Origin of the sequence: Actinokineospora sp. PR83 (genome assembly GCF_021056305.1) — a bacterium.
Classification (GTDB): Bacteria; Actinomycetota; Actinomycetes; order Mycobacteriales; family Pseudonocardiaceae; genus Actinokineospora; species Actinokineospora spheciospongiae.
Genome location: NZ_JAJCXD010000019.1, coordinates 1 through 54,353 on the forward strand (window position 1 = coordinate 1; position 54,353 = coordinate 54,353).

The window sequence follows — 54,353 nt, forward strand, 5'->3', positions numbered from 1 at the left end:
GGTGGCGCTGCGCCGCCGCCCGTCGCGGTTGCGGCGGGAGCGGGCGGCGGCCGAGCGGGTCGCCAGGGGCAGGCTCGCCGCCGAGGTCACCGCCCTGGCGGGCGAGATCGCCCGGCTCGACGGCCTGGCCCGCGACGGCCGGGCCGCCGAGCTGGTCACCGGCGCCACCGAGCGGTACGCCGTGGCCAGGGACCTGCTCGTCGCGGACGGCGACCTGCCGACCGCGCGGGGTGCGGCGGAGACCGCGCGGGACCGGCTCACCGAGGCCGCGGGGCTGCTGGGGGTGGCGCGGTGAGCGCGCGGGCGGGGTGGAGGGTGCCGCGCCGCTGGCTGGTCGCGCTGGGCGTGGCCGCGGTGGTGGCCCTGAGCTGGGTGGACCTGCTGCTGCTGTTCTCGCCTGCGCGGTCGGCGGTGGCGGCGCTGGACCGGGACGTGGTGTGGGTCGAGCCGGGGGTGGTGGGCGTCGACGCGGACGGGGTCCGGCGGGCGATCGGGGAGCGCCCGCTGACCATGGTGGTCGTCGCCGCCGGGTCCCCGCTCGCCGCGGACGAGTCCGAGGGCTGCACGGCCGTCACCGACACCATCGACGGCATCGTGAACGTCCTGGTCGTCGACGGCCGGTTCGAGCACGGTTGCGAGAGCGACGACCTGCCGCTCACCACCGACCGCTTCGGCTGGGACTTCGCCACCTGGACCGCCTACGACAACACCACCCAGTTCCTCCGCCACGACCACCGGGCCATGGCCGAGCAGCTCGCCGCCATGTACGACAACGACCTCGCCCGCGGCGAGCTGCTGCGCGAGGTCCGCGCGTTCCACTTCCCGGCGTACCGCTACCTCCTCGCCGTCGGCTTGGTCGGCGCCGTCGTGGTGGGCGTGCACGGCGGGTCCGGGCTGCTGGAACGCGGCCTCGCCCACCTCGACGACCGGCGGCGCGAACGCGCGGCGTGGCGGGAGCGGCGGGCGGACCTGGGAGCCGAACTGGCGCTGGTCGCCATGCGGATGGTCCACCTCCCCCCGGCCCCGGAACTCGGCGCCCTGTCCCGCGACTACCTCCGCGCCCTGTCCGACTGGGAAGCCGCCCGCCCCGGCACCTCCCTGTCCGAGGTGGAGGCCCGGGTGCGCGGGCTCCGCGAGCGGGTGCACTGACCGGTGGAGGCGTGGCCGTGGGTGCTGGGGTCGGTCGTCGTGGTGGTGACGGTGACCGCCCCGTACGCGCGCCGCCCGCGCCCGGCGCGGGACCTGCTGTCGCGGCTGGAATTCGAACTGGACGACCGGGCGGAGGCCGAGCGCTGCCGCACCCCGGCCGGTTCGGCGCCTGCCCCCGGCGCGGGGGCGCGGGCCGAGCGGTGGGCGCGGGCGGGCCTGGCGGCTATCGGGCGAGGGTGAGGGCGGCGGTGGTGACGGCCGCCCAGAGCAGCATCGCCAACCCGGTCTGCTTCAACACGGGGATCAGGTTGAGCCCGGTCTCCTTGCCCAGCACCAACTTCAACCCCGGAACCACCAGCACAACCGCCACGACGCCCGCCAACGCCCACGGCGTCCACAGCACCAGCGCGACGCTCACCAGGAACGGCAGCACCACCAGGGCGGCGTAGAGGACGCGGGTCCGCTCCTCCCCGAGCCGCACCGCCAGCGTGTTCTTCCCCGCGACCCGGTCGGTGGGAACGTCCCGCAGGTTGTTCGCCACGAGCACGGCCGCGGAGAACCCCCCCATCGCCACCGCCCCACCAACCCCGACCCAACTGACCCGCCCGGTCTGCACGTACTCGGTCCCCAACACCGCGAACACCCCGAAGAACAGGAAGACCGCGACCTCACCCCACCCGGAGTACCCGTACGGCCTGTCGCCACCGGTGTAGAACCACGCCCCCGCGATGCTGACGGCCCCCAGCAGCAACAGCCACCAGTACCCCGACAGCGCCACGAGCACCAACCCCGCCACCGCCCCGATCCCGAAGCAGGCGAACGCCGCCCCCTTCACCGACCCCGGCGCGGCCACCCCCGACCCCACCAACCGCAACGGCCCCACCCGCTCGGCATCGGTCCCCCGAACCCCGTCGGAGTAGTCGTTGGCGTAGTTCACCCCCACCTGCAACGACAACGACACCACCAACGCCAACACCGCCCGCACCCAAGAGAACCCACCCCCGGCGACAGCGGCCCCCGCCCCCACCAGCACCGGCGCCACGGAGTTCGGCAACGTCCGCACCCGCGCGCCTTCGATCCACTCCGCCACAGTCGCCATGCCCACCATCTTCACCGATGGCAACGGCGCCCCCGCCCACGGGTGGCGACCATTACGCTCATCCGATGCTCCACGGGATCCCCCCGCCCGCACCGCCCGCCACCGCCTTCATGGACGAGTCCTTCCTGGAGGCCGCCGGTTCAGGGTTCTATGTCCTCGCCGCTGCGGTGTTCGAACCAGGCGCCGAACAGCACGCCCGGGCCGAGATGCTGCGCCTGCGCGGCACGCGGGCGATCAGCAAACTGCACTGGAACGAGATGGACACCGGGCAGCGCCACGCCGCCGCGCGGACCGTGGCGGCCCTCGATTCGATGAGCGTGGTGGCGGTCGGCACGCCGGTCCCGGCGAAGCGGCAGGAGCGGGCCAGGGCGAAGTGCCTGGAGCGGATGGTCACCGAGCTGCACGGCTGGGGCGTGGAGCTGCTGCTGATCGAGGCCCGCACCGCTCAGCTCGACGACCGCGACCTGCGGACGGTGATCGGCGCCCGCTATAACCTGCCCAAGGGCGCCTGCTTCCAGGCCGAGCACCGAGCGGGCGCGGCGGAGCCGCTGTTCTGGGCCGCCGACATCGTCGCCGGGGCGGTCAGGGCGGAGAGGATGGGCAAACCTGGTTTCAAGGCCGCGCTGGCGGACCGCCTCTATGAGCTGGCGGTCGACACCGGTTGCGGACATGCGTAAGGCCAGGGTCCCGGTCTGCCCCAGGTGCACCTGGCCTTGCGACTCGCTCGCCGCCCACGACGGCTAGCTGCCATCACACTACACGTGAGCACGCCGATAGGACACACTCGAACACGCCGACAAGGGCTTGAGGGTCGATACCGGGCGCTCGGTGACCACGCCGTAGTGCGGCGGGGCGGTCGGCGAGGGTGGCCACTGCGAGGTCCATGCGTTCCTAGTACGCCTTGAGGTCGATGGCGTCCACCGCTTTGCGCATGGCCTCCGGGGGCGGCGGGGCGCCCTGGTGCTCGGTGGCGAGGGCCTGGTTGAGCCGCACGTACTCGCACATCGCCGACTCGTACCCGGCGAGGCCACCGCCGTGGGTCAGTTCGCCCGCCAGCACGTACGCGCCGACCAGGGCCAGGCTGGTGCCCTGCCCGGACAGCGGGGACGGGCAGTGCGCGGCGTCGCCGAGCAGGCCGACCCGGCCGCGCGACCAGGTGTCGAGGTGGACCTGGCTCATGGTGTCGCAGTAGAAGTCCGGCGCGGTCAGCATGGCCTCGACCAGGGCGGGGGTTTCCCAGCCGCCGCCCGCGAATGCCTCGGCGACCAGGGTGCGCTGGGCCTCGGGGTCGCGGGGCAGGTCGGTGCAGTGCCAGCCCATGACCACCCGGGCCTCGGCGTTGGCGCGGGCGCTGTAGACGCCGACCATGCCCGCGTCGCTGCTGTGGAAGACCTGCCAGCGGTCGAGGCCGAAGGTGTTGGGGGTGCTGAACACGGCCAGCGCCACGCCGAGGTGGTGCAGGGCGACCTCGCCGAAGGCCAGGGAGCGGACCCGGGAGTGCAGGCCGTCGGCGCCGATGACCAGGTCGAAGCGGCGTGGGGCGGAGCGCTCGAAGTGGACCAGCACGCCGTGGTCGTCCTGGTCGAGGGCCGTGATCGTGTCGCCGTAGAGGTACTCGGCGGGGGCGGCGCGGACGAGGGTGTCCGACAGGTCGTCGCGGAGGACCTCGATGTCGGGGCCGTCGACCGGGCCGCCGGTGAAGGTCTCGCCCTCGGTGCGGGACAGTTCGGCGCCCTCGGCGTCCACGTAGGACGTGCCGAGGGTGCCGGTGCGGGCGGCGCGGACCTCGGCGAGCACGCCCATGCGGTCGAGCACCTCGACGGCGGGGCCGCGGACGTCGATGGCCTGCCCGCCCGGTCGCGGAGCCGGGGCGCGCTCGACGACGGTCGGGGCGAAGCCGTGGTGGCGCAGCCAGTAGGCGAGGGCGGGACCGGCCACCCCTGCGCCGGACACCAGAACTGTGTGTACGTCGTATGCTGTCATAGAGAGCAAAGTACACAGCGTTTCAGCAGGTCACCAGTAGTACAGTTGTTCCTGCTGTACTAGGACAGGGAGGGTGGGACATGGACGCGCCGTACCTGGTCATCGCCGCGGAGATCCGGCGGCGGGTGGCCGACGGGGAGCTGCGGCCGGGTGACCGCGTGCCCTCCACCAGGGAGATCACCCGGGAGTGGGGCGTGGCCCTGGCGACCGCGACCAAGGCCCTGGCCGTGCTGCGCCGCGAGGGCGTGGTCGAGGCGCTGCCGCGGATCGGCACGGTGGTCGCGGCCGGGGTTCCGGTGCGCAGGCGCGAGCCGGAGCTGTCGCGGGGCCGGATCGTCGAGGTGGCCGTGGAACTCGCCGACGCCGAGGGGCTGGCGGCGCTGTCCATGCGCGGGATCGCCGCCCGGCTCGGCGTGGCGACGATGGCGCCGTACCGGCACGTCGCGGGCAAGGACGAGCTGGTGCTGCTGATGATCGACCACGCCCTGGGCACCGTGCCGCTGCCGGACACCGCTCCCCCGGACTGGCGCACGGGGCTGGAGGTCGCCGCCCGGGCGCAGTGGGCGGTCTACCGGCGCCACCCCTGGCTGGCGCACGCGCTCTCGCTGACCCGGCCGCAACTGCTGCCGAACGCGGTGGCCCACTCGGAGTGGATGCTGCGCTCGCTCGACGGCCTGGGCCTGGCGCCCGCGGTGGCGTTCCAGGTGTACGTCACGGTGTTCAACCACGTGCGCGGCACCGCGGTGAACCTGGAGTGGGAGCGCGAGGCGGAGAGCGCGTCCGGGCTGACCGACGAGCAGTGGATGGACACCCAGTCGACCGCGCTGCGGGCGGTGCTGGCCACCGGCCGCTTCCCGGTGTTCGCCCGCACGGTGGCGGGCGGGGTCGACCTGGAGCTGGACGAGCTGTTCGACTTCGGCCTACAGCGCCTCCTCGACGGCATCGGCGGCCACCTCGCCGAGCAGCGCGGCGACGGCGGTGCGGTCGACCTTCCCGGGCCCGCGTAGCGGCAGCCCGGCCACCACCCGCACCCGCTTCGGCGCGGCCACCGGCCCCAGCTCCGCGCGCACCGCGGCCACGAGCCCCCGCACGTCGACGGACCCGGAGACGACCACCGCGGCGGCCACCGACTGCCCCCACTCGGGGTCGGGCAGGCCGACGACGCAGGCCTCCAGCACCCCGGGGCACCCGGTCAACACCCGCTCCACGGCGGCGGGCGGCACCTTCTCCCCACCGGTGTTGATCACGTCGTCGGCCCGGCCGAGGACGGTCAGCACCCGGCCGTCGAACGCGCCGAGGTCGTTGGTGCGGAACCAGCCGCCCGCGAAGGCGGGGTTGCCGGGGTCGAGGCGGTAGCCCGAGGCCAGGGTCGGCCCGGCCAGGTGGACCAGGCCGTCTGCGGTGCGCACGCGCACGCCGTCGAGGGGGACGCCGTCGTAGACGCAGCCGCCCGAGGTCTCGCTCATGCCGTAGGTGGTGCGGACGCGGACGCCCTCGGCGCGGGCGCGGTCGAGCAGGGCGGGCGGGGTGGCGGCACCGCCGACCAGCACCCCGTCGAAGGCGCGCAGCGCGGCCAGGGCGGCACCGCCCTCGGCGAGCAGCCGGGTGAGCTGGGTCGGCACCAGCGCGGTGTAGCGGGGGCCGTCCGCGGTGAGCACGTCCGCCGCCGACTCCACGAACACCCGCCCCCGGAAGCTCCCGGGCGGCAGCACGGACAGCGGGGTCCCGGCCAGCAGCGAGCGCACCACGACCTGCACCCCGGCGATGTGGTGCGCGGGCATGGCCAGCAGCCAGGTCCCCGGCCCGCCCAGCCGGGCGTGCGTGGCCTCGGCGGAGGCGCGCAGCGCCGCGGCGGGCAGCAGCACCCCCTTGGGCGCACCGGTCGACCCGGACGTCCGGACGACCAGCGCGGTGCCCGGCTCCACCGGCAGGTCCGGCCGCATCGCCGCGGCGGACTCCCCCGCCGCCAGCGGCAGCACCGCCGGTCCGGTGCCGTCCAACGCCGCCCGCAGCGGCCCGACCAGGGGGCCGGGACCGCCTGCCAGTTCGACCACTCGCATGCGCCCATCCTTCCAGCAGACCGATCTCTGCCCCTACGCTGCGACGGACCCGCTCACCCGGACGAGAGGACCCCAGGCGATGCCGCAGAAGGTCTCCACCTTTCCGGCGACCCGCCGCGCGGAACCGCCTGCCGGGGCACCGCTTTCGCCGACCGGGCGGCGCGCGGGCGCACCCCGGCCGCTCGACCCCGCCTGAGCCGTGCCGCAGCGCACCTGGCGCCGCCCCCTCGACGAGGGCCTGCGCGACGCGTACCTGACCCGGCTCGGCTTCCCGAGCCCGCCGCCACCCACCCTCGACACCCTGCGCGCGCTGCACCGCGCGCAGATCGAGGGCGTGCCGTACGAGGTCGTGTGGATCGCCCTGCGCGAGCCGCGGACCGTCGAACCCCTCGACTCGATGGGCTACCTGGTCTCCGGTCGCGGCGGCTACTGCTACCACCTCAACGGAGCCCTGGCGGTGCTGCTGGACTGGCTCGGCTTCGACGTCCACCTGCGCGTCGGCGGCGCGCAGGGCCGCAACGACCCGGTGGCCCCCGGCGCCACCGGCACGCACATGGCCATCGAGGTGCACGGCCTGCCCGCCCCCGGGTGCGCGGGCGGGCGGTGGTTCGTCGACACCGGTCTCGGCGACGGCCTGCGCGACCCGCTGCCGCTGGTGCCCGGCGACCACCGGGCCGACCCGTTCCGGTTCCGGCTGCGCCCCTCGGACGTCGTTCCCGGCGGTTGGCGCTTCGACCACGACCCTCGTGGTGCGTTCGCCGGGATGGACTTCGCTCCCTCCGAGGCCAGTATCGCCGACTTCACCGACAAGCACCGGGAGTTGTCCACAGCCCCCGATTCGGGGTTCGTCCGCACCGTCACCGTGGCCCGCCGCGAGGGGCGGGTGATCCACGAACTGCGCGGCCTGGCACTGCAAACGGTCGCCCCGGGCGGCGAGGACTCCTCGGTCCTCACCGCCCGCGCCGACTACTTCGCCGCCCTGGCCGACCTGTTCCGGCTACCTCTGTCCGATGTGGACGAGAGCAGGCGCGGGGTGCTGTGGAACCGGCTGCGCGAGGACCACGAGCGCTACCTGCTCGCCCAGACCGGTTCTCAGTAGCAGCCGGTTCTCAGTAGTAGTAGGGGAAGCGGGACCAGTCCGGGTCGCGCTTCTCCAGGAACGCGTCGCGGCCCTCCACGGCCTCGTCGGTCATGTAGGCGAGCCGCGTGGTCTCCCCCGCGAACACCTGCTGCCCGACCAGGCCGTCGTCGATGGCGTTGAAGGCGTACTTGAGCATCCGCTGCGCCGTGGGCGACTTGCCGTTGACCTCGCGCGCCCACTCCAGCGCGGTCGCCTCCAGCTCCGCGTGCGGCACCGCCTGGTTCACCGCGCCCATCGCCACCATGTCCTCGGCGGTGTAGGTGCGGCCGAGGAAGAAGATCTCCCTGGCGAACTTCTGCCCCACCTGCCGGGCCAGGTACGCCGAGCCGAACCCGCCGTCGAAGCTGCCCACGTCGGCGTCGGTCTGCTTGAACCGGGCGTGCTCGGCGCTGGCGAGGGTGAGGTCGCAGGTCACGTGCAGGCTGTGCCCGCCGCCCGCGGCCCAGCCGGGGACCACGGCGATGACGACCTTGGGCATGAACCGGATCAGCCGCTGCACCTCCAGGATGTGCAGCCGCCCGGCGCGGGCCGGGTCGACCGTCTCCGAGGTGTCGCCGCTGGCGTACTGGTAGCCGGTGCGACCACGGATGCGCTGGTCGCCGCCGGAGCAGAACGCCCAGCCGCCGTCCTTGGCCGAGGGGCCGTTGCCGGTGAGCAGCACGCAGCCGATGTCGGAGCTCATCCGCGCGTGGTCCAGCGCCCGGTACAGCTCGTCGACGGTGTGCGGGCGGAAGGCGTTGCGCACCTCCGGCCGGTCGAACGCGATGCGCACGGCCCCGGTGCCCACCGCCCGGTGGTAGGTGATGTCGGTGAAGTCGAACCCGGCGACCTCGGTCCACTGCGCCGGGTCGAACAACTCGGAAACCTCGCGTTCAGCCACGCGCCCGAGGATGCCCGACGCCCTGTGGACAGCCGTTCGCGGGGTTGCGGGTCGGCGTGTAAAGCTGGACCCGTGCACGACCTGGACTCCGCGCTGGACGTGATCCGCGCGCGGGACGACACCGCGGCGAAGCACGCACACGCGCTCTGGCACGTGATGCGGGCCACCGCCGCACACCCGACGAAGGTCACCCGCTACGACGTGCAGCAGATGGTGTGGCGCACGCTGCCCGGCGCCCACCACAGCCCCGGCGGCGAGGGCGCCTTCGACGACCTGCACCAGACCTGCGAGTCCTTCGCCGAGCTGCTGTTCCTGCTCGGGCACGAGGAGTACGCCGGGCTGTGCCGCTCGGCGGTCACGCACGAGATCCTCGACGCCGCCGCCGACCGGCCGCGCTACCGGGAGCTGGTGGCCGCGGCGTGGGCGGCCTCGGGCGTGTGGCCGCCGGACACCCCCGTGCTGAGCTGGGCCGAGGACGGCGGGCCGGTCGAGACAGCCCTGCACGCCGCCTGCGGCAGGCTGCTGGAGGAGGCCGTCGAGCAGGGCACGCTGCCCGCCGACGGCAGCGGCGAACCGATGCGGGTCGGCCTGGTGATGCGCCTGCTGACCAGCCCGGAGTCCGAGGGCGAGGAGTCCTGGTTCGCCCGGCTGCTCGACGAGCGCCTCGACGCCTGGTTCACCCGCCGCGGCAGCCAGACCCGCCGCGAGATGCTGGTGCGGCTGCGCCCGGAGGTCCGCCGGGCCCCGGAGACCACCGAGGAGCGCCTGCCCGCCCTGACCGTCCTGCTGGAGTCCTGCCGGGGTGCCGGGGCGAAGCTGACCGGCAGCGGCTACCTGCCCACGGCCCTGGTGGCGACGCTGGTGGAGGTCATGCCCGCCTGCCGCGGCGGTGCGGGCACGGGCCGCAGCGAGTCGCAGTGGCCCCCGGTGGCCCTGCTGCGCGAACTGGCCGAGCGGATGGACCTGCTCACGCGCGAGGGCGGCCGACTCCGCCTCACCGACCAGGGCGCCGCCCTCATCGGCGACGCCGACTCCCTGCTGATGACCGTCGGCGAACGCCTGGTGACGCGGGAGCGGACGGTGCTGGGCGCGGTCCAGGAGGTCGTGTTCGCGTCCCTGCTGCTCGAAGAGCGCATGGCCCCGGCCAGGGTGTTCGAGAAGATCGCGTTCGTGCTGGCCGAGGAGGGCTGGTCGGGCGAACCGGGCCCCGCCAACGCCACCGAACTGGGCGAGCACTTCCTGCGCAGGCTGTGGGTCCTCGAAGCGGTGGACGCCGACCCGACCGGCCGCCGAGTGGCCCTGACGGACGCGGGCCGGGCCCTGGCCCGCTGGTCCCTGCGGGCCAGGGTGCTGTTCCCGGCCCGGGCGGAATGAGGCGGCCGTGCCGAACGCGCCCACCCGCGTGACCGCCCCACGAGCCCCCGCGACCACCCGCTGGGCGCCCCCCACGCCCCCGGCCACGCGCCGACCCGGCCTCCGGGCGAACGCCCCGACCACCACAGCAGCCGAACCGCGGGCCACCCCCGCAAACCCGGCCACCACACCGGCAGCCCCCCGGGCCACCCACAGCACCCCGGCCACCACCGCGGCGGCGAGCCCACGGGCCGCCGAGGCGAACCCGGCCGCAGGCGCGGCCGCGGCGATGATCGGCTTGCGGGCCGTCGAAGCCCACCGAGCCACCACCGCGATGGCCGGACCACGGCCCGCAAGCACGCGCCCGGCCACCGCTCCGGCGGATCGCGGCTGTCCGCTGCCGGGCGACACAGTGATCGACCCGGTGCCGTGGTGGGCGGTGGGTGGGCGGGTACCGCGTGCCCGGTTGCCGCGCCGGGTGCCGAGGGGCGATGAGGGAATGGAGTTGTGGTGAACCCGTCCACCGCGATGGCCACCGTGGTGGTCGACGAACTGGTGCGCAACGACGTGCGGCAGGTGGTGCTGTGCCCGGGGTCGCGCAACGCGCCGTTGAGCCTGGCGCTGCACGAGGCGGCGGTCGCGGGGCGGGTGACGCTGCACGTGCGGGTGGACGAGCGGTCGGCCGGGTTCGTGGCGCTGGGGTTGGGGCGGGCGACCGGGCGGCCCGCGGCGGTGGTGTGCACGTCGGGGACGGCGGTGGCGAACCTGCACCCGTCGGTGCTGGAGGCGCACCACTCCGGGGTCGGGTTGCTGCTGATCACCGCGGACCGGCCGCCGGAGCTGCACGGCAGCGGCGCGAACCAGACCATCGACCAGCGCGGCATCTTCGGCAGCGCGGCGGTGGCGGTGGACTTCCCGGTGGCCGAGCGGCGGACCGGGCAGAACCCGGTGTGGCGCGGGCTGGTGTGCCGGGGGGTGGCGCGGGCGGAGACCGGCATCCCGGTGCAGCTCAACATCCCGTTCCGCGAGCCCCTGGTGCCCACCTTCGGCGATTCGTGGCCGGACGCGCTGACCGGGCGGCCGGGTGGGGCGCGGTGGACGACGTCGTCGGTGCCGCGGTCGGTGCCGGACAACCGGGTCGACTTCCCGCTGCCCGCCCGGTCGGTGGTGGTCGTCGGCAGCGGCGACCCGGTGCGGGCCACGGCGGCGGCCGGGGTGGCGGCGCGGGCGGGCTGGCCGGTGGTGGCCGAACCGGTGGGCGCCGCGGCGGCGCTGGCCGGTGGGGCGGCGGTGCTGCGCGGCGGGCCGCTGCTGCTGGGCACCGGTGCGCTCCCGCCGTCGCTGCGGCCGGAGGCGGTGATCGTCGTCGGCAGGCCCACGCTGTCGCGCGGGGTGCGCGGGCTGATGGACCGGGTCGCGGTGTACGGCATCGGCGACCACCCGCAGTGGACCGACCCGCAGTACGTGGCCACCCACGTGCGCGGCTGGCTGGACGAGGACGACCTGCGCTGGGTCACCGACCACGACCCCGCCTGGCTGTCGGCGTGGCGCGAGGCCGAGCAGGCGGCGACCCTGGCGGTGGAGAAGCTGCTCGGTGAGGAGACCTGGCCCACCGGCCTGCACGTGGCCCGCGAGGTGCTGGAGGCACTCCCCACCGGCGCGTCCTTGGTCCTCGGCTCCTCGAACCCGGTCCGCGACCTGGACCTGGTCTCCACCCCCCGCCCCGACGTCACCATCCACGCCAACCGCGGCGTGGCGGGCATCGACGGCAACCTCTCCACCGCGGTCGGCGTGGGCCTGGGCAGCACCGCGCCCGGCTACGCCCTGATGGGCGACCTGACCTTCCTGCACGACGCCAACGCCCTCCTCATCGGCCCCACCGAGCCCCGCCCCGACCTCTGCGCCGTAGTCCTCAACGACGACGGCGGCGGCATCTTCTCCCTCCTGGAACAGGGCGCCGCCGAGCACCAGAACGGCTTCGAACGCGTCTTCGGCACCCCCACCGGCGCCGACCTCGGCGCGCTGTGCACGGGCTACGGCGTGCCCCACACCCTGGTCACCACCCCGACCGAACTCCGCTCAGCCCTCACCCCCACCCCGGGCCTGCGGGTAGTCGAAGTCCGCGCCGACCGCGACCGCCTCCGCGACCTGCACGCCCGCCTCCGCGCCGCAGTCGGCGAAGCCGTGACCGCGGTGGTCTGACCCACCCCACCCAGCCACCTGCCCGGCTCGCCTGCCGCGCACCTCGCCCGCATGGCCGACCCCACCCGGTCACACTGGGCCCATGATCGCCGTAGGGCCCCCGGCCAAGCACATCCACCCAGCCGGGCACCCCACCAAAACCCCGGCGCTTTGAGCCGGGCAGCCAAGCAAACCGCACGCAGAACCGAGAGCGGGCCACCAGGAGGTAGCCCGCTCTCGGTAGCCCGGAAAACAGCCCGCTCTCGGCGGGAACGGCTAGCGTTTGCGCATGATCGGTCCGCTGAAGTCGTCCGGGTCGTCCTCCGGGGGGACGCCCGCGGCGATGATCTCGTTCAGCGTGTGGCCCTCCTCGATGAGGGCGTACGCCTGCCGCATCTGCGGGAGACCCGCCTCCAACGCTTCCTGGACCCCTTCCGCACCCGCGGCCCGGCCGCTCGTGATGTCGCGCCAGGTGAACTCGCCCGCGTCGATTCGGGCCTGGAGGGCTCGTTGGGCGGGGGTGGCGTCCGGGCCCCGGTTGTGGGCCGAGATCAGTTCGACGTCCTCGTCCGTCAGCGTGGTTTCGGGGGTGTCGGCGAAGCGGGCGGCGGTTTCGGCGACCGTGGCGTCCAGGGCGGCCAGGGCGAGGTCCAGGTCGGCTTCGGCCTCGCGGAGTTGGACGTTCTTCCAGTTCTCGTCGGGCATGGTCAGCTCGCCGCCGGTTCGGGTTCGGGCGCGGGGGCCGGGGCGGGGTTGCGTTCCTGCTGGTACTCGCCGTAGTGCTTGTTGGCCTTGTAGCCGTTCTTGCCCGCCGAGACGGCGCCCTTGGCCGTGGTCTTGAGGCCGCCCGCGGCCTGGTCCTTGCCCGCGTTGATGTCGTCGCGGGCGTCGGAGATGTCGTTGGCGGAGTTGATGGCGTCGTTGACGTTGCGGATGTCCTTGATCTTGCCGATGGCGCTGCCCAGGTCCTGGACGCCCTGCACGACGGACTTGCAGCCCTCGATGATGGCCTTGATGCCGTTGATGATGGTCATGACCGCGTTGTAGATCTCGATGGCGTCGATCACCGTCTTGACCGCCTTGGCCCAGCCCACCACCGGGATGGGCAGCAGGGCGATGGCTTCGAGCAGTTTGTTGACCAGCTTCTTGATGAGCTTGAGCGCCTGGTCGCACGCCTTCTTCGAGGCGTCGGCGACCTTCTCGAAGGCGGTGCCGACCAGTTTGGCGGCTTGGGCGTCCGCTTCGATCGCGACTGTCCACATGGTGCGGATGCGCAGGGCGAAGGCGTCCGCCGCCGCGCCGTCCCAGTGCGGGTCGAGTTCGTCGAGGCCGGTGTTGAGGTTGTCGCGGACGGCCTGGAGGGCGTCGCAGACGTTGTCCCACTGCTTGCCGGTGGTGGCGATCTTCTCGAAGTCGCCGGTGATGGGGGCGATGAGGGAGGTGACCAGGTCGTCGCCGACGACCTTCTCCCAGATCCAGTTCACGACCTGGACCTGCACGCCCGCTTCGCTGATGGCGTCGGAGATGCTGGGGCCGCCCTGGAGGTTCGCCTCGTTGTTCAGGGCGGCGATCGGGTCGGCGGTGTCCGCGTAGCCCATCAGTTGCCACCCACCGTCGGGATGTTCGACACGGTGTCCACAGTGGTCATCCGGGTGACGTTGGTGGCGTCCGCGCGGTCGTAGGCGTCCGCGGCTCCGGTGAGGGACCGGTGCAGCTCGGACATCTTGTCGTGCCCGAACTTCAGCGTCTCCGCGTACAGGCCGACCGCCCCGTCGACCACCGGGACCAGCAGGGACAGCAGGCCGGTGAAACCGCTGGTGTCGCCGCCCTTGTCCCTGGCGTGACCCCCGATCGCCGAGAAGTGCCCCGCGTTGCGCTCCAACAATCCCGCGTACCCGCGCAACTGTGCTGTCTCGACCATGAACTCGCTCATCGCGGCTCCCCACCACTCCCGTGCCTGACCCCGGGGTTGACGGTCCGCAGGGGACACCGGTTCCGAACTCCGGTGGTGCTTTTCCAATGCGAATCGGAGCCGGTCACCACTCGCCGGTGCGCAGGAACTCCTCCAGCGACGCCAGGTGCGGGGTGATGTCGATGTCGTTGGCGGCGAGCCACTCGTCGTCGTAGTAGGTGTGCGAGTAGCGCTCGCCGCCGTCGCAGAGCAGGGTGACGACGCTGCCCGCGCGCCCGGCCGCGCGCAGTTCCGCGATGACCTGGAACGCGCCGCACAGGTTCGTCCCGGTGGAACCGCCGACGCGCCGACCGAGGACCCGCTCGGCCAGCCGGGCGGCGGCGATGGAGGCCGCGTCGGGCACCTTCACCATCCGGTCGACGACCTGCCCGAGGAACGACGGCTCCACCCTGGGCCGCCCGATGCCCTCGATCCGCGAGCCGCACGCCCCGGTCAGGTCCGGGTCGGTGTCGCGCCAGGCGTCGAAGAACACCGAGTTCTCCGGGTCGACCACGGCCAGCCGGGTGCCGAGCCTGCGGTAGCGGATGTAGCGGCCGATGGTGGCGCTGGTGCCGCCGGTGCCCGCGCCGACGACCACCCAGTCCGGTTCCGGGTGCGGTTCCAGCGCCATCTGCTGGAAGATCGACTCGGCGATGTTGTTGTTGCCGCGCCAGTCGGTGGCCCGCTCGGCGTGGGTGAACTGGTCGAGGAAGTGCCCGTCCAGCTCGTCGGCCAGCCTGCGCGCCTCGGTGTACATCTCGCCCGGGGAGTCGACGAAGTGGCAGCGGCCGCCCTCGCGCTCGATCAGGCGGATCTTCTCGGGGCTGGTGGTGCGCGGCATGACGGCGATGAACGGCAGCCCGAGCATCCTGGCGAAGTACGCCTCGGAGACCGCGGTGGAGCCCGAGGACGCCTCGATCACCGGGGTGCCGCCGACGATCCAGCCGTTGCAGATGCCGTAGAGGAACAGCGAGCGGGCGAGCCGGTGCTTGAGCGAGCCGGTGGGGTGGGTGGACTCGTCCTTCAGGTAGAGCCGGACTCCCCACTCGGTCGGGAGCGGGAAGGGCAGCAGGTGCGTGTCTGCGCTGCGGTTGGCGTCCGCCTCGATGATCCGGACGGCCTCGTTCACCCAGGCCCGCGTGCGCTCACTGCATCGGTCGACAGCCGTCATGAGCCGACACTATCGACGTTTTGTCACCTTCCGAGCATGGCGAATACCACGGACCTAGTCCCGGTCGCCGCGCAGTTCCGCGCGCAGGCGGTCGCGCTCGGCGTCGCGGTCCGCGCCGCGCTCGGCGAGGCCCGCGGTGACCCTGGCGTTCAGGCCGCGGAACAGCAGCAGGCCCAGCGGGAAGCCGACGACCAGGGCGATGGCCAGGCTGACCAACAGCGGCAGGTCGAACCACAGCAGCACCCCGGCGACCACGGCCACCAGCGCGACCCTGGCCGCGGTGTAAAGCACGATGTCGCGCCCCAGGTTCCGCTGCTCGTCCACGGCCCCAGGTTACCCGTCGGTCCGCGGGGCGGGTCCTTCGACGTCGGACACGTTGGGCCTGCCCTCGAAGCGGGTGGACAGGACCACCGTGGAGCGGGTGCGGGCGACGCCGTTGATCCGCCGCAGCCTGCCCAGGCTGCGCTCCAGCTCGTCGACGGTGGCGACCCGGACCTTGACCACGAACGCCTCGTCCCCGGCGACCCGGTAGCAGCTCTCCACCTCCGGCAGCTCGGCCAGGGCGGCGGCCACGTCCTCGTCGTCGGCGGTGTCGGTGGGGTGGATGCCGACCAGCGCGGTCACCCCCAGGCCGACGGCCATGGGGTCGACCACGGCGTGGTAGCCGGTGATGACCCCGGCGGCCTCCAGCTTGCCGACCCGTTCGTGCACCGCCGAGGCGGAGAGGCCGACCTGCCTGCCCAGGTCGGCGTAGGTGAGGCGGCCGTTGGTGCGCAGTGCGGCGATGATGCGGCGGTCCACGGTGTCCACGGTGAGGCAGCGTACGACGTCCGTCTCAGGGGCTGAACGGTGTCCGGATACGGCCGTTTTGTCCCTTACTACCTCTTTACCATCACCCAACCGTTCGAGTACCCGATGGTCGAAGTGCCACGATGGTCCTGGTTTGGTCCGACGGTTCCCGCCGACCAGGCCCCAGCCGAGTTCCAGCTCATCGAGGAGGGCGGCCCCAGTGACCGTTGCGCACGTCGGAGAACGCCTGCTGACCCCGGGCGAGGTCGCGGCCCTGTTCCGCGTCGACCCGAAGACCGTCACCCGCTGGGCCACCGCGGGCCGCATCGGTTCCATCCGGACCCCGGGCGGGCACCGCCGGTTCCGCGAGTCCGAGGTGCGGACGCTGCTGGCGGAGCTGACCACCGAGGCCAACGGCCCCGGCGGCCTCTGATCGGCGAATCGAGCGCCGCGGGGGACCCGCGAAAGCGACAAAGCGGCTAGCCTCGAACCCCCAGGGTTCGGAGGTGTCTCTCGATGATCTATCTGCTCGCCGTGGTCGGCGCCATCACCGTCGCCGTCCTGCTGTGGCGCGCGCTCGGACCGCAGCCCGCGGCCGTGTCGCCCCACCGCACGTCGGTGGCCCCGGATGACGACCCCGAGTTCCTGCGCGGACTCGACAAGCACCGGAAGAAGGACGGCACGGACGACGGCACCCCGCCCACGCCCTGACCGGGCACAAGAGAGGGGCCGTCCGCCGATGGACTCGGCGAACGGCCTCCCCGTGGCTCGACCTGCGCGCTCCACACCCGACCGCAGGAGCAGAACCCCGCCCCCACCCAGGCCGCACCGGCCCCCGCCAAGCCGGGGACGGTGCCGGGTGGGGACGAGGGGGTGGGTGGCGGGAGAAGTCGACTCAGTGCCGTCGGTGGGCCTCGTTGGGGAAGTCGTCGGCGACGGTGGCCGCCATCTCCAGGAGTGCGACCCGGGTGTCGGGCTGGAGGCGTTCGAGTTCGATCTCGGCGCCCTCCTCCAGGTGCGGGTCGAACGGGATGCGGCAGACCGCGCGGCAGCGCGCGCTGAAGTGCTGGGTGAGCTTGTCCAGGTCGACCGACCCGGACTTGGGCCGCACCGAGTTGATCACCGCGACGGACCGGGAGACCAGGTCCCGGTAGCCGTGCGCGTCCAGCCAGTCCAGCGTGGCCGAGGCGCTGCGGGCGCCGTCGACCGAGCCGGAGGAGACGATCACCAGCGAGTCGGCGATGTCGAGCACGCCCTTCATCGCCGAGTGCATGAGCCCGGTGCCGCAGTCGGTGAGCACGATGTTGTAGAAGTGCTCCAGCAGCGCCACCGTGCGCCGGTAGTCGTCCTCGCTGAACGCCTCGGACACGGCCGGGTCCTGCTCGGAGGCGAGGACCTCGAGGCGGCTGGGGCCCTGCGAGGTGTAGGCGCGGATGTCGCTGTAGCGGCGGATCCGGTTGGCGTCGCGCAGCAGGTGCCGCACGGTGGCCGTGGTCTCCAGCGGGATCTTCTGGCTCAGCGTGCCGCGGTCGGGGTTGGCGTCGACGGCGATCACCCGGTCACCGCGCAGCGACGAGTACGTCGAGCCCAGTGTGGTGGTGGTCGTGGTCTTGCCGACGCCGCCCTTGAGGCTCAGCATGGCGATCTTGTAGCAGCCGCGCAGCGGCTGGTTGACCCGGGCGATCAGCTCGCGGCGGTGCCGGTCGGCCGGGCTCTCGCCCACGTTGATCAGGTGACCGCTGGCCACGTAGACGGCCTTGCGCCACCCCGACTGCGGGGCGCGCTTGGCCTGCTTGAGCAGCCGCGCCGACGACAGCTCGTCGCTCTGCGGCGGTCCCATCGGCGGCTGCTGCGGCGGCGGTCCGTAACCGGCCGGGCCGCCCTGCGGGGGCATCCCGGGCTGCGGGTAGCCCTGCCCGTAGGCCAGCGGCTGCGGACCGGAGGGGGTCGGCTCGCTGTAGTAGCCCGGCTGCGGGCCGGGCTGGTGCGGTCCCGGCACGGCGTGCGGGCCGGACTGACCGGGCACGGCGTGCGGGCCGGACTGGCCGGGACCGGGCACGGGGTGCGGTCCGGTCTGGCCGGGCACGGCGTGCGGGCCCGACTGGTGCGGGCCGGGCGCGGGGTGCGGGCCGGACTGGTTCGGGCCGGGGACCCGGTGCGGTCCGGATGCCTCGGGGAACGGGGTGTGGTCGGTGGCCGCGTCGTCGGTCAACGGGTCGTCCGCCTTCGGGGTGTCGGCCTTGTCGGCAAGTTCGGGTGCTGGGCCGAAGTCGTGGGTCTCGGTGTCCGCTTCGCGCGGCGGACCGCTCCGGCCCGCCGCGGACCCGCCACCCGGCCCCCAGGCCAGCTCGGACTCATCTTGGCGTCCAGTCACCCCTGCGACCCCTCCTGCCCGGCGTGCGAGCGGTCCCGCCCGACTCACGATGGCGACGGTAGTCGCTCGCGGCCCGCGCCACCGAAACGGGGGCTGTCCGCAACGCGCGCAAAACGGTTACGACGCGTACGAGTGCAGCCCGGAGATCACCAGGTTGATGAAGAACAGGTTGAACACGACCATGGCGAAGGCGGTGGTGTTGACGATCGCGGCCCGGGTGCCGCGCCAGCCCGCGGTGGCCCTGGAGTGCAGGTACCCGGCGTAGACCACCCAGGCCACGAAGGCCACGGTCTCCTTGGGGTCCCAGCCCCAGAACCGGCCCCAGGCGGCCTCGGCCCAGATGGCGCCGCAGATGATGCCGAAGGTGTAGATCGGGAACGCGAAGATCGTGGTGCGGTAGGCCAGCCGGTCGAGGGTGTCCGCGTCGGCGAGCTTGGGGGCGAGGCGGGTGAACTTGGCGGGGTCGCGGTCGTGCGCGGCCTTGATCAGGTACAGCACGCTGAACACGCCGGGGACCAGGAACAGGCCGCTGGAGATGATCGCCGCGGAGACGTGGACGACCAGCCAGTAGGACCGCAGCGCGGGCTGCACGGGGCCCGCGTCGGTGTAGAGGACGGTGCCGCCGAGGAACATCAGGATGACGACCGGGGTCAGCACGAACACGCCCATCCGGCGGACGTCGAACTTGCGCATCAGCACGAGCCAGGTGATGACCGCGATGAGCATCGTGGCCATGCTGTACTCGTACATGTTGCCCCACGGGGCGCGCTGGGTGGCGACCCCGCGCAACACCAGCGAGGCCAGGTGCAGCGCCACGCCGAGGACCGTGAGGGCCACCGCCGCGCGACCGGCGCGCTCCGCCCGGTCGCGCCGGGGGGCCGCCTCTACCCGGCCGTAGGCGGGGGTGTCGGTGCCCGCGGGCACCGGTCCGCCCGCGCCGACCAGCTCGCGGGCTGCCTCGGACTTCTTCGCGGTGCGGGTGAACGCCTGCTCGACGGCGTACCCGACCATCGCGAAGACGTAGACCAGCACCGCGGCGCGGAAGCACCAGTCGCTGTAGGTCGCCAGGGTCTCGTTGACCGCCATCAGGGTTCCCTCCTGGGAGTGCGCAGCGCGGCTGCGATCCTGCTGAACTCCTCGCCGTACCCCGCCTGGTCGGTTCGGGCGAGTCCGCCGACCGAGACCACGGTACGACCCGCGTCGTCCGGTGTCGCGCGCACCCACAGCCTGCGGCGCTTGATCGTCAGCGAGGTGCCCAGGCCCAGGATCATCGCCACGGCGAAGACGAGCACCCACACCTGCGTCGGGTCGTGCGAGACCTGCAGGTACGCCCAGCGCTCGACGCCGTCGAACCGGACGGTGGTGCCGTCGTCGAGCCGGAGCTGACCGCCGAGCTCCAGGTTCTGCCTGGCCACCCGGACCAGCCTGCCCTGGTCCACCAGCGACCGGTCCACCTCGAAGATGGACTGCCCGCGCCCGGAGTCGATGCCCAGGTCCCCGCGCAGCACGTCGACGGCCACCGCCGGGTCCTGCAACCCGGGGTAGCCGGAGGTGAGCAGGGTGCCGTCGTACTGGGCGGTGGGGGCGAACAGGCCGGTGATCGCGATCTGGCTCTTGCGCCGCTGCTCGGCGTCGGTGGTGCCCGGCGGGTCGAACTTGGTCGCGCCCTGCGACAGCAGGGTCTGCGGGTCGACCGTGCGCCACTGGATGGTCTGGGTGCGGCTCTCCCCGTTGGGGAAGGTGACGGTGAAGGTCGGCGCGTAGCCCTGGCCGAGCAGGTAGACCCGGTCCCCGACGACCCGCAGCGGTTCGTTGACCCGCAGGTCGTAGGGCCGCCAGGTGCCCGCGTCGAGGTCGGCGCCCGCCTGGTAGTCCATCCGCACGGTGAACTGCTCGGCCTGCCCGTCGGGGAAGTAGCTGACGTCGAGGTCGTTGACCCGCACGCAGAACGGGGTGAGGTCGGTGCCGTCGACGCGCAGGCCGGGCCGGAACGTGTCGTACCCGGCGGTGCCGGAGTTGCAGAACTCGGAGCCGTCGGCCAGCACGATGACCTGGCCCTCGTAGTTGAACATCTTGCCCAGGGCCAGGGCGACGATCAGCCCGAGCATGGCGAAGTGGAAGACGAGGTTGCCCAGCTCGCGCAGGTAGCCCTTCTCCGCGCTGAGGGTCTTGCCGCCGCCGTCCTCGTCGCGTTCGACGGTTCGCCAGCCGGACAGCCGCGCCTTGGCGTCGGCGATCACCGCGGCGGGTTCCTCGGCCAGGGTGGCCTGGGCGTGGTGCGGCATCCGGGCGAGGTTGCGCGGGGTGAGCACCGGCTGGGCGCGCATGGACCTGGCGTAGTCGACCGTCCGCGGCAGCAGGCAGCCGACGAGGGAGATGAACAGCATCAGGTAGATCGCGGAGAACCAGACGCTGGAGTAGACGTCGAAGAACTCCAGCCGGTCCAGCAGCGTGCCCCACCAGCCGTGGGCGGCGATGTAGTCCGCGGTGCGGGGCGGGTTGAGCGAGCGCTGCGGCAGCAGGGCGCCGGGCATCGCGGCCAGCGCCAGCAGGAACAGCAGGATCAGCGCGGTGCGCATCGAGGTGAGGCCGCGCCAGGTGTTGCGCAGGAAGGCGGTCACAGCGGCAGCTCGAAGTCGCTGACGACGGTGTTGCGCAGCCAGGCGACCAGGTCGCCCCACACCCCGGTGACCAGCAGCACCCCGACGACGAACAGCAGCCCGCCGCCGAAGAGCTGCATCGCCCGGCCGTGGGTGCGCATCCAGGTGGTGGTGCGCACGGCCCACCGGGCGCCGAGGGCGATCAGCAGGAACGGCACCCCGAGGCCGAGGCAGTAGACCAGGACGAGCACGAACCCGCGGGCCGCGGTGCCGCCGGTGGCGGTGGCCAGGGACAGCACGCCCATCAGCGTCGGCCCGATGCACGGCGTCCAGCCCAGGCCGAACACGGCTCCGAGGACGGGGGCACCGGCCAGGCCGAGCTTGGGCGTCGTGTGGATGCGGATGTCCTTCTGCATCCCGGGGACCAGGCCGACGAACACCAGTGCCATGGCGATGGTGACCACGCCACCGACCCGTTGCAGGACGTCCTCGTTGACCAGGAGCGTGTCCGCCAGCCAGACGACGCTGCCGATCGTCGCGGCGAAGACGACGGTGAACCCGAGGATGAACAGCGCCACCGCGCCCAGCACCCGGCCGCGGCCGGACTTGCGCCCCTCGTCGGCGGACACGGCCGGGGCCTCGGCGCCGACCAGGGCGGCGAGGTAGGCCAGGTAGCCGGGGACGAGCGGGACCACGCACGGCGAGGCGAAGGAGACCACGCCCGCCAGCAGCGCCACGCCACCCGCCGCCAGGAGCGGGCCGGTGGTCACGAGCTCGGTGGGATCCACGGAGTCAGCGTAGGGATCGGCTGTCAGGGCCCGGTGAGCGCCCGGCCCTGGGGCGTCCTACCTCACACCCGGGGCGGTCAGGACTCGGCGGTGAGCTTGTCCAACTCGGCCCTGAGGTCGTCGGCCAGCAGGTCGCGCATGTAGGCGGCGGCGACCCGGCCCTGCTTGTCGATGAGGAAGGTGGCCGGGACGACCGCGCGCGGGTAGCCCTTGAGGGCCAGCAGGGTGCGGCCGGGCGGGTCGAAGATCGACGGGTAGGTCAGGCCGCGGTCGCGGACGAAGTCCTGCGGGACGTCGCGCTGGTTGTCGCGGAAGTTGATGCCGAGGACCTGCACGCCCTTGGGGCCGTAGTCGTCCTGGACCTTCTGGAGTTCGGGGGCCTCCGCGCGGCACGGGCCGCACCACTGGCCCCAGACGTTCACCACGACCACCTTGCCGCGGTAGTCCGACAGCTTGAGCTGCCGGGACTCGTCCATCAGGCTCGACCCGCTCAGCTCCGGCAGCGGTTTGCGGTCGGCGACGGGGTAGGTGATGTCGGTCTGCCCGCCCGGGGAGACGAAGACGAACTCGGTGTCGGTGGAGACCGCGTCCTTCTCCGCCGTGCAGCCCGCCAGGGCCAGCAGCAGCGCCACGACCGCGACCGCGCGCACGGCTCAGGCCCCCGTGTTCTTGGGGTCGCTGGCGCCCGCGGGTTCGGCGTAGCGCAGGCCGACCAGCCTCTCGTCCTCGAACACCAGGGAGGTCAGCGAGGCCAGGGAGCACTCGCGCCGGGAGGGGTTGTGCCAGAGGCGCTTGCCCTCCAGGTAGCGGCGGACCGTCCACACCGGGAGCTGGTGGGACACGCACACCGCCTCGTGCCCGGCCGCCGCCGCCCGCGCCCGGTGGACCGCGCCGAGCATCCGGTGGGCGATCCGCAGGTACGGCTCGCCCCAGGACGGGGTGAACGGGTCGCGCAGGTGCGGCCAGTTCCTCGGGTGCCGCAGGGCGCCGTCGCCGACGGAGACCTTCTGGCCCTCGAAGACGTTCTCCGACTCGATCAGCCGGTCGTCGGTGGCCAGTTCCAGCCGGTGCGAACCGGCGATCGGCGTCGCCGTCTCCTGCGCGCGCAGCAGCGGGGAGGCCACGACGTGGGTGATGTCGTGGTCACGCAGGTACTCCGCGACGGTGAGCGCCTGGCGCTTGCCGGTCTCCGACAGGCGGAAGTGCGGCAGGCGGCCGTAGAGGATGCCCGACGGGTTGTGGACCTCGCCGTGGCGCAGCAGGTGGACGACGGTCTGGGTCACGCGGGCTCCTCGGCTGCTGCGGCCGCCGCGGCGGCGACGGGGAGGGCGGTGGCGATGCGCTCGAACGCCTCGTCGTCCAGGGCCGCGTTGACGAACCAGGCCTCGAACGCGCTGGGCGGGGCGTAGACGCCGTGGTCGAGCAGGGCGTGGAAGAAGGCGGGGAAGCGCCAGGTCTGCGCCGCCTTCGCGCCCGCGTAATCAATGACGGGGTTCTCGGGGGTCTCGGTGAAGAACACGCTCACCAGGTTGCCCGCGAACTGCACGCGGTGCGGGACGGACGCGGCGGTCAGCGCCCCGGTGAACAGCTCGCCGAGGCGGGCGGCGTTGGCGTCGAGCGCGCGGTAGACCGACTCGTCGGCGGCGCGCAGCGTGGCCAGGCCCGCCGCGACCGCGACCGGGTTCCCGGACAGGGTGCCCGCCTGGTAGACCGGGCCGTTCGGGGCCAGCCTGCCCATGACGTCGGCCCGGCCGCCGAAGGCCGCGGCGGGCAGGCCGCCGGACATGACCTTGCCGAAGGTGTAGAGGTCGCCCGCGACGCCCTCCAGGCCGAACCAGCCCGCCTCCGACACCCGGAAACCGGTCATCACCTCGTCCATGACCAGCAGCGCGCCGTGCTCGGTGGCCAGCTCGCGCAGGAGCGCGTTGAAGCCGGGCAGCGGTGCGACGGCGCCCATGTTGCCCGCCGCCGCCTCGGTGATGACCGCGGCGATGGTCGGGCCGTGCTCGGCGAAGGCCGCGCGCACGGCGTCGAAGTCGTTGTACGGCAGCACGAGGGTGTCCTCGGCCTGCGCGCCGGTGACGCCCGGCGTGGTCGGCAGGCCCAGGGTGGCGACGCCGGAGCCCGCCTCGGCGAGCAGCGCGTCGACGTGGCCGTGGTAGCACCCGGCGAACTTGACGATCCGGGCCCGACCGGTGAACCCGCGGGCCAGGCGGATGGCGCTCATCGTGGCCTCGGTGCCGGAGTTGACCAGGCGCACCTGCTCCACCGGCGCCACCCGGCGGATGATCTCCTCGGCGAGGTCGATCTCCCCCGCGGTCGGCGTGCCGAACGACAGCCCGTCTCCCGCGGCCCTGCGCACCGCCTCGACGACCTCCGGGTGCGCGTGGCCGAGGATCATCGGCCCCCACGACGACACCAGGTCGACGTAGCGGTTGTCGTCGACGTCCCACAGGTAGGCGCCGGACCCGCCGGTCATGAAGCGCGGGGTGCCGCCCACCGCCGAGAACGCCCGGACCGGGGAGTTGACCCCACCGGGGGTGACGGCCTTGGCGCGGTCGAAGAGGGCGGCGGAGCTGCGGACGTGGGCCTGGACTTCAGCGGTCACCACGCCAGTGTCCCAAACGCGGCGGGGTGGCCGCGCTCACGCCACCTCGGCGCCCGCCCGCGCCGCCTTCGGCGTGGTCCGCACCGCCAGCACGACCTGCCGCACGGCGTCCACGAGGACCAGGCCCGCGAGGGTGGCCGCGGCGACCGCACCGGCCACGAACGGCCCGTCGAACTCCTCGAACCGCAGGTCGGGCCGGTCGGGGATGGGGGTGCCCGCGACCGTGCCGCGCGACCACAGCCAGAACGCCAACCCCACCAGGGCGGCCACGGCCACGACCTCCACCGCGGCCACGATCGCGCGGCGGGGGCGGTGCGGCGCGGGAGCGGGTTCCGGCCAACCGGGTTCGGGGGTGGTCACGGCCCCAGGGTCTCATGCGCCCACCGGGGGCGGCGGCTCAGGAGCGGCGGGCGAAGAAGGTGCCCGCGTCGACGCGCAGCAGCAGCGTCACCACGAACACCCAGACGACCACGGCCGCCCCGCCCAGGAAGGGGGCGGTGGGGCCGGGGACGGGGTTCGCGGCGGCGGGGGCGCACAGGGCGCCGAGCAGGGCGGCGGCGACCAGGCCCGAGCGGGCCCAGCCGCGGCCCTCGCGCAACGGGTGCGCGCAGGCCGCGGCGGCCAGCGCCGACAGGGCGGCCCCGAGGCCGAGCAGCCCCGGGGACCGGGTGGAGAGGACGAGCATGACGCCGGTGATACCGGCGCCGAGCAGGGCACCGCAGAACGCGCCGGTCACCGCCGCCGGTCTGGCGCGGGACACCTCGGGTTCGGGGAGTACGGACAACTGGGTCACGCCCGGTATGTAGCAACCGGACCGATCCGCGTTACCGAACCCGGCGGTATCCCGCGCACATCACCCGGCGCGCTTGACGGCCTCGAAGTAGTGCGTGGACTCCTTCTGCCACATCATGAAGATCGCCGTGCCGATCAGCGCGATCTGGATGATGGTCAGCACGATGCTCAACCCGTCCAGCGTGCCGCCGAGCAGGCCGAACAGGCTGCTGATCAGGCCGAGCGCGCCGAGCACGGTGAGCGTGATGCGGGCCCAGTTGCGGCCCGCGCGCATCTTGAACGCGAACAGCAGGTACAGGGCGAAGAACAGCACCGCGATGACCCCGGAGAACGCCAGGCCCGCGCTGACCGCGGTGTCGATCTCGGAGTCGGAGAGGTTGCCGCCGCCTGCGCGGGCGGACTCGCGGGCCGCCTCGCGCAGGGCGTCACCACCGATCGTCAGGGAGACGACGAAGGCGATGAGGCTCAGCGCGGCGTTGGCGATCCACAGGGTGAACGCGGTGTCGACGGGCTTGGGGCGGGACAGGGGCTGACCCATCTCGCGGTCGCTCAGGGGCGGGGCCGCGGGCATGGGGTCGTACCTGGGGGACTGGTCGGGATCGGGGCCACTCGTGGTCATGGGGGTGACCGTATTGCCTGGAAGCGGTCGCCGCACGACTTTTGCCACCGCGCCGCGGCGCTTTTCAGCCCCGGCGGCCCGGCTGGAAAAATTTGGTCGCCTCGGGTTGGAACAGGTAGACCACGGCGGCGACGCGGAAGGCGGCGTCGGCGAGGTTCCACATCAGGTCCGGCGCGGGCCCGACGGTCGACACCCCGGCGAGGAACCCGGCGGCCCCGAGCGCGGCCAGCGCGGCGAGGGCGATCCGCGCCCAGTTCCGCCCGCGCCTGGCCATCAGGGCGAGCAGGACGTAGAGGCCGATGGTCAGCAGCACGCCGCACACCCCGGCGATCACCACCACCTTGGCGTCGACGGCGGCGAAGGTCGGGTTGGTGTCCTTGGTCAGCTCGCGGACGGTGCGGTCGACCCACGCCCGGTCGAAGATCAACTGGTAGAGCGTGCCGACCACGTTCACGGCCATCCCCGCCAGGGTCAGCCACACGGCGTGGTCGACGATCCGCGGCCGCGGGTTCGGCGGCGGCGCGGACACCGGCGGCATCGGCGTGTACTGCGGCGGGACCTGGTACGGCGGCGGGGTGGGACGGGTCACTGCTCGCCTTCCTTGCTCTCGACCGGGATCTGCGGCCGTTCGGTGTTGTTCTCGGCTGTTCCGTTCGCGGTGTCCTCGTTCGCCGCGCTGCTCCGGCGGGCGCTGGGAGGGAGGTCGAGGTCCAGGTCGGCGGACTCGGCGGTGTTGCCATCGACCATGGGCGCCAGCACCTCGACGAGGTCGTCGGAGAAGCGGGCCCACCCGAGCACGACCGACCCGTCGACCATCTCCATCGGCACCGGGTGCGTCTTGGCCGGGATGGTGAACCCACCACCGACCGCCCGCGCCCCCACCGGCTCCGGCACCCCTCCGACGCGCGCGATCCGCGCGACGGAAACCACCCCGGTCCCCATCCGAAGGGTCGTGTCGGTGAGCGTCACGGCCCGGTCGGTCCGCCGCGCCGACACCCAGAGCGCGGTCAACCCGAGCAGCACCACCCCGACGACGATCCAGGCAAGACCGTGCGAGGCGCCGGTGACGGTCTCCAGGGTGAACCCGACCCCGCAGAAACCGGGCCCCCACAGCAACGGCCACCAGGTGGAGCCGGACTCGTGGTAGCGGACGGCCTCCTCGACCCCTTCGACCCCGGGGGTCTCTGTGATTTCTCCGGTGACTCCCCCGGCCTCCTCGGTCACCGGTCGTCCTCGGCGAAGAAGCGCCGGGCCGGGGGCGCGTAGAGCAGCCCGGCGGCCACGATGATCAGCAGCGCGCTGATGAGCCCGTAGATGGTCACCCGCCCCAACGAGTACTCGAACAGCGCGGCGAAGACCCCCAGCACCAGCAGCAGCGTGCGCGCCTTCCGCGCCCCCCGCCGGGCGTTGTGGCCGACCAGCACGAAGAACGCCAGGAACATGACCGACCCGGCCAACAACCACCAGGACAGCCCGGCGGCCAACCCCCGCATGTCGGAGACGCTCTGCCCGGGGTTGCTCCGGGCCTGGATGTCCGCCCACTCGTCGCGCAGCACGAGGAACAACACGGCCCCGACCAGCCCGATGGCCCCCGCCGCGATCCACAGCCAGAAGCTGACCAGGACGACCCGGGGCGCGTCGGTCCGCGCCTGCCCGGCGGCGGCGGCCTCCTCGGCGGTGGGCATGACCGGCGCCTCGCGCGGGGTGGCGTCGTCGGTGTCGTCCGGGGTGCTCACGGACCCGAGGTTACCCGCCGGTCGGAAAGGCCTGTCCGGCGAAGACCTCGCGCACCCGTTGCGCGGTCCCGGGCACCGGGGCTGTTCTGCCAGCGGTGAACCCGGGCCCGACCGCGCCCGTCGATCACTACCGTCCGGTCCCATGGCGACGACCACCACGCGCACGGTCGAGTACCCGGCCGACGGCCTGACGATGCTCGGGCACCTCGCGCTCCCGGCCGGTACCGACCGCAGGCCCGCGGTGCTGCTCGGACCGGAGGGCACGGGCCTCAGCGACGTCGAGCGCCGCCGGGCCGACACCCTCGCCGAACTGGGGTACGTGGCGCTCGCCTTCGACATCCACGGCGGGCGCTACCTGGGCGACCCCGAGGAGATGCTGGCCCGCTGCCTGCCGCTGCTCGACGACCCCGACCGGATGCGGGGCATCGGCCACGCGGCGCTCGACGTGCTGCGCGCCGAACCGCGGGTCGACCCCGACCGGATCGCCGCCATCGGCTACGGCACCGGCGGCGCGATCGCACTGGAACTCGGCCGCGACGGCGTCGACCTGCGCGCGATCGGCACCGTCAACGGCCTGACCACCGGCCGCCCGGGCGAGGCGGCGCGCATCCGCTGCCCGGTGTGGGCCGGGGTCGGCTCGGAAGACCCGATCATGCCGCCCGCGCAACGGGACGCGTTCACCGCCGAGATGCAGGCCGCGGGCGTCGACTGGCGCCTCGTGGTCTACGGCGGCGCCCTGCACGCCTTCCACCACCCGCCGGTCGACCACACCGTGCTCCCCGGCGTCGGACACCACCCGCAGCACGCACAACGAGCCTGGGACGACGTCGTCGACCTGCTCGCCGAGTGCCTGCCCGTGACGGAGTGACCCGGCCGGTCCGAACCCGGGCGCCCACTGACCGGGTCGGCACGGCGGGTTTCCGGCGTATGCGGTCCCACCGCTTCGTCGTCGCCTGCTCAGCCCCGGAGGACGCCATGGGCCGCGCCCTGGAGACCGAGCGCGGAGGCGGGCTCAGGGCAGTTCTTCGAGGCGGTCGAGGACGGTGGTGAGCACATCCTCCTCGTGAAGGGCGACGAGCACCCGCACGATGTTGCCGATACCCGGATCGCGGACGATGAGTCCGTCGTGGCACCAGAAGTAGCTGCCGCCCGAGTACTCACCGGTGCCCGCCCAACGCGCCATGAGCCGTTCCACCTCGGCGACGGTGAAGATCGTCGCACTCCAGCGGGAGCCGTCGGGCAGGCGCACCTCGACGTCGGTGTTGTCCACTCCATCGAGGTCGACGTCGGGGTCGATCAGGAAAGCCACGTCGAATGATGAGGTCCGAACGCGGTAGTACGGCCCGTCCCATCCCTGAGAGATCACGGTGACCGTCGAGGGCTCCACGACGCCCAGGTTATCGGCGCCCGCCCATGCGGCTGGTCCTCCCGAGCGGGAAGGGTGACGCCTGCCTGGTGGGCAGGCGTCACTCGGGGCGGTCAGCGGGTGAGGGTGGTGAGGAAGGCGTGCCAGGTGGGGGCGGGGAAGGAGAGGATGGGGCCGGTGGGGTGCTTGCTGTCGCGGGTGGCCACGGAGAGGCCGGGGAACGCCACCTCGACGCAGTTGGACTGACCGTTGTTGAAGTTGTTCTTGCGCCAGGCCACGTGAGACTGGAGGAGCTGACCCGCCTCAGCCGGTCGGATCACGTACAGGGTGCGCTCTCCCCCCAGCGGGGGTGTTCGGTCTGCCGTTGCACGCGGTCAGGATCGGAGCAGGGTCGAGGCGTGCCGTTCGAGCGGTTCGGCGAGGTCGGGGAACTCGCCGCGGGCCACCCTGCGCAGCAGTCGAGCGGTGGCGTAGAGCTGCGCGAACCGGCCCGTGTCGGTGTCGAGCACGTCGGCGAAGACCTCGCGCACCCGTTGCGCGGTCTCGGGCACCAAGAGGCTGTAGCAAAGCAGGGTCGCCGCGTCGGTGCCGACGGGGCCATTGCCCCACCATTCCCAGTCCAGCAGTCCGAATCGAGGGCCGAACAGGTTCGCCCAGTGCGCGTCACCGTGCACGGTTTCCCACCTGGGCACTGTTGGGTCCACCGCGTCGCCGAAGCGCTGCGCGAGCCAGTCGGTCACCTTGGCCTGGGTGGTGTTGGCGCGCTCAGTCGGTGTGACCGCGACGGTGTCGACGGTTCGGCGCAGCTCGGCCCACCACTCGTCGGGTAGTCGACCGTGGCGCGCAGTACGTCGGTCGGCGAGCACGCGCGGCCCGGCAACCTGGTCATGATCTCGGCGCGCTGCTGCCGCCATCCCTCCCACTCGACCACGTCCAACACGCGGGGCTTGGCGATGCCCTCGAACACGTTCGCGTCGAGGTTGCCCGTCCAGAAGTCGTCGCCGACCCACCGCTTGTCCTCGGACACCACGCGCAGCCAGCAGTCGTCATCACCACGGCGGGCGGGAGCGCTGACCGACCGGTCACGCCAGCCGAGCAGCGGCTCGCCGACGATGACCGCCCCGAAGTGGTCCGCGGCGCGGTCGAGGTTCTCGCGCATCCACTGCCTGAACTGCGCGTCAGCCTCGCTGGTGTCGACCGGCACCGGTGTTCCTCACTCGTCGGTGACGTACCGCAGGTACGCGGCGGGGTTGTTCATGTACCGCCGCCAGTGGTCGACCACGTCGAGGTCTTCCCACTCGGCCCGGTGGAACCCATCGTGAAGCTACGCCGAGGGCCCCGTCCGGATCAGTTCAGACAAAGACAGAAGGGATGACCTGCCGGGTCCAGGAAGACCCGGAAGGACGTACCGGGCTGGTCCGGGTGTTTGGTCGCACCGAGATCGATCACTGCCGCCTCGGCGGCATCGAGGTCGTCAACGATCACATCGAGGTGCATCTGCTGGGGCCGCTCCTGGGTTGGCCACATCGGCGGCGTGTAACCATCCACCCGATGGAAGGAGATGCACTGGCCGTCCTCAGCGCAAACCGAAGCCCGGTCGGCGGAGACAGCGACCTCCCAATCCAGCATCGCGCCGTAGAACCCGGCGAGTGCACCAGGATCAGGACAGTCGACAACGATGAGGGGCAAGCGAGCGATGGCCATGCCGGCCATCCTATCGACGATTGCGGTCGGCAGACGTCCAGATTCCGCAGTGACGTGCCAGCGCTATTGACCGTCCACCTCTCCCTGATCGAGGCGGATCAGGACTACCGATCAAGGGCCTGCGCGTTGTCGACGTGTCACCCCGTAGTCCGGTCAACGGGTAATTGACATTCACCTGTGATTCCCAACCACATGAGCACGAATTCCCGGCGGAGGCGGAGCTTTCCGCGAGTGAAGTCCGGGCAGCAGTGCGTGCCTGCCTGGCACCGTCGCCTGCCCGGCCCGAAGGACGCTGGCAGCAAACACGCCAGGCGGTTTTTCCGATCCCGGCACGAGACAGGCCCCCTCCGACCACGAGGGGGCCTGTCCCCAAAACGAATGAGGTCAGCGGGTGAGGGTGGTGAGGAAGGCGTGCCAGGTGGGAGTGGGGAAGGAGAGGGTGGGGCCGGTGGGGTGCTTGCTGTCGCGGGTGGCCACGGAGAGGCCGGGGAACGCCACCTCGACGCAGTTGGCCTCTCCCGAACTGTGGCTGCTCTTGCGCCAGGACAGGTTGGGCTTGCTCATGGCATGAACTCCCTTGCTGCTTGGTGGATGAGGCTCTTGCTGGCCTTCTCATCCGGGATCTGGGCGAGCAGTCCGGAAAAAGCCTGGTCGAACTTTCCGACTTCGCTCGGTTTGTCCAGGTAGAGGGAGCCGGTGAAGCCATCGACGAAAACCGTAGGTGGCTCCGGGTCACGGTCGCCGTACCGGGGGAAGCGCATGATCACGAACGGGCCGGTGAGTGCGCCGTGGTGCAACCCGATGGAGAACGGCGCCACCCGGATGCTCACATTGGGCAGTTCCCCGAACTCGATGAGGCGGTCCAGTTGCAGGCCCATGACAACGGGTCCTCCGATGGGACGGCGGAGGATCGCTTCGTTGATCACCACCGAGACGTCCGGGGCGGCGGTGACCCGGTCCAGGATTGCCTGCCGCTCGACACGCAGCCGGACAAGACGCTCGATCACTTCCTCTGACGCGTCAGAGCGCCCACCGCGGAAGATGACCCGAGCATATTCGGGGGTCTGGAAGAGGCCAGGAATCAACTCGCACTGATACCAGTGCAAGGACGAGGCAGCTTCCTCCAAGCCGACGTAGAGGTTGAAGTCGTTGGTCAGGACATCGCCGAAGGCGTGCCACCACCCCTTGCTCTTGGTTTCCTTGGCGAGTTCCTTGAGCGATCCTGTGGCCTCCGGTGGAGCGCCGTAGACCTTGCACATGGCCTCGGCGTCCAAGCTGCGCAGGCTGGTTTGGCCTGTTTCTATCCGCCAGATCTTGGCCTCTGACCACTCCAGCGCCTCCGCCGCCGCGCGGACCGTGAGCCTGGCCTTGCCGCGCAGGTCGCGCAGGTACCTGCCGAGTTGGCGCCTCGGCACCGTTGAGCCCGTTGTCCCCTCGGACACCGCCCCACCTTTCATCCCGGGGGGAGCTTACATCCGATTTGCAAGACTTTCCCCGCTCGTTTCGCGGTATCGGACTCGGTTTGCCAACGACATTCCGGGTCTTCTCCGCGTGCGCTTGCAGGATAGGGGCCGAACCCGTTGTCTCAACGGCAGTACAACCCCCACCTTCGAGCGTTTCGGGAGATTCCCATGAGCGATGTGCCCACCGTCGGGGCCTGGGTCAGCGTGCCCGACGACTGCCGGATGAGCTTCACCCTCGGCGAGGACGAGGACACCCGCCTGCTCTTGGGCGAGTGGGCGACCGGGTTCGAGGTCGTGCTCACCGATCGCAGCCTCGACCGGTTGATCGAGACCGCGACCACCGCGCGGGAGCGGCGGGTCGCCGCAGCGGCCTGCCAGTCCGACCAGAACAGCGGGGTCAGCGGCGGTTGAGCCAGGTCGCGGCCTCGGTGGCCCAGTAGGTGAGGATGACGTCGGCGCCCGCGCGGCGGATGGACGTCAGCGTTTCCAGGATGGTGCGGTCGCGGTCCAGCCAGCCGTTGGCGGCGGCGGCCTCGACCATCGCGTACTCGCCGGAGACCTGGTAGGCCGCCACCGGCACGTCGGAGACCTCGTGCACCGCACGAATGACGTCCAGGTAGGCCCCGGCGGGCTTGACCATGACCAGGTCCGCGCCCTCGTTCAGGTCGAGCTGGACCTCGCGCAGGGATTCGCGGATATTGCCCGGGTCCTGCTGGTAGGTCTTGCGGTCGCCGGTGAGCTGGGAGTCGACCGCCTCGCGGAAGGGGCCGAAGAGGGCCGAGGCGAACTTGACCGAGTAGGCCAGGATGCCGGTGTCCACGTGGCCCGCGGTGTCCAGGGCCTCGCGGATCACCCCCACCTGGCCGTCCATCATGCCGCTGGGGCCGAGCAGGTGGGCCCCAGCGTCCGCCTGGGCCCTGGCCATGTCGGCGTAGACCGCCAGGGTGGCGTCGTTGTCGACGTTGCCCTCGCCGTCGAGGACGCCGCAGTGGCCGTGGTCGGTGAACTCGTCCAGGCACAGGTCGGACATCAGGATCGTGCTGTCGCCGAGTTCGGCGCGCAGGTCCCGCAGGGCCACGTTGAGGATGCCCTCCGGGTCGACCCCGCCGGAGCCCACGGCGTCGCGGACCTCGGGGACGCCGAACAGCATGATGCCGCCCACCCCGGCCTCGACCGCCTCGACCGCGGCCTTGCGGAGCGTGTCGCGGGTGTGCTGGACGACGCCCGGCATGCTCGCGATCGCGGTCGGCTCGGTGGCGCCCTCCTTCACGAACACGGGCAGCACGAGCTGGTGCGGCGCGAGGGTGGTCTCGCTGACCATGCGGCGCAGCGCGGGGGTGCGGCGCAGGCGGCGGGGGCGGTGGTTGGGGAACATCGGCTCTCCCGAACTGGATCGGCAAATGGGAGCGGGCGGGGTGCCAGTGGCAACCCCGCCCGCCCAGTCTGTCAGTGCCGCGCCGGTCAGCGGCGCGCGCGCTTGGTCTTGCGCGGCGGCGGCAGCGCGCCCTCGGCGCGGAGCCGGGCCGCGTGCTCGGCCAGGGCGTCGACGAGCGCGGGCACCGTCGCGTGCTCGGGCTGGACGTCGACCCGCAGGCCGAACTCGCGGGCGGTCTCGGCGGTCTTCGGGCCGATGCACGCCACCAGGGTGCGGGTGTGCGGCTTGCCCGCGATGCCGACCAGGTTCCGCACGGTCGACGACGAGGTGAAGCACACCGCGTCGAAACCGCCGGTCTTGATCATCTCGCGGGTGTCGGCGGGCGGCGGGGCCGCCCGGACGGTGCGGTAGGCCGTCACGTCGTCGATCTCCCAGCCGCGGTCGCGCAGGCCCGCCGCCAGGGTCTCGGTGGCGATGTCGGCCCGCGGGAGCAGCACGCGCTCCACCGGGTCCAGGATGTCGTCGTACGGCGGGAAGTCCGCCAGCAGGCCCTCGCTGGACTGCTCACCCGAGGGCACCAGTTCCGGGTTGATGCCGAACGAGCGCACCTTGGCCGCGGTCGCCTCGCCCACGCAGGCGATCTTCACGCCGGAGAAGGCGCGGGCGTCCAGGCCGAACTCGGCGAACTTCTCCCAGACCGCGCGCACCGCGTTGGTCGAGGTGAAGATGACCCACTGGTAGCGGCCGTCGACGAGGCCCTTGACCGAGCGCTCCATCTGCGCCGGGCTGCGCGGCGGCTCGACCGAGATGGTGGGCACCTCGCTGGGGATCGCGCCGTGCAGGTGCAGGCGCTCGCTCATCTCCCCCGCCTGGTCCTTGGTGCGCGGCACCAGCACGCGCCACCCGTAGAGGGCGCGCGACTCCCACCACGACAGCTTCGAGCGCTGCGCGGCGGCGGCGCCGACCGTCACCACCAGGTGCCCGGAGATCTCCCCGGCGTCGGCGGCGAGCGAGGCCAGCGTGGTGTCGACGGTGCGCTGGCTGGTCGCGGTGCCGTCCGCGGTGACCGCGACCGGGGTCTGCGCGGCGAGGCCGTGCTCGACCAGCGAGGAGGCCGCCTCGGCGAGGTGGCTGGCGCTGGCGTGCAGCACGATCGGGCCGGGTGCGGCCGCCAGGGCCGCCCAGTCCACGTCGCCGCGCACGTCGACCTCGGTGTGCCCGGAGCCCAGGGCGATGCCCGCGTAGGCGGGGACCGCGGTGGCGGGGGAGACGCCGGGGATGACGTCGAACACCGCGCTGGTGCGGGCCACCGCCTGCGCCTCGGCCACCACGGCCGAGTGCGTCAGCGGGTCGCCCGCGACCAGGCGCACCACGACGCGACCGGCCTTCGCCTCACCGGAGAGGTCCTTGGCCACGTCCGCGGGTTGCCCCACGGCGGGGCGCACCTCGGCGTCGGCGCTGGTGAAGGCCAGCACGGCGGCGGGCACATCGGGGTCGGTCACCACGAGCTCGGCGCGTTCGAGCAGCTCTTTGGCGCGAACCGTGAGCAGTCCGGCGTCGCCGGGACCGGAGCCCACGAAGGCGACGCGACCGGGGGACTTACGTGCACGGGTGGTCATGTCAGGCCACACTTCCCATCAACTACGCCTCGGGACCGGAGAGCACCCCGGCCCCGAGTTCCAACAGCTCGGCGGCCAGCGCACGACCGAGCTGCTCTCCTTCGGTCAGGTCACCGGTGGCCGACGCTCGCATGATCTCGACCGGACCCGTCGGGTCGCCGTCCGCGCTGTAGGCGGCGGCGACGCCGCGCAGCGACAGGCGGAGGATCACCCTGTCGTCCTGGTCGAAGTCTTCGACGACGTCGGCCAAAGCGCCAACGGGCGCGCTGCATCCCGCTTCGAGCGCGGCCAGCATGGCGCGCTCTGCGGCAACCGCGAGCCGGGTGGCTTCGTCATCCACTGTGGACTGGAGAAGGTGTTCGACGTCGACGTCGTCGACCCGGCACTCCACCGCCAGCGCTCCCTGCGCGGGCGCGGGGAGCATCTGGATGGGGTCGAGGGTCTCGGTGATCTCGTCGAGCCTGCCCAGCCGGGCGAGCCCGGCGCGGGCGAGCACGACGGCGTCGAGTTCGCCGTCGCGCACCTTCTTGATCCGACTGTCCACATTGCCGCGGATCGGCACGATCACGTGACCGAGGCCGAGCGCGTGCAACTGCGCGGCCCGCCGGGGCGAGCCGGTGCCGATCCGCGCACCCGGCAGCAGCTCGCCCAGGGTGAGCCCGTCGCGCGCGACGAGCGCGTCCCGGGGGTCCTGGCGCTGCGGCACCGCGGCCATCGACAGGCGCGGGTCCGGGGCGGTCGGCAGGTCCTTGTAGGAGTGGACGGCCACGTCCACGGTCCCGTCGGCGAGCGCGTCGCGCAGCGCCGAGGTGAACACGCCCACGCCGATCTCGGCGATGGGGGCGTGCGAGCGGTCGCCGGGGGTGGACACGACGACGATCTCGGTCGCCGCGCCCGCCTTCTCCAGCGCGTCGGCGATGGTCCCGGTCTGGGCGAGCGCGAGGGCGCTGCCGCGGGTGCCGATCCTGATGGTTCGCTTCACGTCTTGTCCTCACTGGCGAGGGCCACGGCGGCGGGCTTCTGCGGGTCGAGCTGGAACAGCTCGCGCAGCGCCTCGGCGTAACCGGTGCCCGCGGGGCCGGAGGCCAGCTCCTTGACCCGCACCGTCGGGGTGTGCAGCAGCTTGTCGACGACCCGGCGGACCGTGCGTGCCAGCTCGTCGCGGACCGGGTCGTCCAGGTCGGGCAGCCGGGAGTCCAGGCGCAGCAGCTCGGCGTCGACGACCTCGGCGGCCCGGCGGCGCAGGGCGGTCACGGTGGGGGTGACCTCCGCCGAGCGCTGCGCGGCGAGGTAGCCGCGCACCTCCTCGGCGACGATCTCGGCGGCCCGGCGCGTGTCGAGCCCGCTGGGCGTCTCGGCCAGGCGGCGCTGGAGGCTGACCAGGTCGACCACGTGCACGCCGGGCAGCTCGCCGACGCCGTCCTCGACGTCGCGCGGCAGGCCCAGGTCGCAGACGACCAGCGGCGTGGTCCGCGCGGCGACGGCCTCGACCGGGATGACCGCGCCGACCGCGCCGGTGCAGGACACCACGACGTCGGCGGCGGCGATCAGGGCCGACAGGTCGTGCAGGCCGACCACGGCGCGGGCGGGGACGCCCTGCTCCAGCAGCGCCGCGGCCAGCCGCTCGCCGTTGGCGGCGGAGCGGTTGGCGATGACGACCTCGCCGACGCCCGCGCGGCGCAGGGCCGCGGCGGCCAGCCCGCCCATGGAACCGGCGCCGACGATCAGCGCCGAGCGGCCCGCGAGGCCGCCCAGGGACCGGTCGGCGTCGGCCAGCGCCTCGGAGACGACGGAGCCGCCGACCTGGTCGAGCCCGGTGTCGGTGTGCACGCGCTTGCCGATGCGCAGCGCCTGCTGCACCAGCTCGTGCAGCGAGCGGCCGACGGTGCCGCACTCGGTGGCGGTGTTGTAGGCGATGCGGACCTGGCCGAGGATCTGCGACTCGCCGACCACCATGGAGTCCAGGCCCGCCGCCACGGTGAACAGGTGCTGCACGGCGGAGGCGGCGTAGTGCACGTAGAGGTGGTCGTGCAGCGCGGTGGGGTCGGCCCCGGCGTGCCGGGCCAGCACGCCCACGACGTCGGAGAGCCCGGCGTGGAAGGCCTCGACGACGGCGTAGACCTCGACCCGGTTGCAGGTGGAGACGAGCACGGCCTCGGTGACGTCCGGGCAGGCCAGCAGGTCGTGCAGGACCTTGGGCACGTCGGCGGCGGCGACCGTCACCCGCTCCAGCAAGCGGACGTCGGCGCTGCGGTGCGACATCCCGACCGCGAGCACGCTCATGACACCACCATCCCGTTGACCTGTTGCCCGTTCGTGGCGGCCGCGTCGTCGGCTCGCCGCGCCACGTGGAACGACAGCACCTGCAGCTCGACCGCCAGGTCGACCTTGCGCACCTCGACGTGGTCGGGCACCTGCAGCACGACGGGCGCGAAGTTCAGGATGCACTGAACTCCCGCCTCGACCAAACGGTCGCAGACCGTCTGGGCGGCGGGCGGCGGCGTGGCGATGACCCCGATGGAGACCTCGCGCTCGGCGCACACGCGGGAGATGTCGTCGATGTGGTCCACCGGCAGGCCCCCGACCGGCACCCCGACCAGGTCGGGGTCCACGTCGAACAGCGCGGAGACCGGGAAGCCGCGCCCGGGGAAGCCGCCGTAGTTGGCCAGGGCGTGACCGAGATTACCGATCCCGACCACGGCGACGCTGTGCTTGCGGGTCAGCCCGAGGATGCGCTCGATCTCCTCGATGAGCACCGCCACCTCGTAGCCGACGCCGCGGGTGCCGTACGAGCCGATGTAGGACAGGTCCTTGCGGAGCTTGGCCGAGTTGACCCCGGCGGCGGCGGCCAACTCCTCGCTGGAGACCGTTCCCGCGCCCTGCTCCTGCATGGCGGAGAGCACCCGCAGGTAGACGGCCAGCCGGGCCACCGCGGCCTCGGGGATCGCCCGCGCGCGTTCCCGCGCCGCGGGCACCTCGGCCACCCTGGGGATCGGAGTCGTGACCTCCGCGGCGGTGGGGGCGGGTGGGGTGTCGCCGCCGACACCGTTCCGCTGGCCTCGCTGTGCCGCCACGCTGGTACTCCTCGACAGGAAATGTCTCCGGGATGGGAACACGGTACCGCTTGTGAACGCGTGCACAAAGTCAGTGGCCAGGGGCTTGACGCACGCCACACCACCGGATCGAGGTGTACCCGGATGGCCTAGGGCCGCGCTGACGGGCGGTGCGCGGCGGGCGCCCGGAGAGGGTGGGGCGGGTGCGAACGGGCCGGCGGTCGGCGAGCCGCGTGGGCTCGCCGACCGCCAGGCACCCGACCTTGGTCGACCTTCCCCGCCGACCAATCCCGGATGCTGTCGAGTATAGCCCACAGTCGAACACCTGTGCGAAAGCGGGTGGTGTGTCGGACGGCACCCGCGCCGGACAAGGGAGCGCCGCCGCAGTGCTCTGCGGCGGCGCTCCCGGGTCGGGGCTCAGTCCACGGAGAACTGGATGAGGTGCCAGCCGGTCGCGCCGTCGGGGATCGGCGGCACGCGGTCGGGGGTCTGGGTGTTGCCGTTGCGGTCGGTGGCGCGGACCTCGACCCGGTGGCTGCCGCTGGTCAGGTCGAACTCGGCCCGCCACTGCCGCCAAGTGCGGTCGTTGACCTCGGTGGCCAGCTCGGCGACCTGCCAGGGGCCGCCGTCCATCCGGACCTCGACCTTGTCGATGCCCACGGTCTGCGCCCAGGCGACCCCGGCCACCTGGACCTTGCCCGCCGGGACGTTGCCGAAGCCGACCGGGAAGTCGATCCGGGACTGGGTCTTGATCGGCCCCTTGGTGGCCCAGCCGCGCTCCTCCCAGTAGAACTTCTTGGCGCCCTCGGTGATCAGCTCCAGGTCGACGACCCACTTGGTGGCCGAGGCGTAGCCGTAGAGGCCGGGGACGATCAGGCGGGCCGGGAAGCCGTGCTCCAGCGGCAGCGCCTCGCCGTTCATGCCGATGGCCAGCAGCGCGCCGCGCTCCTCGTCGAGCAGGTCGGCCACGGGGGTGGCGGTGGTCCACCCGTCCACGCTGGTGGAGAAGACCCAGGCGGAGCGGTTCGGCACGCCCGCCTCCAGCAGCAGGTCGCGCACCGGGACGCCGATGAAGTTCGCGGTGGAGACGTACGGGCCGCCGACCTCGTTGGACACGCAGGTCATGGTGATGGTCTTCTCGACCAGGTCGCGGTCGCGGATGTCGCCGAAGTCGAAGGTGCGCTCGGTGTCGACCAGGCCGTGCACGCGCAGCTTCCAGTCCTCGGCGCGCAGGCGGGGCACGGTGAGGGCGGTATCGACGCGGTAGAACTTCTCGTTGCTGGTGATGAACTTCGACGAGCCGATGGCGGAGAAGTCGGCGGTGTTGGGGATGGCGGGGGCCGGGACTTTCGGCTTGAGCGAGCCGACACCCGCCCGCGAACCCTCGACGTCGACGCGGCCCGACAGGAACTGGCCCACCCCGCCGAGCACGCCCGCGCCGACCGCAACACCGGCGGAGGAGTAGAGGAACTTCCGGCGCGACAGGCCCCGGGCGTGCGCGGAGTCGGCGGTGAAGCGGCTGGTGGCCACCAGGTGCAACCAGCGGAAGACGCCGACGGCGGCGGCGAGGCTGGCGATCGGGGCGAGCACCGCGAGCTGCCCGCCGTCGGGGCGGTTGAGCACGGCGGCGACGGCCACCAGGCCCAGGGCGCCTGCGATGACGAGGCCGGGCAGCGGCTTGCGGCGCGACAGCAGACCGGCGACGACGGCGACCACGAGCATGGTCACGGCCATGCCGGAGAGCAGCACGAGCTTGTCGTTGGACCCGAAGTTGCGGATGGCGAACGACTTGAGCGACTCGGGCGTCAGGTCGATCGCGCTGTTGCCGACGGCCAGGAACGGGGAGGCGGTCGGCCCCACGAACCCGGCCACGAAGTGACCGGCGGCCAGGGCGGCGGCCACCGCGAGCACGCCGATCAGCGCCGCGATCGGCACCGGCAGCCTGTCGGCGGGCTGTGCCTCGGCCACTGCGTCGCGCTCCATGGTGTCCACGTCCGGTATTCGATCCCGGTGGCCCCGCGGATTGCCACCACCCGAACGGGTGGCAACCCCGGTCCGCGAAGCTCAGGCGAGGGCGGCGCGCAGGCGGGGTTCCTCGACCTTCCAGTACCCGTGCTCGTCCCCGTCGACCAGGATCACCGGCACGCGGTCGCCGAACTCGGCGCGCAGTTCCGGGTCGGCGTCGACGTCGGTGGTGTCCCAGGTGACGCCGAGGTCGGCGCAGATGCGTGCGACGTCGGCCTCGGCGACCTCGCAGGCGTGGCAGCCCTGCCTGGTCACCACCGTCACCCTGGTGCTCATGGGCGCCACGCTACCGGCGGGGTCAGCGCGGGCCGCGCAGGCCCGCGCGGCGGATCTTGCCGGTGACCGAGTGCGGGAGGGCGTCGGCGAACTCCACCGCCGCCGGGACCTTGAAGCGGGCCAGGTTCTCCGCGCAGTGGGCGCGGATGCCGTCCTCGGTCAGTTCCGCTCCGGGGCGGAGGACGACCACGACCTTGACCCGCTCGCCCGCGCGCGCGTCCGGGACGCCCACGGCGGCGGCCTCGGCGACCCCCGGGAGTTCGCCGACGACCCGCTCGACCTCGTGCGGGTAGACGTTGAAGCCGTTGACGATGATCAGGTCGTTGGCGCGGTCGACGAGGCGCAGGTCGCCGTCGGGGTCGAGGTAGCCGACGTCACCGGTGCGGAACCAGCCTTCTGCGTCGGGGCCGTGGGCGCCGTCGGGCCAGTAGCCGCTGAACAGGTTGGGGCCGCGGGCGGCGACCAGGCCGGTGCCGGTCTCCTCCTCGCCGTAGCTGATCTCGTCGTCCTCGGTGGGGACGTCGACGGTGGAGCCGTCGCTGTCGACCAGGCGCAGCTCCACGCCGGGGATGGGCTTGCCGACCGAGCCGGGCTTGGCGACGCCGCTGACCAGGGTGGAGGTGAGCACCGGGCCGGTCTCGGTCAGGCCGTAGCCCTCGTAGATCGACAGGCCGGTCTCGCGGCGGAAGCCCGCCAGCACCCTCGGGTCCAGCGGGGCCGCGCCGGAGGTGGCCAGCCGGACCGTGGACAGCGCCTCGCCCAGCCGCTCGGCCCCGGCGCCGACGAACGCCTGGTACATCGCGGGCACGCCGACGATGGTGCTGATCCGCCGCTCCTGGCAGGCGGCCAGCGCGCTGTCCACGGCGAAGCGGTCGAGCAGCACCCCGGTGGCCCCGGCGGCGGCGACCTGCCACAGGCCGGACAGGCCGTAGGCGTGCGAGAGCGGGAGGGCCAGCAGGACCCGGTCCTGGGCGGTGACCGGGGCCGGGCGCAGCGCGGCGCACTGCTCGACGTTGGCCAGCAGCGCCCGGTGCGACAGCATCACCCCGCGCGGCACCCCGGCGGTGCCGGAGGTGTAGCAGAGCAGCGCCAGGTCCTCGCCGCCGCCGACGGCCGCGAACGGCTCCCCCGGCGCCGCGTCGAGCACCGGGGCGGGCAGCGCCGCAGCGGCGGCGTCCTCGCCGAGGCCCAGGGCCAGCTTGGCGCCGCAGTGCTCCACGACCCGCTCCACCTCGGGCGGGGCGGAGTCGGTGTCGATCGGGACGGCCACACCACCCGCGCGGATGACGCCGAAGAGGGCGACGCAGAATTCGAGCCCATTGGGCAGCAACAGGGCGACGCGATCACCCTGCGTCAAACCGTGGTCGGTCAGCACCCCGGCGTAGGCGTCGACCGCCGCGTCCAGCGCCTGCCAGGTCAGGGACGCCCCGCCGGGGGCGTCGACCAGGGCGAGATGACGGGGTACCGTCGCGGCGGCCTTCATGACCAGGTCAGCGATGGTTCCGGTGGGCAACTCTGCCATCGGAGCGGGCCTCTCGTCGCAGGTACCCGGATAGGGTGCTGCATTTGCAGGGCATCGGGCAATGGCCACGCTGTGGCGCGGCTCACCAACATCACGGTTCACTACATCAGATGACACATCCTTTACCTGAAGACTTATCAACTACTAAAAAGTAACGACACGTAAGCTCTACCGGATCCCCAACGTGTGGTCAGCCCGAACGGGACCGTCCAGGGAGTGAGCGGCAGCTCGATGACCCGTCCTACGCGAACGAACACGGCCGACGCGGCCGTGCCGCACGCCCGTCCGGCACCGGAGCCGGCCGGGGACGCGGCCGTTCCCGGGGACGAGGTGGCCGAGATCGACGGGGCCGCCGGGACCGAGCCGGTGGAGGCCGAGGAGGCGCACCGCGCGTCCTGGGAGCTGGTGCACGCCGCGCAGGCCGGGGACACGGTCGCCTTCGGCAAGCTCTACGACCGCTACGTCGACGTGGTGTTCCGCTACGTGCTGTTCCGGGTGGGCGACCGCGAGCTGGCCGAGGACGTCACCAGCGAGACGTTCCTTCGCGCGCTGCGCCGCATCACCTCGGTCAGCTACCAGGGCCGCGACGTGGGTGCGTGGTTCGTCACCATCGCCCGCAACCTGGTGCTCGACCACGTCAAGTCCAGCCGCTACCGGCTGGAGGTCACCACCCCGGAGTTCCGCGACTCCGAGCGCGACGAGGCGGGCCCGGAGCAGCAGGTCATGTCCAGGGTGACCAGGGACGCGCTGCTGGAGTGCGTCGACCAGCTCGGCGACGACCAGCGGGAGTGCATCGTGCTCCGATTCCTGCAAGGGTTGTCCGTCGCGGAGACAGCGGAGATCATGAACCGCAACGAGGGTGCGGTGAAGGCGTTGCAGCACCGGGCGGTGCGGCGGCTCGCGCAGTTGCTGCCGACGGAGCTCCGGTGAGCGGTATACGCCGAACGGGTGTACAACCCGGGGAGCGACGGGCCGATGCCGTAACCACCGGCACCATCGGTCGTTGAGACCGATCAAGAGCCAATGCCGGAATCGGAGCGGGATGTGGAGAGCGGATCGGGGTCCTCGGGCCCGCGCGACGGGCGTGCGCCGGACGGCCGCGCCGGGTCGTCGCGCGCCGACCTCGGAGCGCTGCTCGCCGACCTCGACGACGACTTCACCGACGACGACCGGGCCGTCCTCGGCCTGTTCGCCCAGCTCGGCCCGCTGACCGGCCCGGACCCCTCGGCCCGCGACCGCATCCGCGAGCGGGTGCTGACCGAGCTGACCGCCGAGCGACCGCGACCGGCACCCAGCCAGCGCCCGGTCCGGGCGGGCCGCGCGCCGCGCACCCGCCGCGCCACCGGGGCCACCGGCAGCACGCGGCCCGGGGAGGGCCCAAGAACCACCCACGGGGTCCGCGGGCGGTTCGCGGTGGCGGCGGTGGCCGTGCTGGTGATGGTGTTCTCCCTCGGCGGGATGAGCCTGCTGCTGGCCCGCGACGCCCTCCCGGGTGATCCGCTGTACGGGATCAAGCGCACCGGCGAGGCCGCGTCCCTCGGCCTGACCTTCGGCGACGAGGAGCGGGCCTTCAAGCACCTGGAGTTCGCCTCCGCCCGGATCACCGAGATCGAGACGCTGGCCCAGCGCCACCCCGACCCGGCAGGCGGCCCGGTGTCGGACTACCTGGCCGCGTTCTCCGACTTCGAGGGCGACACCACCGCGGGCACCCGCCAACTGCTGGCCCTGGCCACCGCGGGCGACGGCGGCGGGCTCGACGCGCTGGGCGGCTGGGCGGCCCAGCAGGGTTCCCGCCTGAACGCCGTGCGCGACCGGCTGCCCTCGGCCGCGGCCAACCGCGAGTCGACCACCTCGACCCTGCTGGCCGAGATCCAGGCCCGCTCGGCCGCGCTGCTCGACCGGCTGCCCTGCTACGAGGTGACCTCCGGCGCGGTCGACGAGCTGGGCCCGCTGCCCGCCACCACGCTGTGCGCGCTGCGCCCCGGCGCCGCGGCGCCGTCGTCGCAGGCGGGCACCCAGCCGGGGACCGGTGTCCCCGGCACCACCGGCAGCACCGGCGGGACCGCCCCGACCACCGGTGCAGGCGGCCCGGCGGGCCTGCCCCCCGCACCGGGCGCGGGCAGCGACCCGGTGGCCACCACGACCGCCCCGATCCCGGTCCAGCCGCCGCCGTCGGTGCCCGGTGACACGACCACGCCACCGCCGCCGAAGCCGGGAACCTCGACGCCGCCGACCCTGACGGTGCCGCTCCCACTCCCCCTGCCCACGATCGCGGTACCCCCGATCCTGGGCCTGCCCGGTATCGAGATCGGCTGACCGGACGGCGCTAGGCTGTGGGGCGACTGGTCGACTGACTGATCGACACTGATCGGCGGAGTCCCAATCGGACGGGAGGCGCGCGGTGTCCCTGCGGCGTGGGGAGCAGGACCCCGAACTCGAACGCGAACGCATCGCGGCGGTCGCGGGCGCGGCGAGCGCCGACGCCGCGGTCGCCATGGAGGCCAACGAGCCGCCGCGCACCAGCGCCCCACCCGACCTCACCGCCGCCGCCTTCTTCGACGTGGACAACACCGTCATGATGGGCGCCTCGATCTTCCACTTCGCCCGCGGCCTGGCCGCGCGCAAGTTCTTCACCAACTCCGACCTGCTCAAGTTCGCCATGCAGCAGGTCCTGTTCCGCGTCGGCGGCAAGGAGACCGCGGAGAGCATCCGCACCAGCCGCGAGCAGGCCCTGTCCTTCGTCGCGGGCCACACGGTGGCGGAGCTGATCTCGCTCGGCGAGGAGATCTTCGACGACCTGATGGCGGACAAGATCTGGCCCGGCACCCGCGCCCTGGCCCAGATGCACCTGGAGGCGGGCCAGCGGGTGTGGCTGGTGACCGCCACCCCGGTCGAGCTGGCCTCGATCATCGCGCGCCGCCTGGGGCTGACCGGGGCGCTGGGCACGGTCGCGGAGAGCACCGACGGGGTGTTCACCGGCAAGCTGGTCGGCGAGATGCTGCACGGGCCCGCCAAGGCGCACGCGGTGCGCTCGCTGGCCGCCCGCGAGGGGCTGGACCTGCGCCGGTGCACGGCGTACTCGGACTCCTCGAACGACGTGCCGATGCTGTCGGTAGTGGGGACCGCGGTGGCGGTCAACCCCGACGGCGGGCTGCGCGAGGTCGCCCGCAAGCGCGGCTGGGAGATCCGCGACTTCCGGACCGGGCGCAAGGCGGCGAAGATCGGCGTGCCGTCGGTGCTGGGCGCGGGCGCGCTGGCCGGTGCGGTCGCGGCGGGCCTGGCCTATAAGAAGCGGGCCTTCTGAGGCTGCGCGCGCCTGCCACCCGACCAACCGCAGGCCAACCAGCCGGCCACGCCGAACCCCATCGCGCGCAGCAGGCGACCACCCCACCAACCGCAAGCCGGGCGGCCCGCCACACCGAACCACACTGTGCGCAGCCGCCGACCACCCCACCAACCACCGGCAGGGCGACCAGCCACCCGAAACTCCACCCTGCGCAGCCACCGATCACCCCCGCAACCGCCGGCCCGGCTACGAAAATGCCCGGGTGGGTGGATGTGCTTGGGTGGGGGTAGCGATCATGTGCAAGCCTGCTTGGGCAGTGGGGCACTCTTTTCGCCCCACTCGGTCACACCGGGCACATGATCGCTGTAGGGGCCCCGCCCAAGCGGATCCACCCACCCGGGCACGCCCTACAAACGACCGGCCCTTGAAACCACGGCACGGCTGAGCAGATCCACCCGGGCACCCCCACCAAACGACCGGCGCTTGAGCCGAAGCACGCGGCATGGTCCTGGCGAAGCGGATCCACCCACCCGGGCACCACCGACAAAATCCCGGGCTCGTGCAGGACACGGCCTAGGGTGGATCGCATGGCGCTTCGGGACGAGATCGCTCTGGGTGGTCGGCTGGCGTTGGTGTGGGGCGGGGTGTGGGGGATCGCCGCGGCCGGGGACCCGCTGGCGCGAGTGGTGGCACCGCCGTGGCGGGCCGACCCGTACGCCCAGTACCGGCGGCTGCGCGGGGCGCAGCGCAGCCGGACCGGGGCGGTGACCGTGGCCTCGCACGCGCTGGTGTCGCAGGTGCTGCGGGACCGGCGGCTGGGGGTGCGGACGGCCGACGGGTCCGAGCCCGCGCCGTTCGCGCGGTCGCCGCTGCCCGCCGAGCACCTGGTGACGCACACGTTCCTGGAGGAGGACCCGCCGAACCACACCCGGCTGCGGGGGCTGGCCCGGCCCGCGTTCGGGCCCAAGCAGATCGCCGGGTACCGGGAGAGCGTGCAGAAGACCACGCACCGGCTGCTCGACGACGCGCTGGCGAAGCCGGTGTTCGACCTGGTCGCGGACTTCGCCTCGCCGCTGCCGATCGCCGTCATCAGCGACCTGCTGGGGGTGCCGGACGTCGACGCGGACACGTTCCTGCGGTACGGGCGGGTCCTCGGCGCCTCGCTGGACGGCATCAAGTCGGTCCGGCACGCGAGGGACCTGCGCGACGCCACCGGGGAGTTGCAGAAGCTGTTCCTGCGGCTGATCGAGGAGCGGACCGCCTGCCCGGGGCCGGACGTCATCAGCACCCTCGTCGGGGCGCTCGGGCGCGGGGAGCTGACCGAGCAGGAGTTGCTCTCGACCTGCGAGCTGCTGCTGATCGCGGGGTTCGAGACCACGTCGAACCTGATCGGCAACGCCGTGCACACCTTCGCCGCGCACCCCGAGCAGTGGGCGGCGCTGCGCGCGGACCCGGCGCTGGCGCCCGCGGCGGTGGACGAGGTGCTGCGGTACGAGTCGCCGGTGCAGATGACGCAGCGGCTGCCGCACGAGGACGTGGAGATCGGCGGGGTGAAGGCGCGGGCGGGCACGATCGTCGCCTGCCTGCTGGGCGCGGCCAACCGCGACCCGGAGGTGTTCACCGACCCCGACCGGTTCGACATCTCCCGCCCCGACAGCGGCGACCACCTGTCGTTCTCCAGCGGCATCCACTACTGCCTGGGCGCCCCCCTGGCCCGGCTGGAGGGCGAGGTCGCCCTGACGGCCCTGGCCGAGCGGCTGCCCGAGCTCAAGCCGGTCGGGCGGGCGCGCTGGCGCAAGACCGTGGTGATCCGCGGCCTGACCCGCTACCGGCTGGCCCGGTAGCGGGTTCTGGGGACACGGGTTCCGCACCGGTGGGAACCCGTCGGGGCGGTTGTTCAGTTCGTCGTCCGTCCCGGCGGAGGAGCGCCGTCGGGGGCGTGGAGCCGGACCTCGACCCCCGGGAGGTCTCCGAGGTGCTGAACGATCAGCGGCTGCACGTCCGACCAGTCGAGTCCGCCGTTCCCGCACCCCAGCGGCGGGACCGCCACCGAGGTCACGCCGTGCTCCGCGATGGTCTGCCTGAGCGCGACGAGACCGGATTCGACGTCCGCCGGCCGGGAACGCGACCTCCAGTGCTCCTCGGTCGGGAAGTTGAAGATGTACCTCAGCCCAGGAACGGGTTGCCGCGCTGGGTGAGCATCCGGTACAGGGTTTGCTGGATCGTCTCGCGGACCTGGTCGGTCAGGTTGAAGACCAGCATCGGGTCGTCCTGGGCGTCGGCGTCGTAGGTGTCGGTGGCGATGGGCTCGCCGAAGCGGATGTGCCACTTCGACGGCAGCGGGATGGCGCCGAGCGGGCCCAGGAGCGGGAAGAACGGGGTGACCGGGAAGTACGGCAGGCCGAACAGCCTGGCGATGGCCTTGAGGTCGCCGATCTTCGGGTAGATCTCCTCCGCGCCCACGATGGAGCACGGGACGATGGGCACCCCGGTGCGCAGGGCGGCCGAGACGAACCCGCCGCGGCCGAAGCGCTGGAGCTTGTAGCGGTCGGAGAACGGCTTGCCGACGCCCTTGAAGCCCTCCGGCCACACGCCGACCAGCTCGCCGGAGCGCAGCAGGTGCTCGGCGTCGGGGTTGCAGGCCAGGGTCTGGCCGGACTTGCGGGCCAGCGCGCCCAGCACCGGCACCTGGAAGACCAGGTCGGCGCCGAGCATCCGCAGGTACCGCTCGCGCGGGTGGTTGTCGTGGACGGCGACCGCGGTCATCATCGCGTCGATCGGCAGCGTGCCGGAGTGGTTGCTGACGATCAGGGCGCCGCTGTCGACCGGCAGGTTCTCGATGCCGCTGACCTCGACCCGGAACCACTTGTCGTAGAGCACGCGCAGCGGCGGGAGCAGGAGGGTCTCGGTGAGGTCGCGGTCGAATCCGAACTCGTCGACCTGGTAGTCGCCCGCGAGCCTGCGCCTGGCGAAGGCCAGGGCGTCGGCCACGCCCCGGCGCAGCGGCGAGACCTGCGGCGCGGCGGGCTCGGGGCGCAGTGGGGTCGGTTCGACGGCCGGGCCGTCGGGGGTGGACGACGGGGTGAACCGGCGATGCCGCTCGGTCCGCTGGAGCGGGATCACCCTGGCTTCCTGCATTCCCTACGCACCTTCTCCGCTCGGTAGCCTCACGCCTGGGTCCGCAGGACCCGGCGTTCCAACGCGGCGAGCAGCGACGGGTCGAGCACCGGCCGCAGCGCGCTGCCGTGCACGTAGTCGTCGAACGCCTGCCGGGTGGTCCACCTGGGGGTGAACCCGAAGACCGTCCGCAGCCGGGTCGTGTCGACGACCCGGCCGTAGTTCAGGTAGCGCACGTGGTCGGGGTTGAAGTCGACCAGCCGGGCGCCGCGCAGCAGCCTGCCCGCGGTGGGCACCGCCGCGGCGGGCATCGGAAGCTGGATGCGCCCCGCCCGGCGGATGGCTTGCGACAGCATCAGCACGCCGTCGCCGCCCACGTTGAACACTCCCCCGCCCTCGCGCAGGGCCGCCTGCTCCAGCACCGCGAGGGCGTCCTCCGAGTGCAGGAGCTGGATGCGGGCGTCGTAGCCGAGCACGGTGGGGACCACCGGCAGGGCGAAGTAGCGGGTGAGCACCGTGTCGACCCGGGGGCCGATCAGGTTGGTCAGCCGGACCAGGGTGACCTCGACGTCCGGGCGGCGGCGGGCGAAGCCGCGCACGTACTGCTCCACCTCGACGGCGTCCTTGGCCGGGCCGCCGGAGGAGATGTCCTTGGGGGTGTCGTCCTCGGTGAACACCGCCGGGGAGCGGGGGCCCGCGCCGTAGACGGTGGTGTTGGACTTGACCACCAGCCTGCGCACCGACGGCGCCCGCTGGCAGGCCGCCAGGAGCTGCATGGTGCCGATGACGTTCATCTCCTTGAGCGCGGTGCGCCGGGTGGGCCCGGGCGGGACCGCGGTCAGGGAGGCGTGCAGCACGGTGTCCACGTTCGCCGAGGTGATGACCTTGGCGATCAGCGGGTTGCGGATGTCGGCGCGGACGAACTCGGCCCGGCCCATGGTGCGCACCACGTCCCGGTACGGGGGCACGGTGTCGACGCCGAGGACGCGGTCGATGTCCGGGTTGGCCGCGAGCCGGGCGGCCAGGTGGCCGCCCAGGTAGCCGCCGACGCCGGTCACCAGAACGACTTTGGGCGTCATGGGCATCCCTGGGATGAGGTGTCGGGACCTACGACTGTACGCGGGCCGCGGCGGGCCGCCAGTCGAGCAACACACTCTTAACGCAGGTCACACGGGGTGTTGGGGGATGTTCACCCGAACACGGCAGCGGCCTGTACCCATGTGAGCACAGGCCGCCCGCCGGGTGTTGCGAAACTACTTCTTGAGCTTGCGACGCTGGACGCGAGTCTTGCGCAGCAGCTTGCGGTGCTTCTTCTTCGACATGCGCTTGCGACGCTTCTTGATGACCGAGCCCATGTGGGTTCAGCTCCTGTCCGTTGGTCGTACTGGAGTCCGGCGCTCCGGTGCTGCCACGTCCGAGGACGCGCGCCAAGACACCAGGCACAACGGCTGACCAGAGTACCCGGCGGCTTGGGCGGCCTCGGCAAGGGGCCTGTCAACGGGCCCGGATCACCCCGCGTCGAAGTACGCGTTCTGCAGGTAGTCGTGCACGGCCTTCTCCGGCACGCGGAACGACTTGCCGACCCGCACCGCGGGTAGCTCGCCGTTGTGCACCAGCCGGTAGACCGTCATCTTGGAGACCCGCATCAGGGTGGCCACTTCGGCCACGGTCAGGAATTGCACCTGGGGCAGGGTCTTGGGCTCATCTCGCTTCTGAACAGCCATGATTCACCGCAACCTTCAACACGCGTCGCGCCGCCGGCTTCCCCACCGACGGATTCGACACGCACGTGCTTCGATCGAGGGTAGCGGGACACGTGTGACTGGTGCGATGTCACTTTCGGTTAATCAATCAGTTCTGGTCGTGCACCGCACCCAGTTCGCGGGAGCGGTCCCTGGCCGCCTCGATGGCGTCGATGAGCGCGGCGCGGACCCCGTGCCGCTCCAGCTCGCGGATCGCCATGATCGTCGTGCCCGCCGGGGAGGTGACCGCCTCGCGCAGGGTCACCGGGTGGTCGCCGCCCTGGGCGAGCATGGTGGCCGCGCCGACCGCGGACTGCACGATGAGGTCCTGGGCGACCGCGCGCGGGATGCCGAGCAGGATGCCCGCGTCGATCATGGCCTCGACCAGGTAGAAGAAGTAGGCGGGCCCGGAGCCCGACAGCGCGGTGACGGCGTCCTGCTGCGACTCGGGCACCCGGACGACCTTGCCGACGACGCCCATCAGCTCCTCGACGGTGGCCAGGTGCTCGGGACCGGCGTGCGCGCCCGCGGAGATGGCGCTCATGGCCTCGTTGACGAGCATCGGGGTGTTCGGCATGACCCGGACCACCGGGACGCCCTCGGGCAGCCTGCGCTCGAACAGGGCGGTCGGCAGGCCCGCGCACAGCGACACGACCAGCTTGTCCGGGCCGACCACCGGCGCCAGCTCGTCCAGCAGCGGCTCGATGTCCTGCGGCTTGACCGCGACCACCAGCACGTCGGCCCGCTTCGCCGCGTCCGCCACGTCGGCGGAGGGGATGCCGTGCTCGGCGGTGAGCTGGGCGGCGCGCGCGGTCGAGCGCTCGGTGAAGACCAGCTCGTCGGTGCTCCGCCCGCCGTGCAGCAGGCCCGAGAGCAGCGCCTCGCCGATCTTGCCCGCGCCGAACACCGCGACGACCGGTCGCTTCACCTCAGTCATGCGACCAGGCTATCCACCGCCCGGGGCACCCGGGCGCCCCGGGGGAACCGGCTCCCCCCCGGGGGTCAGCCGATGGCGGAGAGCGCGAGCTGCCGGGCCTGGCAGACCAGGCGGCCGGTGGAGTCGACGACGGTGGCGTCGGCGTCGAACCACATGCCGTGCACGGCCTTGGACTCGACCTGGATGCGCAGCCAGCCCGGGGCCGGGCGGGAGCGCAGGAAGGCCGTGAGCTGGACCGTCGGCGACCAGCCGACGCGGCCGAGGTTGAACGTCACCGGCATCGAGATGTCCCCGGCGACCAGCGCGAACAGCGGGTCGGGGTGCTCGCCGCGCGGGCGGGCCCACAGCCGCAGCCGCAGCGGGTCGCCGATGTGCCCGTGCAGGAAGCCCGCCCCGTTGGGGTCGAGGCGGACGTCGCAGGTCTCGCTGAGCTTGAACGCCGACGCCGAGCGCATGGCCGACAGGTCGATGGCGTTGCCGGGCGGTTCGGCGGACTGGTTGGGCAGGTCGGTCCAGGCGGCCCGCTCCCTTGGCAGCCTGCCGGTGGTGACCAGGCCCTCGACGCAACTGTGCCCGCTCTGTTCCAAGTGGACGGACACGACGGTGGTGCGCCTGCCCGACTTGCGCACGTCGGTGCGCAACAGCACCGGCCCCACCCCCGGTGGGCGCAGGAACTGCGCGCTCACCGAGAGCGGGTCGATCAGCGGCGTGCCGGAACCGGTGTGCGTGGCCACGGCCGCCTTGGCCAGCAGGGCCATCAGGAAGCCGCCGTGCGGGCGCCCGCCCACGGTCCAGGCGGCGGGCAGGTCGGCGGTGAACGTGCCGTCCCCCAGGGGGCGCACGCGCACGGCCGCGGCGAACGACCCGCCCGCGGGCGCCGGGCCGCCACCCGCCCGCACATCGCCGTGCCCAGCAGCGCTATTCATGGCCACAGCCTGCCACGCCCGGTCCACCGATTCCCCCCGCGCCACCATCGCCGCCGCCCGTCAGGTCCGGGTCACCAGGGCGCGCAGGAAGAACGCCGTGTTCGCGGGCCGTTCGGCCATCCTGCGCATGAGGTAGCCGTACCACTCGCCGCCGTAGGGGACGTACACCCGGACGGTGTGCCCGAGGCGGGCCAACCGCAGTTGCTCCTCGGGGCGGATGCCGTAGAGCATCTGGTGCTCGTAGCTGCCCGGGGGGCGCCCGTGGGCCTGGGCGCGCTCGCCGATGATCCGCACCAGGCGCGGGTCGTGGGTGGCGAACATCGGCACACCGGAGCCCGCGAGCAGGGCGTTGGTGCAGCGCACGTAGCTCTTGTCGACCTCGGCGGCCTCCTGGAAGGCCACCGACTCCGGTTCGGCGTAGGCGCCCTTGCACAGCCGCACCCGGGAACCGGGGCCGGAGAGGTCGAGCACGTCGTCGAGGGTGCGGTGCAGGTACGACTGGAGGACCGCGCCCACCCACGGGTGCTCGCGGCGCAGGTCGTCGAGCACGCGGAGGGTGGAGTCGGTGGTGGTGTGGTCCTCCATGTCGAGGGTGACCGTCGTGCCCGCCTCGGCCGCGGCGGCGCAGATCCGGGCGGCGTTGTCCCTGGCCAGCCCCTCGTCGAGCAACTGGCCGACGGCGGTGAGCTTGACGCTCACCTCGGCGTGCGCGGCGAGCGGGCCCAGGGCGGAGAGCAGGTCGAGGTAGGCGCGGACGGTGTGCTCGGCCTGCTCGGTGTCGGTGGTGTCCTCACCGAGGTGGTCGAGGGTGACGGAAAGACCGGAGTCGACCAGCCGCCGGGTCACGGCGACGGCGTCCTCGGTGGTCTCCCCCGCCACGAACCGGCGGACGACGTCGCGGCTCACGGGGGCAGTCGCCACGAGGCGGCGGGTGGCGCCGTTCCGCGCGGCGGCGAGGATCAGGGAACGGAGTGGGTTCACGGACCGGGACTCTACGTGGGGAATGCCAACTCGGTGATAAACCGTCCGGTCGTCCTACGTCTCCTGTCGGGGGTGGCGCCCGACCGCCTGTGGACAACCCCGATCCGACCGGCCGCCGTTGTCGGTTCCCCCTGCTTGGATTGATTCGGGGGCTGCAAAATCAGTTGGGTCGTGGCCTTGGTCGCTTCGCCTGCCCTGGGCCGTGTGCTGTCGGCTCAAGGGCCGGGGTTTGGGGGTGCCCGGGTGGATCTAGCTTCGCCGGGGCCTTGCCGTGTGCTGTCGGCTCAAGCGCCGGTCGTTTGGTGGGGGTGCCCGGGTGGATCTGCTCGGCCGTGCCGTGGTTTCAAGGGCCGGGATTTTCGTTCACGTGCCCGGGTGGGTGGATCCGCTTGGGCGGGGCCCCTACAGCGATCATGCGCCCAGTGTGACCGAGTGGGGCTGAAGGGATGCCCCACAGCCCAGGCAGGCTTGCACATGATCGCTACCCCCACCCAAGCACATCCACCCACCCGGGCATGTGGTCACCGGGCCGGCGGTTTTCGGGGTGGTCGGCGGCTGCGCACAGTGTGGTTCGGTGTGGCGGGCCGCCCGGCTGACGGTTGGTGGGGTGGTCGCCTGCTGCGCGCGATGGGGTTCGGCGTGGCCGGCCGGTTGGGGGGTGGCCGGTTGGGCTGCCGTGCGGCTGGGGTTCGGTGTGGCAGGCGGTTGGCGGGGTGGTTGGGCGGCTTCGAGGACTGGCCCTAGCGGGGCACGAGGTGCTTGCGGGCGAAGGCCAGCGACTCGCGCAGTTCGGCGGCCCGCGCCCCCGGCGCCTTGGCGTGCCGGGTGTTGACCTCCAGCACCACCTGCCCGGTGAAGTCCCGCTCGACCAGGCTGTGCAGCAGCTCCGCGCACGGCTGGTCGCCCCGACCGGGGACCAGGTGCTCGTCCTTGGGCAGGCCCCTGCCGTCGGCGAGGTGCACGTGGGTCAGGCCCGCGCCCATCCGCCCGGCCAGCGCCATCGCGTCCACCCTGGCGGCGGAGGCGTGCGACAGGTCCAGCGTGTAGTGCCGGTGACCCTCGTCGGTCGGGTCGGTCGACGGGCGGAAGGCGGACAGCTCCACCGCCCGCCCCGCGCCGAGGCCGCGGCGGACGGGGAACATGTTCTCCACCGCCACCGCCACGCCGCTCTCGTCCTCCAGGGCGGCGACCAGGTCGGCGAAGCCGTCGGCGTAGCGGCGCTGCCAGCGGAACGGCGGGTGCACCACCACCGTGCGGGCGTCGAGGTCCTGCGCGGCGCGGACCGCCCGGCGCAGCCGGACCTCCGGGTCCGGGGACCAGACCCGCTGGGTGATCAGCAGGCACGGGGCGTGCACGGCCAGCACCGGCACGCCCGTGCTCCGCGACCGCCTGCGCAGTTGCGGCACGTCCTGGCTCAGCGGGTCGGCCCACACCATGACCTCGACGCCGTCGTAGCCGAGGTCCGCGGCGAGGGCGAACGCCGTCGCCGCCGTCTGCGGCCACACCGAGGCGGTGGACAGGCCGACCGGGACCGCCGTCATCGGCCCAGCAGCAGGAGGACGGCGGGGGACACCGTCACGACCAGGCCGACCAGCACCGCCAGCACGGTGGTCTGCAGGTCCTCGGCCTTGCGGATCTTGCGGACGATCAGCACCAGGCCGACGATGACGGCCAGCGCGCCGATCAG

The 54,353-nt window shown here is 72.8% G+C and carries 63 protein-coding genes and 1 pseudogene (1 of these 64 running past the window's edge); 16 read left to right on the top strand and 48 right to left on the bottom strand.

From position 1 onward, the window contains the following. From L6E12_RS06480 to L6E12_RS06490, 3 genes are all read left to right on the top strand, one after another. A partial coding sequence (locus L6E12_RS06480) for a hypothetical protein (protein ID WP_236226963.1) occupies positions 1 to 295 on the top strand: 295 nt, incomplete at its 5' end. Next, positions 292 to 1,149 (top strand): hypothetical protein, encoded by an 858-nt coding sequence (locus L6E12_RS06485; RefSeq protein WP_236226964.1) that lies wholly within the window; start codon positions 292 to 294, stop codon positions 1,147 to 1,149. The genes L6E12_RS06480 and L6E12_RS06485, both read left to right, overlap by 4 nt. 3 nt (positions 1,150 to 1,152) lie before the next feature. Further along, positions 1,153 to 1,389, top strand: a complete 237-nt coding sequence (locus L6E12_RS06490; protein WP_236226965.1) for a hypothetical protein — start codon at positions 1,153 to 1,155, stop codon at positions 1,387 to 1,389. On the opposite strand, the gene L6E12_RS06495 is transcribed toward L6E12_RS06490, so the two are convergent. Continuing rightward, a complete protein-coding gene (locus L6E12_RS06495) occupies positions 1,373 to 2,248 on the bottom strand; it encodes a 1,4-dihydroxy-2-naphthoate polyprenyltransferase (RefSeq protein WP_236226966.1) in 876 nt (291 codons plus the stop codon). The two genes, L6E12_RS06490 and L6E12_RS06495, sit on opposite strands and share 17 nt — an antisense overlap. A 65-nt stretch (positions 2,249 to 2,313) precedes the next feature. On the opposite strand from L6E12_RS06495, the gene L6E12_RS06500 reads away from it, so the two are divergent. After that, positions 2,314 to 2,925, top strand: a complete 612-nt coding sequence (locus tag L6E12_RS06500; protein ID WP_236226967.1) for a hypothetical protein — start codon at positions 2,314 to 2,316, stop codon at positions 2,923 to 2,925. 214 nt (positions 2,926 to 3,139) lie between these two features. Here the strand turns inward: L6E12_RS06500 and L6E12_RS06505 are convergent, their stop codons facing one another. Continuing rightward, positions 3,140 to 4,201, bottom strand: a complete 1,062-nt coding sequence (locus L6E12_RS06505; protein ID WP_236226968.1) for an FAD-dependent monooxygenase — start codon at positions 4,199 to 4,201, stop codon at positions 3,140 to 3,142. Positions 4,202 to 4,311: 110 nt separating this feature from the next. On the opposite strand from L6E12_RS06505, the gene L6E12_RS06510 reads away from it, so the two are divergent. Then, positions 4,312 to 5,238, top strand: a complete 927-nt coding sequence (locus tag L6E12_RS06510; RefSeq protein ID WP_236226969.1) for a TetR/AcrR family transcriptional regulator C-terminal domain-containing protein — start codon at positions 4,312 to 4,314, stop codon at positions 5,236 to 5,238. Here the strand turns inward: L6E12_RS06510 and menE are convergent. Next, positions 5,152 to 6,291, bottom strand: coding sequence for an o-succinylbenzoate--CoA ligase (menE, locus tag L6E12_RS06515; protein ID WP_236226970.1), 1,140 nt, complete (start codon positions 6,289 to 6,291; stop codon positions 5,152 to 5,154). The genes L6E12_RS06510 and menE overlap by 87 nt on opposite strands. A gap of 199 nt (positions 6,292 to 6,490) precedes the next feature. On the opposite strand from menE, the gene L6E12_RS06520 reads away from it, so the two are divergent. Further along, positions 6,491 to 7,390, top strand: coding sequence for an arylamine N-acetyltransferase (locus L6E12_RS06520; protein WP_236226971.1), 900 nt, complete (start codon positions 6,491 to 6,493; stop codon positions 7,388 to 7,390). Between the two features lie 10 nt (positions 7,391 to 7,400). Here the strand turns inward: L6E12_RS06520 and L6E12_RS06525 are convergent, their stop codons facing one another. Then, positions 7,401 to 8,312 (bottom strand): 1,4-dihydroxy-2-naphthoyl-CoA synthase, encoded by a 912-nt coding sequence (locus tag L6E12_RS06525; protein ID WP_236226972.1) that lies wholly within the window; start codon positions 8,310 to 8,312, stop codon positions 7,401 to 7,403. A gap of 72 nt (positions 8,313 to 8,384) precedes the next feature. Here L6E12_RS06525 and L6E12_RS06530 point away from each other — a divergent pair, with 72 nt between their 5' ends. Beyond that, on the top strand, positions 8,385 to 9,686 hold the full coding sequence (locus tag L6E12_RS06530; protein ID WP_236226973.1) for a hypothetical protein: 1,302 nt from the start codon (positions 8,385 to 8,387) through the stop codon (positions 9,684 to 9,686). Between the two features lie 489 nt (positions 9,687 to 10,175). Beyond that, complete coding sequence (gene menD, locus L6E12_RS06540; protein ID WP_236226974.1) at positions 10,176 to 11,867, top strand: 2-succinyl-5-enolpyruvyl-6-hydroxy-3-cyclohexene-1-carboxylic-acid synthase; 1,692 nt, start codon at positions 10,176 to 10,178, stop codon at positions 11,865 to 11,867. A 255-nt stretch (positions 11,868 to 12,122) separates the two neighbouring features. On the opposite strand, the gene L6E12_RS06545 is transcribed toward menD, so the two are convergent. The 6 genes from L6E12_RS06545 to L6E12_RS06570 all read right to left on the bottom strand — a co-directional run bounded on the left by L6E12_RS06545 (position 12,123) and on the right by L6E12_RS06570 (position 15,778). After that, positions 12,123 to 12,551, bottom strand: a complete 429-nt coding sequence (locus L6E12_RS06545) for a hypothetical protein (protein ID WP_236226975.1) — start codon at positions 12,549 to 12,551, stop codon at positions 12,123 to 12,125. 2 nt (positions 12,552 to 12,553) lie between these two features. Then, positions 12,554 to 13,444, bottom strand: coding sequence for a WXG100 family type VII secretion target (locus L6E12_RS06550; RefSeq protein ID WP_236226976.1), 891 nt, complete (start codon positions 13,442 to 13,444; stop codon positions 12,554 to 12,556). After that, positions 13,444 to 13,779 carry a hypothetical protein gene (locus tag L6E12_RS06555; RefSeq protein ID WP_236226977.1) on the bottom strand — a complete coding sequence of 112 codons (336 nt, stop codon included), beginning with the start codon at positions 13,777 to 13,779 and terminating at the stop codon, positions 13,444 to 13,446. Before L6E12_RS06555 ends, L6E12_RS06550 begins: the two co-directional genes overlap by 1 nt. Positions 13,780 to 13,882: 103 nt before the next feature. Further along, positions 13,883 to 14,968: a PLP-dependent cysteine synthase family protein gene (locus tag L6E12_RS06560; protein WP_236226978.1), complete on the bottom strand. Its 1,086-nt coding sequence runs from the start codon at positions 14,966 to 14,968 to the stop codon at positions 13,883 to 13,885. Positions 14,969 to 15,022: 54 nt separating this feature from the next. Beyond that, positions 15,023 to 15,292 (bottom strand): DUF4229 domain-containing protein, encoded by a 270-nt coding sequence (locus tag L6E12_RS06565; protein WP_236226979.1) that lies wholly within the window; start codon positions 15,290 to 15,292, stop codon positions 15,023 to 15,025. Positions 15,293 to 15,301: 9 nt separating this feature from the next. Beyond that, the gene (locus L6E12_RS06570; RefSeq protein ID WP_236226980.1) at positions 15,302 to 15,778 is read right to left on the bottom strand and encodes an Lrp/AsnC family transcriptional regulator; all 477 of its coding nucleotides are present in this window, start codon (positions 15,776 to 15,778) and stop codon (positions 15,302 to 15,304) included. 199 nt (positions 15,779 to 15,977) lie between these two features. On the opposite strand from L6E12_RS06570, the gene L6E12_RS06575 reads away from it, so the two are divergent. Both L6E12_RS06575 and L6E12_RS06580 read left to right on the top strand, forming a co-directional pair. After that, entirely contained in the window at positions 15,978 to 16,190 is a 213-nt protein-coding gene (locus L6E12_RS06575; protein ID WP_035279382.1) for a BldC family transcriptional regulator, read from the top strand. Between the two features lie 83 nt (positions 16,191 to 16,273). Beyond that, positions 16,274 to 16,468, top strand: coding sequence for a hypothetical protein (locus tag L6E12_RS06580; RefSeq protein WP_236226981.1), 195 nt, complete (start codon positions 16,274 to 16,276; stop codon positions 16,466 to 16,468). Positions 16,469 to 16,652: 184 nt separating this feature from the next. Here the strand turns inward: L6E12_RS06580 and L6E12_RS06585 are convergent, their stop codons facing one another. The 13 genes from L6E12_RS06585 to L6E12_RS06645 form a co-directional block, all read right to left on the bottom strand. Then, positions 16,653 to 17,969, bottom strand: coding sequence for a MinD/ParA family protein (locus L6E12_RS06585; RefSeq protein WP_240012475.1), 1,317 nt, complete (start codon positions 17,967 to 17,969; stop codon positions 16,653 to 16,655). Between the two features lie 279 nt (positions 17,970 to 18,248). Beyond that, positions 18,249 to 19,217 (bottom strand): c-type cytochrome biogenesis protein CcsB, encoded by a 969-nt coding sequence (gene ccsB / locus L6E12_RS06590; RefSeq protein ID WP_236226983.1) that lies wholly within the window; start codon positions 19,215 to 19,217, stop codon positions 18,249 to 18,251. Then, entirely contained in the window at positions 19,217 to 20,710 is a 1,494-nt protein-coding gene (locus L6E12_RS06595) for a cytochrome c biogenesis protein ResB (RefSeq protein WP_236227018.1), read from the bottom strand. Before L6E12_RS06595 ends, ccsB begins: the two co-directional genes overlap by 1 nt. Positions 20,711 to 20,748: 38 nt before the next feature. Further along, on the bottom strand, positions 20,749 to 21,519 hold the full coding sequence (locus tag L6E12_RS06600) for a cytochrome c biogenesis CcdA family protein (RefSeq protein WP_236226984.1): 771 nt from the start codon (positions 21,517 to 21,519) through the stop codon (positions 20,749 to 20,751). Between the two features lie 77 nt (positions 21,520 to 21,596). Next, the gene (locus L6E12_RS06605; RefSeq protein ID WP_236226985.1) at positions 21,597 to 22,169 is read right to left on the bottom strand and encodes a TlpA disulfide reductase family protein; all 573 of its coding nucleotides are present in this window, start codon (positions 22,167 to 22,169) and stop codon (positions 21,597 to 21,599) included. A gap of 3 nt (positions 22,170 to 22,172) precedes the next feature. Then, positions 22,173 to 22,802, bottom strand: a complete 630-nt coding sequence (locus tag L6E12_RS06610) for a histidine phosphatase family protein (RefSeq protein WP_236226986.1) — start codon at positions 22,800 to 22,802, stop codon at positions 22,173 to 22,175. After that, positions 22,799 to 24,127: a glutamate-1-semialdehyde 2,1-aminomutase gene (hemL, locus tag L6E12_RS06615; protein ID WP_236226987.1), complete on the bottom strand. Its 1,329-nt coding sequence runs from the start codon at positions 24,125 to 24,127 to the stop codon at positions 22,799 to 22,801. Before hemL ends, L6E12_RS06610 begins: the two co-directional genes overlap by 4 nt. A gap of 36 nt (positions 24,128 to 24,163) precedes the next feature. Continuing rightward, positions 24,164 to 24,487 (bottom strand): hypothetical protein, encoded by a 324-nt coding sequence (locus L6E12_RS06620; protein WP_236226988.1) that lies wholly within the window; start codon positions 24,485 to 24,487, stop codon positions 24,164 to 24,166. A 37-nt stretch (positions 24,488 to 24,524) separates the two neighbouring features. Beyond that, the gene (locus tag L6E12_RS06625; protein ID WP_236226989.1) at positions 24,525 to 24,920 is read right to left on the bottom strand and encodes a hypothetical protein; all 396 of its coding nucleotides are present in this window, start codon (positions 24,918 to 24,920) and stop codon (positions 24,525 to 24,527) included. Positions 24,921 to 24,980: 60 nt separating this feature from the next. Beyond that, positions 24,981 to 25,538 carry a hypothetical protein gene (locus tag L6E12_RS06630; RefSeq protein ID WP_236226990.1) on the bottom strand — a complete coding sequence of 186 codons (558 nt, stop codon included), beginning with the start codon at positions 25,536 to 25,538 and terminating at the stop codon, positions 24,981 to 24,983. A gap of 64 nt (positions 25,539 to 25,602) precedes the next feature. Beyond that, on the bottom strand, positions 25,603 to 26,127 hold the full coding sequence (locus L6E12_RS06635; protein ID WP_236226991.1) for a hypothetical protein: 525 nt from the start codon (positions 26,125 to 26,127) through the stop codon (positions 25,603 to 25,605). Next, on the bottom strand, positions 26,124 to 26,762 hold the full coding sequence (locus L6E12_RS06640) for a hypothetical protein (RefSeq protein ID WP_236226992.1): 639 nt from the start codon (positions 26,760 to 26,762) through the stop codon (positions 26,124 to 26,126). The genes L6E12_RS06635 and L6E12_RS06640 overlap by 4 nt, the downstream gene beginning before the upstream one ends. Next, a complete protein-coding gene (locus L6E12_RS06645; protein ID WP_236226993.1) occupies positions 26,759 to 27,274 on the bottom strand; it encodes a hypothetical protein in 516 nt (171 codons plus the stop codon). The genes L6E12_RS06640 and L6E12_RS06645 overlap by 4 nt, the downstream gene beginning before the upstream one ends. 142 nt (positions 27,275 to 27,416) lie before the next feature. On the opposite strand from L6E12_RS06645, the gene L6E12_RS06650 reads away from it, so the two are divergent. After that, positions 27,417 to 28,142, top strand: coding sequence for a dienelactone hydrolase family protein (locus L6E12_RS06650; RefSeq protein WP_236226994.1), 726 nt, complete (start codon positions 27,417 to 27,419; stop codon positions 28,140 to 28,142). Positions 28,143 to 28,286: 144 nt separating this feature from the next. Here the strand turns inward: L6E12_RS06650 and L6E12_RS06655 are convergent, their stop codons facing one another. The 7 genes from L6E12_RS06655 to L6E12_RS06685 all read right to left on the bottom strand — a co-directional run bounded on the left by L6E12_RS06655 (position 28,287) and on the right by L6E12_RS06685 (position 31,786). Continuing rightward, positions 28,287 to 28,661: a hypothetical protein gene (locus L6E12_RS06655; protein ID WP_236226995.1), complete on the bottom strand. Its 375-nt coding sequence runs from the start codon at positions 28,659 to 28,661 to the stop codon at positions 28,287 to 28,289. 92 nt (positions 28,662 to 28,753) lie between these two features. Beyond that, the gene (locus L6E12_RS06660) at positions 28,754 to 28,960 is read right to left on the bottom strand and encodes a DUF397 domain-containing protein (protein ID WP_236226996.1); all 207 of its coding nucleotides are present in this window, start codon (positions 28,958 to 28,960) and stop codon (positions 28,754 to 28,756) included. A gap of 54 nt (positions 28,961 to 29,014) precedes the next feature. Continuing rightward, positions 29,015 to 29,380, bottom strand: a complete 366-nt coding sequence (locus tag L6E12_RS06665) for a hypothetical protein (protein WP_236226997.1) — start codon at positions 29,378 to 29,380, stop codon at positions 29,015 to 29,017. Further along, the gene (locus tag L6E12_RS06670; protein ID WP_236226998.1) at positions 29,377 to 29,844 is read right to left on the bottom strand and encodes a hypothetical protein; all 468 of its coding nucleotides are present in this window, start codon (positions 29,842 to 29,844) and stop codon (positions 29,377 to 29,379) included. Before L6E12_RS06670 ends, L6E12_RS06665 begins: the two co-directional genes overlap by 4 nt. Positions 29,845 to 29,987: 143 nt before the next feature. Then, positions 29,988 to 30,344: a VOC family protein gene (locus L6E12_RS06675; protein ID WP_308074310.1), complete on the bottom strand. Its 357-nt coding sequence runs from the start codon at positions 30,342 to 30,344 to the stop codon at positions 29,988 to 29,990. Between the two features lie 384 nt (positions 30,345 to 30,728). After that, positions 30,729 to 30,908, bottom strand: a complete 180-nt coding sequence (locus tag L6E12_RS06680; protein WP_236227000.1) for a DUF397 domain-containing protein — start codon at positions 30,906 to 30,908, stop codon at positions 30,729 to 30,731. Further along, entirely contained in the window at positions 30,905 to 31,786 is an 882-nt protein-coding gene (locus L6E12_RS06685) for a helix-turn-helix transcriptional regulator (RefSeq protein ID WP_236227001.1), read from the bottom strand. The genes L6E12_RS06680 and L6E12_RS06685 overlap by 4 nt, the downstream gene beginning before the upstream one ends. 189 nt (positions 31,787 to 31,975) lie before the next feature. Between L6E12_RS06685 and L6E12_RS06690 the strand changes: the two genes are divergently transcribed. Then, positions 31,976 to 32,218, top strand: a complete 243-nt coding sequence (locus L6E12_RS06690) for a hypothetical protein (protein WP_236227002.1) — start codon at positions 31,976 to 31,978, stop codon at positions 32,216 to 32,218. Here the strand turns inward: L6E12_RS06690 and hemB are convergent. From hemB to L6E12_RS06730, 8 genes are all read right to left on the bottom strand, one after another. Further along, complete coding sequence (gene hemB / locus L6E12_RS06695; protein WP_236227003.1) at positions 32,205 to 33,182, bottom strand: porphobilinogen synthase; 978 nt, start codon at positions 33,180 to 33,182, stop codon at positions 32,205 to 32,207. The two genes, L6E12_RS06690 and hemB, sit on opposite strands and share 14 nt — an antisense overlap. 86 nt (positions 33,183 to 33,268) lie before the next feature. Beyond that, on the bottom strand, positions 33,269 to 34,801 hold the full coding sequence (locus L6E12_RS06700) for a bifunctional uroporphyrinogen-III C-methyltransferase/uroporphyrinogen-III synthase (protein ID WP_035279349.1): 1,533 nt from the start codon (positions 34,799 to 34,801) through the stop codon (positions 33,269 to 33,271). A gap of 22 nt (positions 34,802 to 34,823) precedes the next feature. Next, entirely contained in the window at positions 34,824 to 35,783 is a 960-nt protein-coding gene (gene hemC / locus L6E12_RS06705) for a hydroxymethylbilane synthase (protein ID WP_236227004.1), read from the bottom strand. Beyond that, positions 35,780 to 37,084, bottom strand: a complete 1,305-nt coding sequence (locus tag L6E12_RS06710; RefSeq protein ID WP_236227005.1) for a glutamyl-tRNA reductase — start codon at positions 37,082 to 37,084, stop codon at positions 35,780 to 35,782. Before L6E12_RS06710 ends, hemC begins: the two co-directional genes overlap by 4 nt. Next, positions 37,081 to 37,875, bottom strand: a complete 795-nt coding sequence (locus L6E12_RS06715) for a redox-sensing transcriptional repressor Rex (protein WP_110079415.1) — start codon at positions 37,873 to 37,875, stop codon at positions 37,081 to 37,083. Before L6E12_RS06715 ends, L6E12_RS06710 begins: the two co-directional genes overlap by 4 nt. Before the next feature lie 396 nt (positions 37,876 to 38,271). Beyond that, the gene (locus tag L6E12_RS06720; RefSeq protein ID WP_236227019.1) at positions 38,272 to 39,837 is read right to left on the bottom strand and encodes a molybdopterin-dependent oxidoreductase; all 1,566 of its coding nucleotides are present in this window, start codon (positions 39,835 to 39,837) and stop codon (positions 38,272 to 38,274) included. A gap of 81 nt (positions 39,838 to 39,918) precedes the next feature. Further along, the gene (locus L6E12_RS06725) at positions 39,919 to 40,155 is read right to left on the bottom strand and encodes a glutaredoxin family protein (RefSeq protein ID WP_236227006.1); all 237 of its coding nucleotides are present in this window, start codon (positions 40,153 to 40,155) and stop codon (positions 39,919 to 39,921) included. Positions 40,156 to 40,177: 22 nt separating this feature from the next. After that, positions 40,178 to 41,677, bottom strand: a complete 1,500-nt coding sequence (locus L6E12_RS06730) for an AMP-binding protein (RefSeq protein WP_236227007.1) — start codon at positions 41,675 to 41,677, stop codon at positions 40,178 to 40,180. Positions 41,678 to 41,908: 231 nt separating this feature from the next. On the opposite strand from L6E12_RS06730, the gene L6E12_RS06735 reads away from it, so the two are divergent. The 4 genes from L6E12_RS06735 to L6E12_RS06750 all read left to right on the top strand — a co-directional run bounded on the left by L6E12_RS06735 (position 41,909) and on the right by L6E12_RS06750 (position 46,807). Next, the gene (locus L6E12_RS06735; protein WP_236227008.1) at positions 41,909 to 42,607 is read left to right on the top strand and encodes a sigma-70 family RNA polymerase sigma factor; all 699 of its coding nucleotides are present in this window, start codon (positions 41,909 to 41,911) and stop codon (positions 42,605 to 42,607) included. 93 nt (positions 42,608 to 42,700) lie between these two features. Continuing rightward, entirely contained in the window at positions 42,701 to 43,993 is a 1,293-nt protein-coding gene (locus L6E12_RS06740; protein WP_236227009.1) for a DUF5667 domain-containing protein, read from the top strand. Between the two features lie 178 nt (positions 43,994 to 44,171). Then, positions 44,172 to 44,981 carry an HAD family phosphatase gene (locus L6E12_RS06745; protein ID WP_110079695.1) on the top strand — a complete coding sequence of 270 codons (810 nt, stop codon included), beginning with the start codon at positions 44,172 to 44,174 and terminating at the stop codon, positions 44,979 to 44,981. A gap of 569 nt (positions 44,982 to 45,550) precedes the next feature. Continuing rightward, entirely contained in the window at positions 45,551 to 46,807 is a 1,257-nt protein-coding gene (locus tag L6E12_RS06750) for a cytochrome P450 (protein WP_236227010.1), read from the top strand. Between the two features lie 53 nt (positions 46,808 to 46,860). On the opposite strand, the gene L6E12_RS35665 is transcribed toward L6E12_RS06750, so the two are convergent. From L6E12_RS35665 to L6E12_RS06795, 10 genes and pseudogenes are all read right to left on the bottom strand, one after another. After that, the gene (locus L6E12_RS35665; protein ID WP_374201842.1) at positions 46,861 to 47,133 is read right to left on the bottom strand and encodes a macro domain-containing protein; all 273 of its coding nucleotides are present in this window, start codon (positions 47,131 to 47,133) and stop codon (positions 46,861 to 46,863) included. Continuing rightward, positions 47,130 to 48,101, bottom strand: coding sequence for a lysophospholipid acyltransferase family protein (locus L6E12_RS06755; protein WP_236227011.1), 972 nt, complete (start codon positions 48,099 to 48,101; stop codon positions 47,130 to 47,132). Before L6E12_RS06755 ends, L6E12_RS35665 begins: the two co-directional genes overlap by 4 nt. A gap of 29 nt (positions 48,102 to 48,130) precedes the next feature. Beyond that, positions 48,131 to 49,159, bottom strand: coding sequence for an NAD-dependent epimerase/dehydratase family protein (locus tag L6E12_RS06760; RefSeq protein ID WP_236227012.1), 1,029 nt, complete (start codon positions 49,157 to 49,159; stop codon positions 48,131 to 48,133). Between the two features lie 174 nt (positions 49,160 to 49,333). After that, positions 49,334 to 49,435: a 30S ribosomal protein bS22 gene (locus tag L6E12_RS06765; protein WP_018684825.1), complete on the bottom strand. Its 102-nt coding sequence runs from the start codon at positions 49,433 to 49,435 to the stop codon at positions 49,334 to 49,336. Between the two features lie 153 nt (positions 49,436 to 49,588). Further along, positions 49,589 to 49,804 carry a helix-turn-helix domain-containing protein gene (locus L6E12_RS06770; protein WP_236227013.1) on the bottom strand — a complete coding sequence of 72 codons (216 nt, stop codon included), beginning with the start codon at positions 49,802 to 49,804 and terminating at the stop codon, positions 49,589 to 49,591. A 127-nt stretch (positions 49,805 to 49,931) separates the two neighbouring features. Then, positions 49,932 to 50,759: a pyrroline-5-carboxylate reductase gene (gene proC / locus L6E12_RS06775; protein ID WP_236227014.1), complete on the bottom strand. Its 828-nt coding sequence runs from the start codon at positions 50,757 to 50,759 to the stop codon at positions 49,932 to 49,934. Between the two features lie 65 nt (positions 50,760 to 50,824). Continuing rightward, positions 50,825 to 51,685, bottom strand: coding sequence for a thioesterase family protein (locus L6E12_RS06780; protein WP_236227015.1), 861 nt, complete (start codon positions 51,683 to 51,685; stop codon positions 50,825 to 50,827). A 60-nt stretch (positions 51,686 to 51,745) separates the two neighbouring features. After that, positions 51,746 to 52,666: a proline dehydrogenase family protein gene (locus tag L6E12_RS06785; RefSeq protein ID WP_236227016.1), complete on the bottom strand. Its 921-nt coding sequence runs from the start codon at positions 52,664 to 52,666 to the stop codon at positions 51,746 to 51,748. A gap of 740 nt (positions 52,667 to 53,406) precedes the next feature. Then, the gene (locus L6E12_RS06790; protein WP_236227017.1) at positions 53,407 to 54,207 is read right to left on the bottom strand and encodes a sugar phosphate isomerase/epimerase; all 801 of its coding nucleotides are present in this window, start codon (positions 54,205 to 54,207) and stop codon (positions 53,407 to 53,409) included. Continuing rightward, positions 54,204 to 54,353, bottom strand: a pseudogene (locus L6E12_RS06795) (hypothetical protein); its annotated part runs 623 nt beyond the window's last position; the annotation flags it as partial. The gene L6E12_RS06790 and the pseudogene L6E12_RS06795, both read right to left, overlap by 4 nt.

Excerpts from the sequence above, each read along its gene's own strand:
- L6E12_RS06675 (WP_308074310.1), bottom strand. The coding sequence starts at position 30,344 with ATGGCCATCGCTCGCTTGCCCCTCATCGTTGTCGACTGTCCTGATCCT.
- hemB (WP_236227003.1), bottom strand. The coding sequence starts at position 33,182 with ATGTTCCCCAACCACCGCCCCCGCCGCCTGCGCCGCACCCCCGCGCTG.
- L6E12_RS06700 (WP_035279349.1), bottom strand. The coding sequence starts at position 34,801 with ATGACCACCCGTGCACGTAAGTCCCCCGGTCGCGTCGCCTTCGTGGGC.
- L6E12_RS06720 (WP_236227019.1), bottom strand. The coding sequence starts at position 39,837 with ATGGAGCGCGACGCAGTGGCCGAGGCACAGCCCGCCGACAGGCTGCCG.
- ccsB (WP_236226983.1), bottom strand. The coding sequence starts at position 19,217 with ATGGCGGTCAACGAGACCCTGGCGACCTACAGCGACTGGTGCTTCCGC.
- L6E12_RS06730 (WP_236227007.1), bottom strand. The coding sequence starts at position 41,677 with ATGGCAGAGTTGCCCACCGGAACCATCGCTGACCTGGTCATGAAGGCC.
- L6E12_RS06740 (WP_236227009.1), top strand. The coding sequence starts at position 42,701 with ATGCCGGAATCGGAGCGGGATGTGGAGAGCGGATCGGGGTCCTCGGGC.
- L6E12_RS06750 (WP_236227010.1), top strand. The coding sequence starts at position 45,551 with ATGGCGCTTCGGGACGAGATCGCTCTGGGTGGTCGGCTGGCGTTGGTG.
- menE (WP_236226970.1), bottom strand. The coding sequence starts at position 6,291 with ATGCGAGTGGTCGAACTGGCAGGCGGTCCCGGCCCCCTGGTCGGGCCG.
- L6E12_RS06745 (WP_110079695.1), top strand. The coding sequence starts at position 44,172 with ATGGAGGCCAACGAGCCGCCGCGCACCAGCGCCCCACCCGACCTCACC.
- L6E12_RS06550 (WP_236226976.1), bottom strand. The coding sequence starts at position 13,444 with ATGGGCTACGCGGACACCGCCGACCCGATCGCCGCCCTGAACAACGAG.
- L6E12_RS06650 (WP_236226994.1), top strand. The coding sequence starts at position 27,417 with ATGGCGACGACCACCACGCGCACGGTCGAGTACCCGGCCGACGGCCTG.
- L6E12_RS06690 (WP_236227002.1), top strand. The coding sequence starts at position 31,976 with ATGAGCGATGTGCCCACCGTCGGGGCCTGGGTCAGCGTGCCCGACGAC.
- L6E12_RS06680 (WP_236227000.1), bottom strand. The coding sequence starts at position 30,908 with ATGAGCAAGCCCAACCTGTCCTGGCGCAAGAGCAGCCACAGTTCGGGA.
- L6E12_RS06595 (WP_236227018.1), bottom strand. The coding sequence starts at position 20,710 with ATGCGCACCGCGCTGATCCTGCTGTTCCTGCTGGCGCTGGCCGCGATG.
- L6E12_RS06780 (WP_236227015.1), bottom strand. The coding sequence starts at position 51,685 with ATGAATAGCGCTGCTGGGCACGGCGATGTGCGGGCGGGTGGCGGCCCG.
- L6E12_RS06765 (WP_018684825.1), bottom strand. The coding sequence starts at position 49,435 with ATGGGCTCGGTCATCAAGAAGCGTCGCAAGCGCATGTCGAAGAAGAAG.
- L6E12_RS06735 (WP_236227008.1), top strand. The coding sequence starts at position 41,909 with ATGACCCGTCCTACGCGAACGAACACGGCCGACGCGGCCGTGCCGCAC.
- L6E12_RS06760 (WP_236227012.1), bottom strand. The coding sequence starts at position 49,159 with ATGACGCCCAAAGTCGTTCTGGTGACCGGCGTCGGCGGCTACCTGGGC.
- L6E12_RS06790 (WP_236227017.1), bottom strand. The coding sequence starts at position 54,207 with ATGACGGCGGTCCCGGTCGGCCTGTCCACCGCCTCGGTGTGGCCGCAG.
- proC (WP_236227014.1), bottom strand. The coding sequence starts at position 50,759 with ATGACTGAGGTGAAGCGACCGGTCGTCGCGGTGTTCGGCGCGGGCAAG.
- L6E12_RS06770 (WP_236227013.1), bottom strand. The coding sequence starts at position 49,804 with ATGGCTGTTCAGAAGCGAGATGAGCCCAAGACCCTGCCCCAGGTGCAA.
- L6E12_RS06755 (WP_236227011.1), bottom strand. The coding sequence starts at position 48,101 with ATGCAGGAAGCCAGGGTGATCCCGCTCCAGCGGACCGAGCGGCATCGC.
- L6E12_RS06545 (WP_236226975.1), bottom strand. The coding sequence starts at position 12,551 with ATGCCCGACGAGAACTGGAAGAACGTCCAACTCCGCGAGGCCGAAGCC.
- L6E12_RS06725 (WP_236227006.1), bottom strand. The coding sequence starts at position 40,155 with ATGAGCACCAGGGTGACGGTGGTGACCAGGCAGGGCTGCCACGCCTGC.
- L6E12_RS06580 (WP_236226981.1), top strand. The coding sequence starts at position 16,274 with ATGATCTATCTGCTCGCCGTGGTCGGCGCCATCACCGTCGCCGTCCTG.
- L6E12_RS06495 (WP_236226966.1), bottom strand. The coding sequence starts at position 2,248 with ATGGCGACTGTGGCGGAGTGGATCGAAGGCGCGCGGGTGCGGACGTTG.
- L6E12_RS06555 (WP_236226977.1), bottom strand. The coding sequence starts at position 13,779 with ATGAGCGAGTTCATGGTCGAGACAGCACAGTTGCGCGGGTACGCGGGA.
- L6E12_RS06630 (WP_236226990.1), bottom strand. The coding sequence starts at position 25,538 with ATGACCACGAGTGGCCCCGATCCCGACCAGTCCCCCAGGTACGACCCC.
- L6E12_RS06710 (WP_236227005.1), bottom strand. The coding sequence starts at position 37,084 with ATGAGCGTGCTCGCGGTCGGGATGTCGCACCGCAGCGCCGACGTCCGC.
- L6E12_RS06510 (WP_236226969.1), top strand. The coding sequence starts at position 4,312 with ATGGACGCGCCGTACCTGGTCATCGCCGCGGAGATCCGGCGGCGGGTG.
- L6E12_RS06560 (WP_236226978.1), bottom strand. The coding sequence starts at position 14,968 with ATGACGGCTGTCGACCGATGCAGTGAGCGCACGCGGGCCTGGGTGAAC.
- L6E12_RS06500 (WP_236226967.1), top strand. The coding sequence starts at position 2,314 with ATGCTCCACGGGATCCCCCCGCCCGCACCGCCCGCCACCGCCTTCATG.